Source organism: Actinokineospora terrae, assembly GCF_900111175.1.
GTDB lineage: Bacteria > Actinomycetota > Actinomycetes > Mycobacteriales > Pseudonocardiaceae > Actinokineospora > Actinokineospora terrae.
The window spans coordinates 103,693-161,363 of the sequence record NZ_FOGI01000002.1 but is presented as its reverse complement, the minus strand read 5'-3'; the positions used below and the strand labels follow the sequence as shown (position 1 = coordinate 161,363).

Genomic DNA, 57,671 nt, shown 5'->3' with positions numbered 1-57,671 from the left:
TGGCGGCGTAGACCGCTTCGATGATGGTGTGGTCGAGGCCGGGTGGGGGCGTGTGGGTAGCCAGGCGCAGGATGAGGCCGTCCTTGGCCTCCCAGCGGCGGGCCACGAGTTGCATGCCGGTGATGGCGCCGTGCACGTCGGCGCGGGTGATGACGGTGCGGATCTCGCCGGGGCGCAGGACGTCCGGGCCGACCTTGACCGAGTCCTCGGACCGGCCGAGCAGGCGGAACCGCCCGAGCTCGGGGTCTGTCCACTCGGCACGGTCGCCGACCGGGTAGCGGATGACCGGCATCAGGGTCCGGGACGTGTTGGTGGCCACCAGCCTGCCCGGGACACCGACGGCGGTGATGGGTTCGCCGGTGGTCTCGTCGTGGATCTCGATGAGGCTGTACGGGGCGAGGGTCTCGTGCACGCGGACGTCGTCGCCGGGCACGGGAGCGCCGAGCGGGCCGCCGTCGACCGCGGCGTACCCGAGGGAACCGATGCTCGCCCGCGGGAACGCCTTGGCGAGCACCGAGCGGACGTCGTCGAAGAGGGGTTCGCCCGCGAACAGCAGCAGTTCGACCGACTCGGCCACCTCGCCCCGCTCCAGCAGCAGGTCGGCGACCTTGACCAGGGTGGAGGCCATGCCGCAGGTGACGTTGACGCCGAACTCCCTGATCGTCTCGGCGACGAACTCGACCGGGGCGGTGCCGGCGATCGGCAGCCGCAGGTTCTCCACCGACGCCTTGGCCAGCACGTCGTTGGTGAACAGGAACCCGCTGTAGAGCTCGCCCGCCACGAACAGGTTCGCCACCCGGTGGCCGGGCCGCAGCCCCGCGCGGACCAACCCGGTGCCGAACGCGACGGCGGCGTCGTTGTTCTCCTCCTCGTCCCACGGCGAGAACTTCGGCGCACCGGTCGTGCCGCCGGACTTGTAGACGATCCCGTTGGTCAGCGGCCTGGTGAGCACCCTGTTGTCCGGGAACGTGTTCGCGGCCCAGAACGCCTCCTGGTCGACGACCGGGAGTTGGCTCAGATCCGTGATCACCGCGGGCAGGTCGTGGTAGAGCTCGGCGTAGAAGGGGGAGTTGCGGCGGGCGTAGTCGACCAGCACCTGCAAGGACTTCGCTGGCACCTGAACCTCTTTCGCGGTCGGGGAGTTCGAAAAGGACGATCAGTCGAACAGGGCGGCGAGCGCGGCCCGGTCGACCTTGCCGTTCTGGTTGAGGGGAAGCGCGTCGACCGCCCGCACGTCCCCCGGGATCATGTACGCGGGCAGGACGGCGCCCACGGCACCGCGCAGGTCATCCGGAACCCCACCCGCGGTGACCAGCACCGCCTTCAACGCCCGGGTGACACCCTCGCCGTGCACCAGCGCGACGGCCTGCCACACGTCCGGGTGCGCGACCAGGGCGTGCTCGACCTCCTCGAGCTCGATGCGCTGACCGTTGAGCTTCACCTGCCGGTCAGCCCGCCCGAGGAACTCGATGTCGCCGGACGCGGTGAGCCTGCCGAGGTCGCCGGTGCGGTAGACCCGCCTGCCCTCGACCGTGACGAACCGGTCCGCCGTCAGATCCGGCCGACCGACGTACCCGAGCGCCACCCCCGGCCCGGACACGCAGATCTCGCCCACCTCGCCCCGCGCGACCCGGCGCAGGTCCGGTCCGAGGATGGCCACCTCGCGGTGGGGGAGTGCCCGTCCGATGGGCACCGAGGTCGCCTCCGGTGCCAGCTCTGCGATCGGGAACGTCGTCGCGATCACGGTCGTCTCCGTCGGCCCGTACGCGTTGATGATCGGCAGGCCCGGCACCCGCGCGTGCGCCGCCCGAACGTGCCTCGGTGACTGCGGCTCGCCCGCGATCACCAACGCCGACAACGGGTCCAGCAGATCCGGGGCACTGTCGACGACCACGTTGAACAGCGCGGCGGTCAGCGTCAGCGTGTTCACCTTGTTGTCCCGGATGGCCGCCCGCAGCCGCGCGGCGCTCGGGAACGCGCCGTCGAACAGCACGCAGGTGCCGCCGTGCAGCAGCGGACCCCACAGCTCGACCGTCATCCCGTCGAAACTGGGTGACATGTGCGCCAGCAGCACGGTGTCCGCGGACAGGTCGAGGAAGTCTCCGGGGAACAGCAGGCTGGTGATACCGCGATGCGTGATCAGCACGCCCTTCGGCTCCCCGGTCGACCCGGACGTGAAGTTCACGACCGCGGCGCCCCCGGGGTCCACGGCCACCTCCGGGCCGTCGTCACGGCTCGACGCGTGGAACCGCAGGTGGGTGACGTGCTCGGGCAGCACCACCTCGGTGGCCGCGTCGGTGATGACAACCCGCACGGACGCCAACCCGACCATCGTCGCCAACCTCGCCGCGGGCCACCCGGCATCGATCGGCAGGTACGCGCCGCCCGCCTTGAGGACCCCCAACAGAACCACCACGAACTCAGGCGTCCGCCCCATCGCCACCCCGACGACAGCCCCTTGCCGCACACCCGCCTCACGCAACCGCCAAGCAACACCATTGGCGGCGCGGTCGAGCTCTCGGTACGTCACCGCGCGATCGCGGAACCGCACGGCCACCGCCCCCGGCACCCGCCCCGCCTGCCGCGCGACCAACTCACCAACAGACAGTTCCGGAAACCCCACCCCGCCCGCCCTGCCCACGCTGCCCGGCTCGACCGCGCCGCTTGGCTGGGCCAGGTCCGCCTGCGTGACCACGGTGTTCGGCTGGGCCGTGCTCAACGGCTCGGCAGCGCCTGGCGATTCGGTGACGCCCGCTGACTCGGTCACGGTGTCGGGCCGGTCGCCGCGGAAGGCCCGAGTGCGGCGGAGGGCTCGACCGCGGCGCCGGAGTTGGCCTCGATCACCGCCAGTACCTCGGTGAACGTCGAGCCCCGGTACAGGTCCTCCGGCGTCAGCACGTCGATGCCGAACACCTCCTCGACCTCGGCCAGGAACTTCACCGCGGCCAGGGAAGTCCCCCCGACGGCGAAGAAGTCGTCGTCGGGGTCGACCGCCTCCCGGTTGAGGACCTCCCGCCAGATCGCCGCCACCGCCGCGGCGCGGTCAGCCGGTTCCCACCGCACTGGTCACCCCTCTCGTCTCATCCGAACGGATCAGCAGGAACGTGCCGAGCGCGCCGACCCCGGTCACCAGCACGCAGATCGCGAACAGGGTCGGGTAGCCGTTGGTGGCGTTGGCCAGCAGGGCGCTGCCCACGGCGAACCCGCCCTGGCGCAGGATGGTCATCACCGCCGCGATCGACCCGGCCCGTTCCGGTGGCGCGCTCGCGATGAGCGCCCCGGTCACCTGGTTCTGCACCGTCGCCGCGCCGATCCCGGCGATGGTCATCCCGGCGATCACCACGGCCAACGTGCGCAGTTGTGCTCCCACGGCGATGAGCAGGCACCCCGCCGCGACCACGGCGAGGCCACCGCCGAAGAACGTGCTCTGCCTGGCGCGCGTGGCCACCCCCGTGACCAGGTACGGCACGGCGAACAGCGGCACGGTGAAGAACAGCATCAGGTACGACGTGGTCGCCAGCCCCAGGCCGAGCGAGGACTCCAGGAACAGCGGCAGGTACACCATCAGCGACCAGTACCCGACCGCCAGGCACAGCGGGACCAGCGCCAGGCCGACCACACCCCGCACCCGGAACAGCCCCAGGTCGACGGCCGGGTACCGGACCCGGCGCTCGACCAGCACGAACGCCGCGAACAGGGCCACCAGCACCGCGCCGACCAGCGGCGCGCTCAGCCGGGTCGAGCCGACGACCGGGCCGTAGAGCAGCAGCCAGGTCGCCACGAACAGGAACGCGCTGAACGTGGCCAGCCCGAGCACGTCGAGCGGCTTGTCCTTGCGATCGCCCGGCTGGTCCCGCGCGGTGAGGCAGCCCGCGATGATCACCGCGCACACCGGGACGTTGACCAGGAAGATCCACTCCCAGCCCAGCGCGCTCGCGATGAGCCCGCCGAGGCCGGGGCCGACCACCAGCGCCGACCCCTGGATGGTGCCGATGAGGGCGAACGCGCGCACCCGCTCGGCCTTCTCCGTGTATAGCCTGCCGACCAGCGCGAGCCCGCCGCAGACGATGAACGACCCGCCGACACCCTGCAGGACGCGGCCGCCGACGAGCACCGCGTACACCGGGGCGTACGCGCACGCCACCGACGCCACGCCGAACAACGCGGCCCCGAGCACCACCGAGCGCCGGTGGCCGTGCCGGTCGGCGAGGACACCCGCGGTGATCAGCATGATCGTCAGGGCCAGGCTGTAGCCGTTCATCACCCAGACCGACCCCGCGAGGTCGACCTCGAAGCGCGCCCCGATGTCGGAGAGCACCAGCGACACGGCGGTCACGTCGAAGGTGGCGATGAACCCGCCGAGGCCCATCACCACGGCGGGCACGTACCCGGCCTTGGTCGTCTCATGGCTCATGGAGAACCCTTACCAGCAACCGCTCGTACTCCGCGGCCAGGGCCACGGCCTGCGCACGGGAGAACACCGCGCGGGAGAACTGCCAGAACATCCGCGCGTGCCCGGCGTCGCGCGTCGGGCTCGGCGGGATCACCACCACGTTCATGTCGAACTTCGCCGACTGGTTCTGCGCCTCGCGGATCTCGGCGGTCGCGGTGCCGAACCGCAGCCGCGGCACGTCCGAGTCGTGGAAGCTGAAGCAGTGCTGGAAGACCGGGTTGCGGCCGCGCCGCTGCGCCAGCCCCAGCCTGCGCACGATCAGCGACAGCGGCACGTCGTTGTAGCGCAGCGCCCGGAACAGCGACCCCTGCACGCCGCGGGCCACCCCGGGCAGCCCGTCCCCCGCGCCGACCACGACCCGCACCGGGACCGTGTTGACCACCATGCCGACCAGCGGCTCCAACTCGGCCTCGGTCCTGGCGTTCACCGCGGTCCCGACGCAGAAGTCGGTCGCGCCGGTCTTGCCCGCCAGCAGCAACGCGTAGGCGCTGAACATCACCACGAACGGCGACACCGCGAGCTCCCCGGCCCGTTCCCGGACACGGGCGAAGGTCTCCGCCGTGACGGTGAGCTCCAGGTTGTGGCCGTCGAGGTTGTCCGCCCCGGCCGGTTCGCCGCCGAGCACCACCTCCCCGGCGCCGTCGAGGTAGTCGGACCAGAACTCGACCGCCCGCTCGCCGTACTCGCCCGCCATCCGGTCGCGCTGCCAGCGGACGAACTGCTGGTACTGCGCGGGCAACGCCGCCAACCCGGGCGCCCGGCCACTGGCCAGTGCGTCGTAGCAGTCCTGGATCTCCGCCCAGAGCCTGCCGAACGACCAGCCGTCGTGCACCGCGTGGTGCTCGACCTGCAGCAGTGCCCACTCGTCCTCGGCCAGCCGGACCGCGTCGAGGGTGAGCAGCGGCAGCACGGTGGTGTCGAAGACCTGGTCCTGCAATCGCGACCGGATCGCCGCCAACTCCCGCTCGGCCGCCCCGTCGGGGAGTCCGGTCAGGTCGTGCCGCCTGATCGTGAACGGGAACGGCGGGTGCACCGTCGCCAGGTACCCGGTGGCGCCGAGGCTGATCGTGGTGCGCAGCATCTCGTGCCGCTCGACCACGTGCGACACCGCCCGCTCCAGAGTGGACAGATCGAGCGCGCCCCGCACGCGGATCTCCGCCTGGGCGTTGTACGCCTTGTTGCGCGGGTAGAACGCCTCCAGCAGGCAGATCTGCTCCTGGTTGAAGGACACACCGGGAGCGGGCGGCAACTCGGAGATCCGCGGTCGGGTGCGGACGGCGGTCACGCGGTCCTCGACACGAACATGTAGCGGTACTGCTCGATCCCGGCCTCGTACGCGGCCTCGGCGTAGCGGAACTCGAACAGCTCCTCGTTGCCCTCCGCGGCGAACCTGTCCCGCAGCGAGTCGAGCACCTCGACCTTCTTCTTCCAGTGCGCGTTCTCCTCGCGCGACAGGTCGACGGTGTCGTAGCCGCCGAACAGCTCGCGCAGCAGCGTCGCCAACTCGGTGCGGTCCGGGCTCCAGGTGTCCGCGGTGAACGTGCGGATCGGGAACGTGCGGACGATGCCGACCCGCAGGTCCGCGGTGCCGATCTCCTGGAACCGGCGCAGCAGGTCCCGCAGCGACGGGGCGTAGTAGATGGTGTCGATGGAGACGATGTGGGTGAACGTGCCCGCCGGGAAGGTCAGGTCGTTGGCGTCCTGCACCTGGAAGCTGAGCCGGTCGTCGGACTCGGCCAACCCCGTGGCGTAGGCGATGGCGCTGGCGGAGAGGTCGACGCCGACCACGTTCGCGCCGGTCTTCTCGGCGATGTACTGCGAGATCAGCCCGTAGCCGCAGCCGAGGTCGAGGATGGTGTCGCCCTCCTTGGCCCCCAGCAGCTCCAGCATCCGGTCGATCTGGCCGAAGTCGGCCATGCCGTGCTGGCCGAGGTTGCGGCCGTAGACCTGCTCGCAGAACTCCGCGTGCGCGGCGCTGCCGATGGCGTTGGCGTAGTAGTACTCGAACCGCTGGTTGCGGTTCTCGCGGCGCGTGGGCTCGTTGTAGCCCAGCAGCCGCTCGGTCTGGGTCGTCGACCCGTCCGGCGCCCGCTCCTCCACGACCGCGGTGGCGTCCTCGGCGCGCAGCACGTACGCCACGAACGCGGCCAGCGTCGGGTTCTCCACCAGCGCGAACAGCGGGACGGACTTGCCCAGGTCGTTGGCGACCCTGGTGACCAGCAGCATGGCGGTGAGCGAGTGCCCGCCCGCGGCGAAGAAGTCGGTCGACGGGGTGATCCGGTCGTCGCCGGTGCCGAGCAGTTCGGCCCAGATCGGCGCGATCGCGTCGGCGGCGCGCTGGTACTCGTCGGTGGTCGATGCGGTCATCGGTCAGCCTCCCAGTTTTCCGAGAACGGTGAGCACGGCGGCTCGGTCGACTTTCTGGTTGAGCGTCAGCGGGAGGTCGTCGACGACCCCCAGGCTGCTCGGCACGGCGTAGCCCGGTAGCTGTTGCTCGAGGTGCTTGCGCAGCAGGGACTCGGTGAGCCCCTCGGTGCTGGTGGCCACGGCGACGAGCGTGCGAGTGCCGTGCTCGCGGACGGTCGTCACGTACGCCGCGGCCACCATGGGGTGGTTCAGGATCGCGGCCGACACCTCAGCCAACTCGACCCGGTTGCCGCGGATCTTGACCTGGTCGTCCTTCCTGCCGACGAAGACCAGGTCGCCCCGCGGGTCGCGCCGAACGATGTCGCCGGTGCGGTACAGGGTCGTTCCCGGCTCGAACGGGTTGTCGGTGAAGGCGGTCGACTCGCGGTTGAGGTAGCCGGGGGCCACGCCCGCGCCCGCGAGGCAGAGTTCGCCCTGCTCGAGCGCGGGGGAGTCGTCCTCGTCCACCAGGTACACCCGCGTTCCCGGGATCGGCGCGCCGATCGGCACGGATCCGTCCCGGTCGGTCTCGGGGTCGAAGGTGTGCACGACGCACCCGACGGTGGCCTCGGTCGGGCCGTACTCGTTGATGATCTCCACCGGTCCCAGCAGGCGGTGCACGCGCGCCGCGAGTTCCGCGGGCAGGTCCTCGCCGCCGACGACGAGGCGCCGCAGGTGCGTGCTGCCGCTGTGCAGTTGGGACACCAGGTGCAGGTACGACGGGGTGATCTTGATGACGGTCACGGCCCTGTCGGCCAGGATCCGCTGGATCACCATCGGATCGCGCACACCGTCGTAGACGGCGATCGACGCGCCCGCGAGCAGGGGCGGGAACAGGCACGTGACGGTGAAGTCGAACGCGAGGGTCGTGTAGAGCGCGACCCGGTCGTCGGGTGAGTCTATGTAGCGTTGGGCCGCCCACCGGACGTAGCTCGCCAGGTTCGCGTGCGTGATGCCGACACCCTTCGGATTCCCCGTCGACCCCGAGGTGTAGAGGATGTAGGCCAGGTCGGATGGTTGGACCACGGCCGTCGGGATCGGGTGGGCCGGTCGACCCAGCCCGCGCAGGACCACGTCGACCAACCCGAACCGGTCGGCCAACTCGGTGTGCTCGCCCGAGTGGACGATCGCCGTCGCCCCGCTGTCGGCCACGATGTGACCGACCCGGTCGACCGGGTTCCTGGTGTCGACGGGGATGTAGGTCGCCCCGAGTTTGAGCACGGCGAGCACCGACGCGACCAGGTCGACCCCGTGGCGCACGGCGAGGCAGACCCGGCTTCCCGGTCGGCAACCGCGCCCGTGCAAGGCACCGGCGATCTCGTCGACCCGGCGCCCCAGCCAGGCGTAGTCGTGGTCACCGCGATCATCGGAAACGGCGACGCGGTCGTTGTGCGACAACAGGTTCTGTTCTATCAACGCGTACAGATCCGCTTCCCCGCGGCGCTGCGGCGCCGCCGGGTTGATTCCGCCCAGCATGAAACCCCTCGGTGTAGCGTTTCGCGAATGGCCCCACCAGTGGCAAGCGGAATGCGTGTTCCGCTCGACCGGGCAGGGTGAAGGGACCCGTCAATGAGTCCACGGGTGTCGGCGCGGCCTTCCGGCCGGGTGCCTGCGTGCGGAGGAAAGGACTAGCCGACCAACCGGATCGGTTGGGCCACCCGGACTCCGCGCAAGAAAGTAGTGGTCATGGCGCTACCCCCCTGGGTCTCGTCATCGAAACGCGACGATGCGCGTGAGATTGATGCTGGCACAGGAACCAGCCGCACCGCAACGACTCCCACGCCTTCCTGTCCGATTTCGTTACCGCGCCACCTCGCGGACCGCCCTCGATGGTGGCTTCTGCGCCATAACCGCAGGTCACGCTACCTGTCGACGGAGTCCGCCCGGCTGGCGACACGCAACAAACCGGCAATAAACGTCCACTCGGAATACAGGCAACCGCCCGCCACTCCCTTTGCTGTTGGCCCATCCGGACCCGTTCACCCTGGCGGGTTCGTCTGCCCGCGGCGGAATTCAGCAGAAGCGCTCGATCTACTGTCCGTGACGTAAGGACGCGATAGTGGTGACATGCACGTGCATCGGTCGCGTGCGTTTCCCGAACCGGGTCCCCGGCAATTGGCCATTCCGCCAGAAGTCACAAGTGGACAATCGCCCACCGGTTGATCGAACGCGCTCGTCCGTTCGACCATTGTGGATTGTGGTCCTACGGGCCGCTGGGGCCTACCCCGCCGTGATCGCCGGACCCGGACATCGATGGGAGGTCGCCACCGGCCAGTGCGACCGCGATCCCCTCGCTGCTGGAGTCCGGGTGTCGCGCCGGTGTGGGCCGCGGCCGCACCCGCGCGATCGGCCCTCCGGCCTCCGGGCTGCGCCGCCGTGGTCCCGCATTACCACGACATCTCCTCCCGCCGCCACAGGCTGTCGGGTAGGCGAGCTGTCAACCCCTAAACCCCGTACACATCTTCTTCAATCCCCCTCGTATCGCACCGTGAATGGCTCTTCTCGTCAGCGCGCAGTCGCGGGTAACGGAAGTGCGGGTCGCCGGAAGATCTCGGACAGCGGAGAGGTGAATTGTGTGGTGGTGACTATCGGTGAAGAACTGGGCCGATCGGGTGGAGGGCGGAGGTTGGTAATTGTCTATCGGCCGGGCGCGGTATTAGCGTGAGCGGCGGAGTGTTGGTCGGACCTGGGAGAACTCCGCCGGATCGTGCAGGTCATAAAGGGACGGTGTACGGCCGGAAATGGCTGCCTGTTGGTGATTGCGGTCACCCGAAATGCGATGTTCGCCCCCGTGTCCCGGTTGTCGGAAAAGGTCGAGGTGTGATGCGGTCGCTTGTCCTGTTCGACGGTCTCGGCGCGCGCACCGAGTCGTTGATCCCGGTGGTGCGGCAAGCGGCTCGCCACCAGGGGAATGCCGCGTTCTTCGAGTCGGTGCACCGCGCGCTCGACGAGGTGGTCGACCACCTGGGGCCCGCCGCGCTGCCCGACGGGCTGCCGCTGGCGAAGTGGCTCGACGGTGTGGAGCCGCCCGTGCTGGACTCCGTGGCGACCGGCGTGCTGGTCCACGTGCACCAACTCTGCCTGCTGCAACGGGGGACCCTGCCCGACGATGTGGTCGGCGCGCTCGGGCACAGCATCGGGCTGCAGGCCGCGATCGTCGCCGGTGCGCGCCCGCGGCGGGTGGACGACTTCCTCGCGCTGGCGTCGGCCTCGGTCAAGCTGGTGCTGGTCAGCCTGGCCCGCGCCCACCACCTGGTCACCCCCGGCGGCACCCCGATGGTCGCGGTCGCCGGCCTGACCACGGCGGAGTTGCGCGCCATGATCGCCGATCACCCCACCGTGGCCATCGGCCTGGTCAACACCCCCACCGCGCACGTCCTCACCGGACCGCCCGCCGACCTGCGCGCGCTGCGCGGCACCCAGCCGGGCACCTGGACCGACCTGCCCACGACGATCCCGTTCCACAGCCCCCTGCTGGCCGACCTGCCCGAGCGGGTACGCGCCGACCTGCCCGCGATCGGCCCGCTGCCCGCGCCGCACGACCTGGTGCTGCCCGTCTACGCGGCCGACGCCGGTCGAGACCTGCGGACCGCCGACGACCTCGCCGACGAGTACCTGCGGCAGGTCTTCACCCACCCGAACGACTGGACCACCGCCGTCGAGCACGCGCTCACCGACTCGGCCGCCGACCGCGTACTCGACGCGGGCCCGGGCCCAGGCGCCCGCCGGTTCGCCCGCGAGTGCGCCCCCACCACCCGCTTCCACCCACTGCGACAAGCCCACTGAGCCAACTCCCACCGAGACAGGCCCACCGAGGACAGGCCCGCCGAGGACGAGTTCACCCGAAGTCGAGCCCACTGAGAAGGAGCGATCCGTGCGTTGTCTGCTGTTCCCGGGTCAAGGCGTGCAGAAGCGCGGGATGGGGTCGGACCTGTTCGCCCGGTACCCCGAGGCGACCGCGCTGGCCGACGACGTGCTGGGCTACTCGATCGAGGAGCTGTGCGCCCGCGACCCGCTGCGGCGGCTGCGTGACACCCGTTTCGCCCAGCCCGCGGTGTTCTTCGTCAACGCGCTCCTGGCGAGGGAAAAGCCCCAGCCCGACTTCGTGGCAGGCCACAGCCTGGGGGAGTACAACGCGCTGGTCGCCGCGGGCGTGCTCACCCTGGCGGACGGATTGGCACTGGTGGCCAGGCGGGCCGGGTTGATGGCCGAGGTCACCGGCGGCGGTATGTCCGCCGTGCAGGGTGTGCCCGCCGCGTTCGTGCGCCGTGCGCTCACCGAGACCGGCCTGCCGAACGTCTTCCTGGCGAACCTCAACGCCGACACCCAGACCACCATCGCCGGTGACCGCGCGGAACTCGCCGTGGCGGGCAAGGCGATCGCCGCGCTGCCCGGCGCGCGGGTGGTGCCGCTGAACGTGAGCGGCCCGTTCCACACCCCGCTGATGGCGCCCGCCGCGGCCCGGTTGCGCGGGGTGCTCGCCGAGCAGGCCTTCGCGCCCGCCGCCGTCCCGGTGGTCTCCAGCGTCACCGGCGAGCTGTTCGACCCCGCTGACGGCGCGGACCTGCTGGCCCGCCAGCTGGCCGAGCCGGTCGAGTGGGTGCGGGTCGTGCACACCCTGCGCGCGCTGGGGGTCACGGAGTTCGACGAGGTCAACGGCCGGACGGTGACCGCGCTGGTCACCCGGATCCACTGAGCGGGGAATCATGGGGCACGAGAAGGACATCGCCGTCGTCGGGTTGTCGGTCGACTTGCCCGGCGCGTCCGGGTTCGACGAGCTGTGGCGGCTGGTCAGCACCGGGTCGGGCACCGCGCGGCCGTTCCCGGCCGACCGGGCGGCCAAGCTCGCCGAGTACATCTCCTACCTGCGCGCGACCAGCATCGACCCGCTGGACGAGCCGGACGTCGAGTACCACAACGGCTACTTCCTCGACACCGTCGACCACTTCGACCACACCGCGTTCGGCATGAACCCGCGGCAGGCGACGCTGACCGACCCGCACCACCGCATGGTCCTGCGCGCGATGTACCTGGCCTTCGAGGACGCCGGCTACTCGCTGGAGCGGTTGCGCGGCAGCCGGACCGGGGTGTTCGTCGGCTTCGCGGTCAACCCCGGCTCGACCTACCTGGACTACATCAGCCGGGTCGACCCGTCGGTCGGCCAGCAGGCGATCACCGGCAACATCCCGGCGATGCTGGCCAACCGGCTCTCGCACCTGCTCGACCTGCGCGGCCCCAGCATGGTGGTGGACACCGCGTGCTCGGCGACCCTGGTCGCGGTGCACCAGGCCAAGAACGCGCTGCTGCTCGGCGACTGCGACCTGGCCGTGGTCGGCGGCGCGCGGATCGTGTTCGCGCCGGTCAAGCACCAGCACTCCAACATCGGCATCGAGTCATCGGACGGCGTCACCCGCACCTTCGACGAGGCGGCGGACGGCACCGGGTTCGGCGAGGGCTCCGGCGCGGTGGTGCTCAAGCGGCTCGATCAGGCGCTGGCCGATGGCGACCAGGTGTACGCGGTGCTCAAGGGCAGCGCGGTCAACCACGACGGCAACACCGAGGGCATCACCAACCCCGACAGCGACTCGCAGGCCGACCTGCTGCTCAGCGCCTGGCGCGACGCCGAGGTCGACCCGCGCACCATCGGCTACTTCGAGGCGCACGGCACGGCCACCCGGGTCGGCGACCCGATCGAGCACGAGGGCATCAAGCGGGCGTTCGCCCGGCACACCACCGACCGGCAGTTCTGCGCGGTGGGCACGGTGAAGGCCAACGTCGGGCACCTGTTCGAGGGGTCCGGTGTGGTCGGTCTGATCAAGGCGATCGCGGTGCTGCGCCACGGGGTCATCCCGCCGCAGGCCAACTACCGCACGCCCAACCCCAAGCTGGACTTCACCTCCGGCCCGCTGTACCTGCCCACCGAGCCGCGGCCGTGGCAGCCGGAGGGACCGCGTCGCGCCGGGGTCAGCGCGTTCGGTCTCGGCGGCACCAACGCGCACGCCGTGCTGCAGGAGCACATCGCGGTCGACGAGCGGCCCGCGTCGACCGGTCCGCAGCTGTTCGTGCTCACCGCGGCGACGATCAAGTCACTGACCTGGACGGTGGAGCGGCACGTCGCGTTCATCGACGCGGGCGGGCTCGACGGCGTGGACATCGCCGACGTCTGCCACACCACCCGGGTCTCCCGCAGCGGGCACCGGCACCGGATCGCGGTGGTCGTCGCCAACGCCGCCGACCTGCGCCGCCAACTGGCTGGCCTGCTGGTCGAGCAGCGCGATCCGCTGCCGGAAGGCCCGTTGGGCGCGGCCGCGGCCGCGTTCCTGCGCGAGGGCAGGGTCGACCTGGAGCCGACCGATCGGCAGCCGCGGATCGTCCGACTGCCCGGCTACGCGTTCGACGAGACCCTGGCGTGGGTGCGGTTCCCGGACACCTGGCGCGACACGATGAACCTCACCACCCACGACGTGCGGCACCCGGTGACCCACGACGTGGAGCTGCGCGAGGTCCCGCTGTCCATCGTCGCCGCGGATCCCGTGCGGGCGCTCGCGATCGTGGACCCGGACACCGACGCCGAGGACGTCCTGACCGCCGCCGGACTCGGTGACGTGCGCTTCGTCCGGATCGGCGAGCCCGTGTTACCCGGCGGCGCCCCGTTCCAGCCCACCGACCCGGCCGCCTGCGCCGAGGTGGCGCGGCTCGTCGACGAGGGCGTCACGCACGTGGTGCACGCCACCGCCTTCGAGGACAAGGCCGTGCTCGACGTGTCTGTTGTGGACGATCGGGTGACGAAGAACCTCGACGGCCTGTTCCAGCTGACCAAGTCGCTGATGGCGGCCGGGGTGAAGACGCGCCTGGTGGTGCTCACCAGGACCGCGGTGTGCGCGGCGCCGGGGGAGCAGGTGGTGCCGGAGAACGCGGCGCTGGTCGGGTTCGGCAAGGTCGTCGAGCGCGAGTACCCGTACATCAAGGTCAGCCACGTCGACCTCGACCCGGCGGTGTCCCCGGCCGCGCTGCGCGCCGAGGTGCTGTCCGAGGACCGCGGACTGTCCGTGCTGCGCGGCGACAGGCGGCTGCGCGAGGTGTTCGTCGAGGTGCCCGAGGTCGACACCGACGGGCCCGCCGAGCACCTGCGCGCGGGCGGCACCTACCTGATCACCGGTGGCACCGGGGCGCTCGGCCTCGCCGTCGCGGCCCGGTTCGCCGCCACCCAGCCGGACATCGACCTCGTGCTGGTGAGCCGATCCGGGCTGCCGCCGCGCGAGCAGTGGGACGACGTGTCGGTGGTGCCGAGCGGGTCACCGGTTGCCCGGCGCGTCGCCGCGGTGCGGGAGATCGAGCAGACCGGCGCGCGGGTCGGCGTCGTCGCGGCGGACGCGGGTGACCCGGTCGCCTTCGGTGCCGCCATCACCGGGATCCAGCGCGAACACAGCCGCATCGACGGTGTCGTGCACGCGGCGGGCCTGCCCGGCGGCAGCACCGTGATGTTCCGCGAACGCGCCGACTTCGACGCGGTCGTCCGGGCGAAGCTGCACGCGGCCGTCGTGCTCGACCGGCTGACCGAGACCGACCGGCCGGACTTCATCGCGCACTTCTCGTCCGTGGCCTCGGTGTTCCCGGCCCCGGGCCAGGCCGACTACGCCGCCGCCAACTACTACCTGGACAACCTGGCGCGGTCCAGGGCGGGCGGCCCCTGCCACGTCATCGCCCTGGACTGGGTGGCGTGGAAGGAGATCGGCATGGCGGTCGACTTCGGCACCAACGGCGACACCATGTTCAAGGCCCTGCCCACCGCCACCGGCCTCGACGTCCTCGACGCGGGCCTGCGGTCGGGCAGGTCGCGGCTGTTCGCCGGTGAGCTGAACTACCGCGGCGAGCTGATCCACCTGCTGCGCTCCTACGACGTCGCGTTGTCCGCCGACATCGAGGCCAAGGTGGAGCACGAGATGCTGGCGCTGCGGGAGCGGCTGCGCGCCGCGGCCGACAAGACGAAGGCCACCGTGGCCGCGGTCGAGGTCGAGCTGACCGGCCGCGACGAGTTCACCGACGTCGAGCGGACCGTCGCGCAGTGCCTCGCGCTCGCGTTCGGCTACGACGAACTCGACGTGGAGGGCGACTTCTTCGACCTGGGCGGCGACTCGATCATGGCGGCCACCGTCGCGAGCACGATCGCCACCGTGCACGGGGTCGGCTACGACGTGGCCGACCTGCTCGCCGACCGCACGGTGAGCGAGATCGCCTACCACATCGAGGACCTGGTCACCTTCGCCGACATGAACCCCGAGGCCGTCTGATGGGCGCCGACGCCACGGACATGACCACCGGGCCGCCGCTGCGCAAGGTGCTCGGGTTCGCGCTGCCGCTGACCGCCGCGAACCTGTTGCAGCAGGGGTACCTGCTGGTCGACGGCGTGGTCGTCGGCCACTGGACGGGCGTCGACGGACTCGCCGCGATCGGGGCGGCGGGCCCGCTGTTCTACCTGCTCAACGCGATGTTCATCGGGCTGGGCACGGCGTTCACGATCCGGCTGGCGCACCTGCGCGGCGCCGGGGACGCCGACGCCCGGCGCGGGGTGGTGCTGTCGCTGGCCCTGGTCACGGCGGTCTGGTCGGTGGGCTGCGTGCTCGTCGCGACGGCCCTGGTGGACCCGGCGTTGGCGGTGATGGGCCTGCGTGGACGGCTCGCGCACGACGCGTCGGTGTTCCTCAGCACCCTGTCGCTCGGCTTCCCCGGCATCTTCGGCACGGCGGCGGTGAGCGCGTACCTGCGCGGCCTCGGCGACTCGCGGACGGCGCTGTGGGTCGCGGGCTTCGGCAGCGTCACCAACGCCGCGCTGGTGCTGCTGCTGGTCGCGGTCTGGGACCTGGGGATCGCCGGGGCCGCGCTGGCGACGGCGATCTCGTCCACGGCGGCGTTGGTCGTCGGACTGGTGGTGGCCGCGCGCAAGTACCCGGTGGCCAGGACCGGCGAGCGGCCCGCGGTGCGGCGCGAGTTCGTGGACGCCGTGCGGCTGGGTTTCCCCTTGGCGAGCCAGCACATCATCCTGGCGCTGGGGATCATGGTGCTGGTCTGGATCCTGCAGGCGTTCGGGCCGGTGGTGCTGGCCGCGTTCAGCATCGTGGCCAGGGTCGAGCAGGTCACCGCCATGCTGTTCCTGGACTTCTCCGGCGCGATCACCGCGTTCACCGCGCAGAACCTCGGCGCGGACGACCCACCGCGGGCGCGGACCGGGCTGGTCAGGACCCTCGGCCTGACCGCGGTGCTCACCGTGGTCGCCTCCGCGGTGGTGCTGGTGGCCCGCGGCCCCATCGCCGCGCTGTTCACCGACGACCCGGCGACGCGGGCGCTGACCGAGCGGTACCTGCTGATCATCTATCCGTTCCTGGCGCTCTACACGCTGATGGTGGTGCTGCACGGCTACCTCAACGGCGCCCGCCGCACCACCGCGCCGCTGATCTGCACGGTGATCGCGTTCCTGCTGGTGCAGATCCCGTTCGCGTACCTGTTCCACGGCGTGTTCGGCGTCGAGGCGGTGATGTGGGCGGTGGTCGTCGGGTGGACCGCGGGGCTGACCTACTCGGTGCTGTGCCTGCGCCGCGTGCTGTTCGGTCCACTCGCCCACAGGGAGGTCGTGCCGTCGTGATCACCGAGAGCCGGGCCGTCGTGGAGTTCCACGGCGGCACCGCGCGCACCGGCCCGCTCTGCTGGGGGCAGCGGGGCACCTGGGACAGCCTCGCCCAGTGGTACCCCGAGGTGAAGCCGTTCTTCTTCCTGACCCGCTGGCTGCCGGTGCCGCTGCTGCTGGAGGTGGGCGACGTGCTGGCGGTGGTCGGTGAACTGCTCGTGCGGCACGAGTCGCTGCGCACGCACGTGTCACAGCCGCCCGGCGGCGAACCGACCCAGCGGGTGCTGGCGTCGGGCACGCTGCCGGTCGACGTCTACGACCGTCCCGCCGACGACCCGGTCCAGTTCGAGGACATCGTGGCGACCTGCTGGGAGCGGGGGACCGCGCGGCCGCTCGACCACTCACGTGAGCTGCCGCTGCGGCTGTCGATCGCGCTGCACGAGGGCATCCCGGTGGTCATCGCGTTCACCCTGTCGCACCTGGCCGCGGACTACACCGCGACCGACGCGCTGGTCCGCGAGCTGACCGCCATGCTCGACGCCAAGGCCGCGGGCACGCCCCTGCCCCCGGCCCGACCCGCCGCGCAACCGCTGGACCTCGCCCTGGCCGAACGCTCACCCGACGGCCAGCGCCGCAACATCGACGCGCTCCGGCACCTGCGCTCGGTCCTGGACCGCGCGCCCGCGCCGATCCCGCACCAGGCCGTCCCGGAGTCGCCGCGGTTCGTCGGCGCGGACCTGGAGTCGGACGTGCTGGCGATCGCCGTCCGCCGAACCGCGCGCCGGTGCCGGACCAGCACGTCGGTGGTCCTGCTGGCGCTCACCACGGCCCTGGTCCGCTCGTTCTGGCCGGAACCCCGCCTGCGCCTGGACATCATGCAGGGCAACCGCACCACCCCGGACGTCGCCGCCAGCATCACGACCCTCAACCAGGTCGTCCACACCATCACCGACCTCGGCGGCGAGTCGCTGACCGACCTGCTCGACACCGCCACCCGCACAATGGCGGTGGCCAGGGCGCACTCCCGCTACGACAACCGAGCCGCCCGCGAGGTCCTCCGCGCCCGCGAACTACCGCCGGGCGTCCAGTTCAACGACATGTGGTCGACCCTCCCCAGAGGACCGCAGGCCGCGACGCCGTCCGCGACCACCCTGACCTGGCCCGCCACGTCCACCGCCGAGACCATGGCCCTCTACCTCGACGTCCGGGGAACTCCGACGCGGGTCCGCCTGGGCGCCATGGCCGACACGGCCATCCTCCCGCGCGCCGACCTGGCCACCCTCTTGCGCGCCTTCGAACACCGCGCCGTCGAGTGGGCGGAGGGCGAGGTCCTGCTGAGGAGCCGCTGACCCGGGGTCAGGCGGTCGCGGGCTCGATGTGGACCACGGAGGCCGCGGTGTTGTTGGTGGTGTTGGCCTCGCTCCCCGCGACCGACAGCCCGGTGATCGACTCGACACTGCCCGTCACGTGCCTGCCGACCCGCACCGCCACGGTGACCGGCGGGTAGGACTCACCGGGGGCCACGGTCCGGCTGGACAGGCAGACGACCCGGTGCCCGGAGATGGCGCAGCTCCAGTCGTCACCCTCCGCGTCGGTCGGGGTGAGCCCCATCGGCAGCGTGTGGGTGAGGGTGACCAGCTTGTCGGACCGCTCGTGGGCCAGGTCAGCGCTGACGGACAGGGTGTAGGACCCCGTGCCCCCAGCCACCCACGGCCCGTCGTTGCCCGCACTCACCGTCAGGTCGGCCACTGCCATCTCGCTACCCCTCCACCCGCGGGCGCCGCGCGGCGCCCACCCCATGATCACCGATTCCCACCCGGCCCCCGGAACCGGGGTCATCCCCTGGGACGTCCCACGCCGCCGGACGTTGCCCCGGGGTTCGTGATCAGCCGAACCTGGCGACGATCTCGCCGGTGCTGCGCGTCGCCGTCAACGAGCCCGCCGGGAACAACTCGGCCGCCTCCGCCCGCAGCGCGACCGCGGGCCCCGACTCGTACGCGGCGAGGGCGGCCCGGTCGGTGAAGGTGTACCGCATCTCCAGGCCCCCGTCCGCGAGCGACAACACCTCGGCCGACCGCGCCCCCGCCGCCACCACGGCCGCCGCGTGGCCATCGGTGACCCACTCCAGGTAGCTGTCGCGAACAGCCTCGTCGGTGAACTGGACCCGGACGGCGTAGATGACGGTCATGGGCGCCTTTCTACCGGACGAGCGTTAAGGTGGAGGTGCTGCCGTCACCGGATCCACCCGGTGACCCTGCCTCGATCGCGGTGGTTCCACCCGCGTCGACACGCCGCACCCCCTCCACGCGCCCAGCCATCTTGCTTCCGGGCGCGCCTCCCCGAACGGAGTGAACGCCATCCGCACCCACAGGATCACCAACGGCCCCGAGCGGGACATCCTCGAGAACATGCTCGACCACAACCGCCAGGCCCTGATCGACACCGCCCAAGGCCTCTCCGAGCCCAACGCCCGCCGCCGACTCGTCCCATCACTGACAACGCCCATCACCCTGCTCAAACACGCCGCGGCCGCCGAACGCATCTGGTTCCAACGCTTCTGGGCCGACCTCACCCCCGCCGACTGCGACGGCTACTCCGACCGAGACGAGCAAACCTTCACCGTCGGCCCCGAAGAGTCCCTGCCCGACGTGATCGCCGAGTTCGAACGCGCAGGCCGACGATCCCGCGAGATCGCCGCCCGCTTCACCCTCGACGACACCAAGCACAACCCCCGCGAAGGAACCGTCAGCATGCGCTGGACCCTCCTCGCCATGATCGAGGAGTTCGCCCGCCACGCGGGCCACGGCGACATCCTCCGCGAACAGATCGACCAGGACCCAACCTGAACCCCGGGTCCAGCGCTGGTGTCTTGTCCGGAGTTGTCGCTGATCGGGTGTCACCCCCAAGGCGAGCGTCGACCGGTGGTTGACACGCTGCGTGTCCGGGCGCTGGTGGTGGGGTGGTTCGGATCGCGCGAGGTGGCGCAGCGGGGCATGGTGGCACCACTGGAGCCTGCTCGGAGCGCGGGGGCAGGTCCTCCGGAGACGGTAGGGCGCTGGTAGGCCACGGGCATCTGGAGGTGTTGTGGCTCGGGGACTCGTGGTCGGCGACGGCTCGGCTGCTGTCGGGAGTGGACCAACCGGGCCGGCGCGGAGCGCAGGTCCCCCGCGCGCGGGGGTGACCGCCCCCGGAACGGGCGGTGCGGCGTGATGGCGGTCTCCGGCGCTTCCCTGCTGCGGACCGCGGCCTTCGCGGTCCTGTTCGCCGGGGCCATGGTCGTGGGCAGGCTCTCGGTGCTGGACGACACGAGCCTGAGCCTGGTGTGGCCCGCGGCCGGTGTCGCGGTGACCTGGTTCTGCGCCCCGCGCACCACCCGGAGCAGGTGGCCGGACATCGCGGCGCTGGCGCTGGTCACCTCCGTGGTCAACCTCGCCACCGGGGCCACCGCCGCCCAGACCGCGGTGTTCATCGTGTCGAACCTGCTGCAGGTGTGGGTGTTCCTCGCCCTGGTCCACCGCTGGCGCCCGACGCTGTGGGGCTGGGGGCCCGACGGCGGTCTGCGGACTCCCGGCGACCTGTGGGCGATGGTGCGCGCGGCGTACCTGGCCGCCGCCGCGGGCGCGGTGACCGGGTCGATCGGGATGTGGTCGCTCACGGGGAACTTCTCGTGGGTGATGATGGCCGTGTGGTCGTCGCGCAACTTCGCGGGCGTGCTCGTGGTTGGCGCGGTCGGTCTCTGCGCGGGCAGGCGGCTGTTCGCCCGCGGCGAGCCGAACCCCCGCACGCCCGCCACCTCCCGGCTGGTCGAGAAGGTCGCCGTGGTCCTGTGCACGGTCGTCGCCTACGTCGTCGGGTTCGGCATGGAGCACAGCCCGCCGATCGCCGCGCTCCTGGTCGCCCCGACGGTGTGGGCGGCGGCCCGGCTGTCCACCGACTTCGTGGCCGCGCACACCGCGGGGACCGCCACCCTGGTGGTCTTCTACACCCTGCGCGGGTACGGACCGTTCGCCCAGGTGGTCTCGTACCCGGAGCGGGCCATGGTGGTGCAGCTGTTCGTCGTCGTGCTGGCCGTCGTCGGCCTGGCGCTCGCGCTGGGGCGTGACGAGCGGGCCGCCCTGATGCGGGAACTGGCCGAGCAGCGCGACGAGGCCACGGGCCGGGCCGCGGTGAAGCGGGCGATCATCGACTCGATGGGCGACGGCCTCGCCGTGATCAACGCCGAGGGCCGGGTGACGTTGCGCAACCCCGCCGCGGAGCGGTTGCTCGGCGGGCGGCTCAGCCCCGACGACATCGTGGCCGACCCCGCCCACTACGGGATCTTCCACCCCGACGGCACCCCCTTCACCACCTCGGAGCTGCCCTACGTCCGGGCCGCCGCGGGCGAGGCGGTCGAGCCGATGGACGTCCTGGTCCGCAGCGAGGGTGCGCCACGCGGACGCCTCCTCAACGTCAGGACCACCGTGGTCCCCGACCGCCAGGGCGGTTTCAACGCCGTGCTCGTCTACCAGGACGTCACCGCGGAGCGCCGCCACCACGACGAGTTGGCCTCCTTCGCCGGGGTCGTCGCACACGACCTGCTCAACCCGCTCGCCTCGGTGCAGGGCTGGACCGACATCGCCGACGAGGCGCTGCGCGGTGCTCCCGACCTCCCCCTGCTCGCCCAGGTCCGCCAAGCCCACGAGCGGACCAGGCGCTCGAGCGCGCGGATGCGGAACCTGATCAACGACCTGCTCGCCTACACCACCGCCCGCGACGCCGCCATCGCGCCCATCGCGGTCGATCTCGCGAGCCTGGTCGAGGAGGTCGTGACGGCGCGGGTCGACGCCGCCGCGGCCGCGGGCAACGCCGTACCCCGGTTCCACGTCGGCGCGCTGCCCCCGGTGCGCGCCGACCTCGTCCTGGTCCGCCAACTGCTGGACAACCTCATCGGCAACGCCGTCAAGTACACCGCGCCGGGCACCGTCCCGGACCTGGACATCAGCGCGGCCCAGCACGGGGACCGCGTCCGGGTGACGATCGCCGACAACGGCATCGGCATCCCGCTGGGGCAGCACGAGGCCGTCTTCGACAACTTCCACCGCGCGCACCGCGAGAGCGGGTACTCCGGGACCGGACTGGGCCTGGCGATCTGCAAGCGCGTCGTCGAGCGCCACGGCGGCGTCATCACCGCCACCGACAACCCGGGCGGCGGCACGCGCTTCGCCTTCACCCTCCCCGCCGCGGAGCACGCTCCCGACGGTCGGTGACACCGCGTCCTGCCGTCGCTACCCACCTGGCCGGTGCGTGACGTGCCGCCCGGAGGTCGAGTGGTGGCTGCCCCCCGGTGCACTGGCGGTGGCGTCGACGACCGGGGGCGCGGTGCCGGGACCAAGGTCCCGCGGCGACGGTGCCGCTGGGTGGTGTCGGGCGGCCGGTGCGCGCGGGACCCTCGGGAGCGGAGTCCAGCACCGCCGAGGGAGCCACGCCATGACCAGCACCCTGCCCGGGTCCGCGTTCGTCCCGGACCTCGTCGCCCTGTTCGAGGCGTTCCCGTTCCTCGACCGGCACCTGCTGGCCGTCGAGGACTACCTGGCCGACGGCGTGTACGTGCTGCGCGCCGAGGTCCCCGGCGTCGACCCCGGCAGGCACATCAAGGTGTCCGTTCGCGCGGGCGTGCTCACCGTGGCCGCCGAGCGGGTGGTCGCCGGACGCGCAGGGGTGCGCAGCGACTTCCACTACGGGCTGTCGGCGCGCTCCATCACGCTGCCGAACGGCGCCGACATCGACGCCATCGAAGCAACCTGCGGCGACGGGATCCTGGTGCTCAGGATCCCGGTACGCGCCCACGTAGGCGGCGACCGGGTCACCGCCCTGTCCTGCGCCTGAGCGCACTCGGCCTGCCCGGGGAGGCGGTGGCCCTCTGGCAGGCGGAAGTGGCCCGGCTGGACTCGGTGGAGCAGGGCTTGTGCTTCGGGCGGCTGGACATGAGCGACGGCACGCGCGTCTACGTCGGCAGACTGGGTCTGTTCCGGGACGAGGACGCGGAGCCGCTGCTGGTGGACTGGCGCGTCCCGGTGGCCCGGGCGTTCTACGCCGCGACGGCGGCCGCTCCGCACGGTGTGCGGCGACGGCGGCACACCACCACGCGAGGCCGGACGGTCGTCGCGCTGAACGACGAGCTGCTGGACCTCGACGGTGCCGGTGACCGCGGTCTGGTCGGGGAGGCGGCGTTGCAGGCGGCGGTCACCGCGGAGCGGACCGGGCGCATGCACGACGTCGTGGCCACCCTGCAGGCCGAGCAGGACCGGATCATCCGGCACGGTTCCAGCGGGGTCCTGGTGGTGCAGGGTGGTCCTGGCACGGGCAAGACGGCCGTCGCGCTGCACCGGGTCGCGTACCTGCTGCACACCCGTCCGCACCTGCGCACCCGCCGGGTCCTGGTCGTGGGGCCCTGCCGGATCTTCCTCGACCACATCGGACAGGTCCTGCCGGGTCTCGGCGAGAACAGCGTGGTGACGGCCGCCGTCGCCGACCTGTGGCCGGGCGCCGCGGCCCGCCGGGCGCGGCGGTCCGAAGCCGAGGCGTTCAAGGGCCGGGCGGTCATGGCCGACCGGCTGGCGGCCGCGGTGCGGTCGCGGGTCCGGATACCGCACGACCCCGTCGAGGTCGAGTTCGAGCGGCAGGTGCTGCGGCTCGACCAGCGCACGTGCGGCCGTGCCGTGCGCGAGGCCAGGCGGACCGGGCTGCCGCACAACCAGGCCAGGCAGGCCTTCCAGCGGGAGATCGTGGACGTGCTCGCCCGGCGCCTGGTCGAGGACATGGAGGCGGTCGTGCTCACCGACTCCGGCGAGGCGATCGACGGCGGCAGCCAGGACGGCCGCCTCGGCGAGTCGGACCTGCGTGCGCCGGCCGCCGCGGGTGTCGTGCTCGGTCAGGACGACCACGATGGGCCGAGGACACTGCTGGACGAGACCGACCTGACCGGGCTGCGGGACTCGCTGCTCGCCGACACCGGCCTCCAGGCCGCACTCGACGGGGTGTGGCCGCCGCTGACCGCGGCGCAGGTGGTGTCGGACCTCGTCGGCGAGCCTGCCGGTGGCTGGAGCGCCGCGGACGTCCTGTTGCTGGACGAGGCCGCCGCGCTGGTCGGCCGGGGCGAGGCCGCCGCGGTGTTCGGGCACGTGGTCGTCGACGAGGCACAGGAACTGTCGGAGATGGCCTGGCGGATGCTGATGCGCCGGTGCCCCACCAGGTCGATGACCATCGTCGGGGACCTCACCCAGACCGGAGACCCGGCAGGCACCTCCTCCTGGGACCGCAGGCAGCTCGCCCGGCTCACCGTCAACCACCGCACACCGGCCGAGGTCATGGCCGCCACCGCCGACCTGCTCGCCGCCCACCACCCCGCGGCACCGCCGCCCCGGTCGGTCCGCTCGACCGGCGAGGTGCCGTGGCGTGTCCGCACGACCCGCGCCGACCTGCCCAGGGCCGTCGCCGACCTCGCCGCGACACACACCGGCGGCAGGCTGGCGATCATCGCCCCAAGTGTCCATAGAGGACTCCTGATCGCCGCGCTGTCCCTCCCGGCGCGACGGGACCTGACCGACGAGGTGGCACCGCAGGTCGTCGCGCGCTGGGCGGCATGCCCCGTCCCGCCGTCGTCGTCGTCTCGACCACAGCCCCGGCGGCGGGGCCGTGACCGGAAGGTCAGGGGTGGTTCGGGCCGCGCCCGCGGACATCAGCCGCTGCTCGGGTTGCGCGGTGTCAGCCTGCCCAGCCGTCTTGCCGGTCCGCGCGTTCGGCGTCGGTTTGCGCGGCTGCTCCCTGCGTCAACGCGGCGACCGCTTCGGCGAGTTCGCGTTGGACGTCGTCGGTGGCGCCCTGGGGGGCGTGCAGGCGGACGGCGACGCGGCTGCTGTCCACGGCGATCTCGTGCACGACGAACTCGCCGCCGAGGTCGTGGTCACCCGGGCTGCTCCAGCGGATGGTGCGGGTGGCCTCGTCGGTGCTGAACCGCGCCTCGCCCTGGACGTGGTGGCCGCCGACGTCCGCGGTGACCTCGACGTGCTCGCGGTCTGTCGGGTGGGCCTCGGACACCGCTGTCAGGAAGGCGGGCAGGTTCGCGGGGTTCGCGACGTACCGGAACAGCTGCTCGGCTGGAAGGTCCACCGGCGTTTCGTACTCGTGGCTGGTCATCGTGTGCTCCTGTCGTCCCCGCAGCCCTACCCCCTGGCCGCGGGCGCCAACCACGGCAGGCGGTTCGACCCGCGGTCGTGCGGGTAGTCGACGCGTGCTCAGCAGGCGACCGTCCTGTCGGAACAAGCGATGACCGGTGTCGGCGCCGGGGGAGGAGACCATGACAGGTATCCGGAACGAGTCCGGTGGCACCTCGCGTGTGCTCGACGAGGTCACCGGAGCCCTGGCCTCGCTGTCGGCCATGCTCGACGACGAGGACGGCGTCGACGTGTTCGTCCTGCACGTGTGCGAACAGGTGCTCACTGCCCTGCCCGATGTGGACGCCGCGAGCATCACCCTCGGTCAGGGGGGTTCCCACCGCACCGCCGCGTCCACCGGCGACGTCGCGGCCCGACTCGACGCGGTGCAGTACCGGGTCGGGAGCGGTCCTTGCCTCCAGGCCGCGGAAGAGGGGGTACTGGCCCGCTATTGCTCGTCCGAGGCCGCGACGCTGTGGCCGGAGCTGGGCAGGGCGGCGGTGGGGGCGGGGGTCAGCGGGTTCCTGTCCGCGCCGATCGTCGTCGGTGGCGGGCGGTCCGGCGGGATCAACTGCTACCGCGCGGACGGACGCGGTTTCACCGCGTTCGACGAACGCCGCCTCGACCTCTACGCGACGGCGGCCGAGGCGGTGCTCCGAGTGCACCACCGCCACGCCGACGCCCTGGCCACCATCGCGCGCCTGGGCACCGAACTCGCCTCCCAAGGGGTGGTGGACCGGGCCACCGGGATCGTCATGGCTACCCGGCGGCTGGGCGCCGACGAAGCACTCGTTCACCTGACCGAGCGGTCGCGAAGCGAGGGCATCGACCTGCACGAGCTCGCCGCACGGTTCGTGGCCGGGTGATCGGGCACGGTCAGGCGGGCCAGGTGCCGCATCTCGCACTGACACCACTTCCGCAGGCGTCGCTTCCGGTTTCCCGGTGAGGACGGCGCGACTGGATCCGGCGGCGGTGGGTAGCCGTCGAAGACGACCGGCCCCGGCACGGCCAAGCCGCACAGCGACGGGACGCCGGTCGGCTCCGACCAGCACGCGCTCGCCTGACAGGGATCGCTGCCGGACTGCCCACAGCCCGATGGGGTACCGCAACTGATGACCGCCGATGAGACCGATGGCGCCGCGGGGACGAGGAGCACTCGGCCCGAGGCGCCCGCCGAGGCCGCGAGCGACGCGCCCACCGGCAACCCCGCCCAGCCCCGCCCCGGACTGCCCGAGGGGATGGGAGATCTCGACCGCAGGGCGATCGACACCGGTCGTGCGCTGGCGATGGACGCGGTGCAGAAGGCGGGCAACGGCCACCCCGGCACCGCGATGAGCATGAGCCCCGCCGCCTACCTGCTGTTCCAGAAGTGGCTGCGCCACGACCCGGCCGACCCGAACTGGGTCGGTCGCGACCGCTTCGTCCTGTCGATGGGGCATTCCAGCCTCACCCTCTACATCCAGCTGTTCTTCTCCGGCTACGGTCTGGAACTGCCCGATCTGAAGGCGCTGCGCAGCTGGGGTTCCCGGACACCAGGGCACCCGGAGGTCAACCACACACCCGGTGTGGAGACCACGACCGGCCCGCTCGGCCAGGGCGTCGGCAACGCCGTCGGCATGGCGATGGCCGCTCGCCGCGAGCGCGGCCTGCTCGACCCCGACGCCGCCGGGGGTGAGAGCGTGTTCGACCACACGATCTGGGTGTTCGCCTCCGACGGCGACCTCCAGGAGGGCGTCAGCGGCGAGGCGTCGTCGCTGGCGGGCACCCAGGAGTTGGGGAACCTGGTCCTGGTCTACGACGCCAACCGGATCTCGATCGAGGACGACACCGACATCGCGTTCACCGAGGATGTGGGGGCGCGGTACCGGGCCTACGGCTGGCACGTGCAGCACGTCGACGACGGAGAGGACCTGGCGGCGCTCGACCGCGCGCTGGCCGCCGCCAAGGCCGAGGTGGGACGACCCTCGCTCGTCGTGCTGCGGACGATCATCGGCTGGCCCGCGCCGACCAAGCAGAACACCGGCGCCGCGCACGGATCGGCGCTGGGCGAGGACGAGGTCCGGGCGACCAAGCAGATCCTCGGTGTCGACCCCGACAAGACCTTCGAGGTCGCCCCGGAGGTGCTCGAGCACGTCCGACGAGTCGCCGGGCGCGGCGAGCAGGCGCGCGCCCGGTGGCAGCAGCGCTTCGACGTGTGGCGGGCGGGCAATCCCGGTGGCGCCGCGCTGCTGGAGCGGATGTCCACCCGGACGCTGCCGGACGGCTGGGCGCACGGCCTCCCGGTGTGGGACGCCGACCCGGAGGGCGTGGCCACGCGGAAGGCGTCCGGCGAGGTCCTCGCAGCCCTCTACCCGCTCCTGCCGGAGCTCTGGGGTGGTTCGGCCGACCTCGCGGAGAGCAACAACACCGCGGTCAAGGGGACAGCCTCGTTCCTGCCCGTCTCCCGGCAGACCACGATGTGGTCGGGCGGCCCGTACGGGCGCACGCTGCACTTCGGCGTCCGCGAGCACGCCATGGGCGCGATCATGAACGGCATCGCGGTGCACGGCGGAACCCGGGTGTACGGCGGCACGTTCCTCACCTTCTCCGACTACATGCGCGGTGCGGTCAGGCTGGCCGCGCTCATGCAGCTCCCGGTCACCTACGTGTGGACGCACGACTCCATCGGACTGGGCGAGGACGGCCCGACCCATCAACCGGTCGAGCACTACGCGGCACTGCGGGCCATCCCCGGTCTGGACTTCGTCCGCCCGGCCGACGCCAACGAGACCGCGGTCGCCTGGCGCACCATTCTCGAGCACAACGACCGTCCAGCCGGGCTCTCGCTGTCCCGGCAGAACTTGCCCGTCTTCGACCGCGCGGAGTTCGCTTCCGCCGAGGGAGTGGCCAAAGGCGGGTACGTGCTCGCCGAAGCCTCCAGCGGCACGCCCGAAGTCATCCTGGTGGGTACCGGTTCCGAGGTGCGGATCGCCATCGCCGCCCGCGAGGTGCTGGAGGCCGACGGCGTCGCGACGAGAGTGGTGTCACTGCCGTGCTGGGAGTGGTTCGCTGCCCAGGACCGGGCCTACCGGGAGCAGGTGCTGCCGCCCACGGTGCGCGCTCGGGTCAGCGTCGAGGCAGGCGTGTCCCTTGGTTGGCGTGAGTTCGTCGGCGACGCGGGCAGGATCGTCAGCCTGGACCACTACGGCGCCAGCGCGGCCCACACCGTGCTGTACGAGCAGTTCGGGCTCACCACCGACGCGGTCGTCGCCGCCGCGCGGGACAGCCTCACCGCCGCCGCGGCACCGCCGGTCGCCCCCATCGGCCCCGACAGCGTCGGCGTACTGCACACCCCCACCGGCGACCGCTGATCCGCCGCCCTCCCCACCCTCGAACTCGGAAGGCACTGCCATGGCACAGAACGACAACTTGGCCGAACTGTCAGCATCAGGAGTCGCGGTCTGGCTCGACGACCTGTCCCGCGATCTCCTCCGCAGCGGCGAACTCCAGTCGTTGGTCGAGGACCACTCCGTCGTGGGCGTCACCACGAACCCGACCATCTTCGCGGCCGCGATCAGCGCCTCGGACTCCTACGACGACCAGGTGCACGCGATGGCCGTGCGCTCGATCAGCGTCGGGGAGGCACTGCGCACCATCACCGCCGCCGACGTCCGCGACGCCTGCGACGTGCTCGCCCCGGTGGCGCGGCGCACCGGCCGCGACGGCCGGGTGTCGTTGGAGGTCTCGCCCGGGGTGGCGCACGACACCGACGCCACCGCCGCGGAGGCGGCTCACCTGTGGTGGCTGGTCGACCGGCCCAACCTGTTCATCAAGATCCCGGCGACGCAGGAGGGCCTGGCCGCGATCACCACGTCCACCGCACGGGGAATCAGCGTCAACGTCACGCTCGTCTTCAGCCTTGAGCGGTACCGGGCCGTCATGGACGCCTACCTGTCCGGCTTGGAGCAGCGCGTGCGGGACGGGGGATCGCTCGCCGGGATCGAGTCGGTGGCGTCGTTCTTCATCTCCCGTGTGGACACCGAGATCGACAGGCGCCTGGACGGGACCGGAGCGGACCCCTCCCTGAAGGGCAAGGCCGCGCTGGCGAACGCACGGCTGGCCTACCAGGCTTACGAGCAGGTGTTCTCCTCCGAGCGGTGGCGAGCGCTGCAAGCGCGGGGTGCCGCGACGCAACGCCCGCTGTGGGCCTCGACCGGCGTGAAGAACCAGGACTACCCCGACACCGCCTACGTCAGCGGCCTCATCGCGCCGGACACCGTGAACACCATGCCGAGGAACACCCTGGAGGCTTACGCCGACCACGGCAGCCCCGGCGAGCCGATCCAGAAGACCTACGACGAGGCGACGCGGGTCATGACGGCCGTGGCGAGGGCCGGTGTCGACCTCGACGACGTCTTCGCGGTCCTCGAGGACGAGGCCATCCAGAAGTTCGTCGACTCCTGGGACCAGCTCACCGAATCGGTCCGCTCGGAACTCGAGGACAAGGCTTGAGCGCGTCAGGCCCCGCAGGCCGACCGGCCGGAACCGCGGGAGGGGACCGCCGCACTGCTCGGTGACGCCGCCCACGCCCCGCACCGAGCGGGTCGAACCCGGTTGCCGGTGGCACGATCCCGGTCATCTCGACCATGCGCGTCTCGGCGTCCTCGACGTCGAACCCGCGACGCTCATGCGCCGCGGGGGAGGTGGCGGGAGCGGGTGGTCCCTACCTTCAGCCGGGTGGATGACGCGGAGCGGGGACTGCCCCGGGCGGTGGTGATCCTGGTCGCCGGTGCGGCTGGGATCGTTGTGGTGGCCGGGATGTCGCTGGCCGCGTGGTTGGTCGGACCGCTGCTGCTGGCGATGATGATCGTGGTCGCGGTGCGGCCGGTGTCGGAGTGGCTGCGCGCGCGGGGCTGGCCGTCGTGGGCGGCGACCAGCGTGCTGGTGCTGATCATCTACCTCGGGTTCGCCGCGATGGTGGCGGTGCTGGTGGTGTCCGCGGCCGGGGTGGCCGACCTGGTGCCCGGCTACGCCGACCGGGCGCAGGCGCTGCTCGACCGGGTCGGCACCCTGTTGTCCACAGTGGACATCAAGGACCCCGGCAAGCTGCTCGGCTGGCTCGGCTCGGCGCTCGACGTGCTGAGCGGGATCGTCTTCCTGCTCTCGGTCCTGCTCTTCCTCGGCATCGACGCCGCCACCGCCAGGGCCAGGCACGACATCGTCGCCGCCGACCGGCCGCGGGTCGCCGCCGCGCTGGTGTCCTTCGCGGGCGCCGTCCGCCGCTACCTGTGGGTGACGACCGTGTTCGGGTTCCTGGTCGCGGTGCTCGACGTGGTCGGGCTCGCGCTGCTCGGCATCCCCCTGCCGTTGCTGTGGGGAGTCCTGTCCTTCATCACGAACTACGTCCCCACCATCGGCTTCGTCCTCGGCGTCGCCCCACCCGCGGTCCTCGGCCTGCTGCAGGGCGGCTGGCCGCTGATGACCTGGGTCGTCGTCCTCTACTGCGTGATGAACTTCCTGCTCCAGTCGGTGATCCAACCCCGCTTCGTCGGCGACGCGGTCGGCCTGTCGGTGACCGCCACCTTCCTCTCCCTCATCCTCTGGGGCTGGGTACTGGGCCCACTGGGCGCCGTCCTGGCCATCCCGCTCACCCTGCTGGCAAAGGCCCTCCTGGTCGACGTCGACCCGCGCGCCCGCTGGGTCAACGCCCTGCTCGACGCCAAACCCGCGCGATAGCTACCCGGCCCGACGCCCGGCCGGCGGTGTCGTGCAGCAGCCGCCGTCCGACGAGACCGGCCTCGGTGGGTGCGAGCACCCACCGAGGCCGGAAACGTGAGGACTACGCCAGGCAGGTCGCGGTGGCGTAGCCGTTGGCGCCGCCCCCCTGGTCCCAGTACTTGACGACGCCGTTGAGCACCGTGCCCGGGACGCACGACCGGACACCGGTGGACTGCCGGTTGCGGGGGTAGCTGCTCGGGACGCCATTGATGTACCAGGTGACGCTGCCCAGCTCCGGGTCCCAGGACTGGATGTCGGAGTTGCAGAGGAAAGTGGCGCCTGGGTAGACCCAGCACGTCGCCGACGCGCCGGAAGCGGCGCTCGCGCTGGGGGCGGTGAACAGGGTGACCGCGGCGGCAGCGGTGACGAGCGCCAGCGCGCGGGCTAACGGGGTGCGGCTCATTCTGACCATCCTGTGAGGTACGAGTGTGCCGGGGAGCCCCGAACGCTACCGACGCCAAGAGCCCCAGCCATCAGCTGATCGGGCGACCTGATCACCCCACCTATCGGTCATCCATCCGGGGCCGGGTGTTGTGGACGACCGCGCGCCACCGCACCGATCCGGCGCCGGCCGCACCAGTGGCGGGACCGTCGTGGATCAGCCCGTCGTCTGCCGGAGGGGTTCGATGAGCGCGACCGCCCGTGCCTCGTCGCGGCTGTACGGGGTGCCGGTGTACTTGCGTGAGATCCGGTCGATGACCGCCCAGCCCGCGTCGCCGTCGAGCCACTCGACCACCCGGCCGCGGAGGGTGATCGGCTGGTACGGGTTGTCGGCCGGGGTCAGCGACAGCGCGAGGCGGGGATCGCGGCGCAGGTTGCGGGCCTTGCGGGTGCCCGGGCCGGTGAAGATCGCGACCAGGTCGCCGTGGGTGCCGATCCAGACCGGTGTGGAGTGCGGGGCGCCGTCGGGCAGGACGGTGGCCAGGTGGGCGGTCGGGGTGCCGTCGAGGACGCGGCGCACTTCGGGGGTGAGCACGGTGGTGGTCTCCTCAACGCTCGACGGTGTAGTGCAGGTGGGTGACGCCGGGGGCGGCGATGGTCTCGACGAGGCGGAGTCGCACGTGCTCGGGCAGGTCCTGGAAGAACGGCCTGCCTCCGCCCAGCAGCACCGGCACCTGGTGCAGCACGATCTCGTCGACCAGTCCGGCCCGCAGCGCCGCGGCGAGCACGCCGCCGCCCATGAGGCCGACGTCCCTGGTGCCCGCGGCCGCCCTGGCCGCGGCGATCGCGTCATCGACGCCGGTGGTCACGAGGGTCTGCCGGTCGCTGATCCCGGGTACGGGCCGGTGGCTCAGGACGAACAGCGGTGCGGTCGGGTGCGGACTGCCCCCGCCGAAACCGTCGGAGTCGTCGTAGGTGTGCCGACCCGCCACGACCGCCCCCACCCGGTCGGCAAGGGCGTCGAACAGCGGCGCACTGGCCGCGCTCAGCCGGAACCCGTCGAACACCCCGCTGGGGGTGTCGCCGTCGAAGTACCAGTCGAACAGCGCGGTCCCGTCGCCGAGGCCGCGCCCGGCGCCTGGACCGCGTCCGGTGATGTAGCCGTCGACGGAGACGGAGTGGCTGCTGATGACCTTGCCCATGACTGTCCTTTCGGGGTTCCTTGAGGAGACTCGAAAACGGTAGCAGGCCGAGTTCCCTGAGGGAACCCCGAGGGGTAGGCTGGTCGGGTGCAGCGCACCGACTTCAGCGCGATGGCCTGCTCGATCGCGCGCACCCTCGACGTCATCGGAGAGCCCTGGTCACCGCTGGTCCTGCGGGACGTGTGGGTCGGGCTCTCCCGGTTCGAGCAGATCCAGGCCGACCTGGGCATCTCCCGCAAGGTCCTCACCGAACGCCTCAACCACCTGGTCGAACACGGCGTCGTCGAGCGCAGGCCCTACGACCGCAGGCCCCGCTACGAGTACGTCCTGACCAGCAAGGGCGCCGAGCTGGTCGACCTGCTCATGGTCATGGCGGGGTGGGGGGACCGGTGGCGCGCCGACGAGGCGGGCCCCCCGACCCTCTACCGCCACCACGCCTGCGGGGAGATCAGCCGCGTCGACCTGCGGTGCGACCACTGCGGGAGCCCGATGCACGCCACCGACGTCGACGTCCTCCCCGGCCCCGGCGCTCGCCGCTCCTCACCTGGAACCGGCTGACCCCCGGCAGGCCGATCCCGCCGACTCGGCGGAAGTTCCGGGCCGGGTGTCCATCCGGCGGGGTCCCGTTCGTAGTGGGGTCGTCCGGTGATACTGCCGGGTGGGACAGGACGGTCGGATGAGGAGTGCTCTGGTGAAGTACATGCTGCTGATCAACGCGGGTTCGGTCGACGCGGGCGGTGGGGCCGCGGAGTGCACGGTCGAGGACTGGGTGGTCTACGACAAGGCGGTCAAGGACGCGGGGATCTTCGTGTCGGGGGAGTCGTTGGCCGACCTGGTCACCGCGACCGCCGTGCGGGTCGCCGCGGACGGGACGCGGGTGGTGACCGACGGGCCGTTCGCGGAGACGCGGGAGGTGCTGGGCGGGTTCTACGTCATCGACGTGCCGGACCTGGACGTGGCGCTGGACTGGGCCGCGCGCTGCCCCGGGGCGCTCGGCAGCGGTTCGGTGGTGGTCCGGCCGATCGCCGAGTTCTGAGGTGGCCGACGAACGGGCCACCGTGGCGGCCGTGTTCCGCGAGGAGCACGGCCGCCTGCTCGCCGCGCTCGCCCGCCGGTTCGGCGACCTGGACCTGGCCGAGGAAGCCGCGTCCGAGGCCGTCGAGGCCGCGCTCGCGCACTGGCCCGCGCACGGGGTGCCGCCCAACCCGGGCGCGTGGCTGATGACCACGGCCAGGCGCAAGGCGGTCGACCGGCTGCGCCGCGACCGGACCCACACCGCCCGGCTCGCGCAGTTGCGGGTCGAGGCCGAGCGCGCGGAGCCGCCCGCGCCCGAGGGCGGGCTGCCCGACGACCGGCTCCAGCTGTTCTTCACCTGCGCGCACCCGGCGCTGGCGGAGGAGGACCGCGGCGCGTTGACGCTGCGCTGCCTGGCCGGGTTGACCACGCCCGAGGTGGCGCGCGCGTACCTGGTGCCGGTGGAGACGATGGCGAAGCGGATCACCCGGGCCAAGCGCAAGATCCGCGACGCCCGCATCCCGTTCCGGGTGCCCGACGCGGACGAGCTGCCCGCGCGGCTGCCCGGGGTCCTGCAGGTGCTGTACTCGATCTTCACCGAGGGCTACGCCGCCAGCTCCGGTCCGCACCTGCAACGCCTCGACCTGGCCGAGGAGGCCATCCGGCTGATCACCGTCCTGGCAGGCCTGCTCTCCGATCGGGAGGTCATCGGTCTGCGCGCGCTGATGCTGCTGGTCCACGCCAGGCGAGCGGCACGGACCACCCCCGACGGCCTGCCGGTGCTGCTCGAGCACCAAGACCGCGGCGCCTGGGACCGCGCCATGATCGAGGAAGGACTCGCACTGCTGCCCCAGGCCCTGGCAGGCCCGCCCGGCCCTTACGGCGTCCAAGCCGCCATCGCCGCCCTGCACGACGAGGCGGCCGACATCACCACCACCGACTGGCCCCAGGTCGTCGCCCTCTACGACGTCCTCCACGTCCTCGTGCCGTCACCGGTCATCGCCGTGAACCGCGCCGCCGCCATAGCCATGCGCGACGGCCCCGCCGCCGGTCTGGCACTCCTCGACGACCTCGCCGACGACCCCCGCCTACGCCGCCACCACCCCTACCTGGCCGCGCGGGCCGACCTCCTGGCCCGCCTGGGACGCACCCCCGAGGCCATCGCCGCCTACCGACTCGCCCTTGACCACGCGGCCACCGAGCCCGACCGCGCGCTGTTCCAAGCTCGCCTGGACGCACTCAAGGACTGACGGCATGGCCTGGTGCCGGCCCCGACCGGCCCAGCAGACGCCACTGTCCGCGATCACACGCCGACGATCTCATCCTATTTGATGAACATCGACTCGCGATCGAGAAATGGGTGGCGGCTCTGACATAGTGGAATGAGGTGGAGAACAGGGCATTCGGAGGTTTCATGCGCAGCGAGGCAGTCGAGCGGGTCGAACTCATCTTCCGGCTCTTCGACGCGAACGGCAGCGGTCAACTCGACTCCGGGGACTTCGACCTCATGGCGCGGCGGGTCGTCGCGGCGGCGAGCGAGTCGGCGGAGGCCGACAAGGAGCGGATGGCCGGCGCTTTCCGGAAGTACTGGGAAACGCTGGAGGCTGAGCTGGACGCCGACCGCGACGGGCTGGTCTCGCTTGAGGAGTTCTCCGCGTGCACGCTGTCGCCGGAGCGGTTCGACGCGACGGTGGCGGAGTTCGCCGAGGCGTTGGGGGCCTTGGGCGACCCGGACGGGGACGGCCTGATCGAGCGGCCGGTGTTCGCCGAGCTGATGTCGGCCATCGGGTTCCGCACCGAGAACATCCACGCGCTGTTCGACGCGTTCGGCCCGTCGGAGGCCGACCGGATCCGGGTGGCCACCTGGGTCGAGGGCATCAAGGACTACTACCAGCCGGAGAAGGCGGGGATCGCGGGCGACCAGTTGGTCTCGCCGTCCGCCTGACCAGCCCCTGGCCCGCAGTCCGATGCTGATCCGATGTGGGGGAGTGCGGTGGACTCGGTAGTCGGACTCGCCGTGGGCCGGGGCACCGGTCCGGAGTTGGCGCGCGTGTTCGAGCGGACGCTCGACACTTTAGGCGAGGTGTGGGGAACCCGGTTCTCCGTGAGCCGCTCGCCCCGGCTCTACCATTCCTATTTCTCACTCAAGGGATTAGGCCCTGAGCAGATCAGGGAGTCAACCGAGGGCGACGCCGCACAGTACGAGCAGTTCTGCCGGACCCAAGCGTCGGCCGGGATCCAGGCGGTATTCCGGACCGCTATCAACGCCCAGTCGCTGTACCTGGTCCGGCAGCGGCTGCGGGCGGTGAAGGTCGACGTCATCGAGTCGACCGGTGCGACGCTGCTGCTGGTGCGCGACGAGGCGCAGGGGTTCTACACCGGGGAGAACACGCACTCGCCCGGCGCGGTGTCGCGCACGACGGAGTTCAGCCGGGACATCACCGACGAGGTCATCGCCTTCGCCGTGGACCGGGCGCGGCGGCAGTGGCCGGACACCGGGGCCGACCAGATCGTCATGGCCTACAAGTTCCACCTGCTCGACGGCGCCCTCGGCGAGTGGGTGGCCGAGAGCGCGGCCCGCCACGGCGTGGACATCGCCCTCGCGCAGCCGGACACGGTCAACCGCAACCTGATCGAACGCGGCCTCTCCCCGCGCATGATGATCATCGGCGGCAACGAGTGGGCCGATGTCATGCACCCGTTCCTGCTCGACCGCTTCGGCCGTGAACGGCAGGAGAACCGCTTCACCGAGAACGCGCACCTCGACCCCGCCGTGCGTGGACTGCTGGAGTACCAGACCGTCCACGGCTCGGCCGACGACATCGAGGGCCGCGACATCGTCAACCCCGTGGCGACCGTGCGCGCGACAGCGGCGATCGCGGAACGCCACGGCGGCTGCGCGGGTGCGATCGGGGCCATGGAGGACGCGATCACCGCCACCGTGGCGCAAGGAGTGTCCACACCGGACCTCGGCGGCGCCGACTCGACCACGTCGGTGCTGGACGCGCTGCTCAAGTGCGTCGAGTCCGCCCGATGAGCACGGCGCTGGTGGTGATCGACGTGCAGAACGACTTCTGCACCGGCCCGGCGGTCGCGGCCAAGTTCGACGGCGACACCACGGCGGTGGAGTCCGCCGCGGCGGGCGCGGCACGGGCCGTCGACGCGGCACGGGCCCACGACGTCGAGGTGGTCTTCGTCCGCTTCGAGGGCGACGCCGCGTACCAGGGCCCGAGCTGGCGGCAGCGTGACGCGGCGTCGGGGAAGCGGCCCAAGTGCGTCACCGGCTCGTGGGGCGCGGAGTTCCACAACCTCACCCCCGCCCCCGGCGAACGCGTCTTCACCAAGCGGGCCTGCTTCGACGCGTTCCTCAACCCGGAGTTCGCGGCCTCCATCGATGCCTTCGACCAGCTCGTGTTCGCAGGCCTCTACACCGACGTCTGCGTCGACTCCACCGCGCGAACGGCGTTCCAGAAGGGCTTGCACATCACGGTCCTGGCGGACTGCACCACCGCCCTGCGCCTGCCGAACGACACGATCCTGGGGTTCATGGCCGCTCTGTACGGCGCGCGTATCACCACCCTGGCCGAGGAGGAGGAGCTGTGGCGGGCGTCGAGCACGGTGTCGGCCTGACCGCGCTGATGGTCGCGGCGGGCCGGGCCATCGAGACCCACCGCCCCGACTCCCTCGCCCGCGACGAGTACGCCGAGCGCTTCGTCCGCGCCGCGAGCGCGTCAGCTGGGTGGCCGACCTCCATCGACGACGTCCCCGACGGCGACTCGAACCCGTTGTGGGGCCGCCTGTGCCGCTACTTCGGGTTGCGCACCAGGGTCCTCGACGACTTCCTGCTCGAGTCCACCCGCGCGGGCAGCCGCCAGGTCGTCCTGCTGGGCGCGGGCCTGGACTCCCGCGCCCTGCGCCTGGACTGGCCCCAGGGCTGCGTCGTCTACGAGATCGACCGCGCGGAAGTGCTCGCCTTCAAGGACACCGTCCTCGGCGCGGCCCCCGCCACCCGCCGATCCGTCCCCGCCGACCTGCGCGGCGACTGGGCCTCCGCCCTGCTGGCAGGCGGCTACCGCCCCACCGCCCCGAGCACCTGGCTGGCCGAGGGCATCCTGCTCTACCTCCCGGCCGCCGCCGAGCGGCACCTGATGTCCACAGTAGACTCACTCGCCGCGCCGGGCAGCGACCTCGCCTACGAGATCAAGCTGGGCCTCGGCTCGCCGCGAGCCCGCGCCAACCCGGTCTACACCGCCACCCGCGACCAGACCGGCATCGACCTGCTCGCCCTCTTCAACCCCGACCCCCGCCCCGACTCCGCCGCCCACCTCCACACCCGCGGCTGGTCCACCACCACCCGCACCCCCTTCGACTTCACCCACCACCACGGCCGCGGCCCCCACCCCGAACCCGACGACGCCCTGGCAGGCAACCGCTGGGTGTTCGCGACCAAACCCAGCACCACCTGACTGTTCGGCTCGAGGACTTCCGCGAGCCGACCGCGTGCTTCCCCCCTCGCCGCTGATGGAGGTCCGCGACGGTCGCCCGGGTTGGTCGGGTGCCGTGGTGGGGCGGACCGCGGCCGCTGGTCGGAAGAGAAATCCGACATGCCCTGGGATTCATCCGACTCGCCTGTCTACAGTGGACCATTGAATTCTCGTCAAGTCTTCGATTTGCGCATCATGCGAATTCTGTTCGCCTTGCCGTGCTCGGCGGGAATTCGCCTCGATTATCACATCGTCCGACGAGTTGTTAGACGGACGAGGAATCCGTCGGCTTCGTGCCGGATGGTGTGAAACCGGCAAAAATGTGGATGAGAGAACAGGTGCGGCTATCGCGGGATCGTGGTGTGAATAGCTAGCTTGGAACTTCCACAAGCGTGTAGAAGGGAGACGCCGGTGACCGGGTTGTCCGGCCGTGTCGCGTTGGTCACCGGTGCGGCGCGCGGGATCGGCGCCGCCATCGCGGAAGCGCTGGTCCGCGAAGGGGTTTCCGTTGCGGTGGTTGACATCGATGTCGATGGGCTCAAGGCGGTCGCGGACCGCACCGGTGGGGCGGCGGTGCCGTTCCCGGCCGATGTCACCGACCAGGACTCGTTGGCCCGCGTGGTGGACGAGGTCGAGCGCGACCTCGGTCCGCTCGACATCGGCGTGTCCGCGGCAGGCGTGCTGTGCGCGTCTTCCGTCGGTTCCACCCGGGCCGAGGACTGGGCGCGGACATTCGAGGTCAATTCGACCGGGGTGTTCTTCGTGCTGCGGGAAATTTCCCACCGCATGGTGCCGCGCGGGCGTGGTGTACTGATCACCATCGGCTCGAACGCGGCGGGTGTGCCGCGCACGGGGATGGCCGCCTACGCGGCCTCCAAGGCGGCCGCCACGATGCTCACCCGGTGCCTGGGTCTCGAACTCGCCGGATCCGGTGTTCGCTGCAATATCGTGTCCCCCGGCTCGACCGACACCGAGATGCAGCGCGCGCTCTGGACCGACGGCAACGGCCCGGAGCGCGTCATCGCGGGCGACCCGGCGCAATTCCGCGTCGGCATTCCGCTCAAGCGCATCGCCGATCCCGCCGACGTGGCCGACGCCGTGGTCTTCCTGGTGTCCGACCGCGCGCGGCACATCACCATGCAGAACCTCTACGTGGACGGCGGCGCAACCCTGTGCGCCTGATCGCCTGACCGTTCGGCGGTCCGGCCGCCTGCCGAACGAAACCGGCGAACGGGCGTCTCCCCGAGGCGCCCGGCCTGGCTCGAACCGCACGCGTGAAAGGAATCCCGGCGTGTCCCCAGCAGTTCTCGTGCGTCCCCGCCCTGTCCACCGAGGCGCGGATCTTCTGGCCGCCTACCTGCCCGGGTCGTTCTACTACACCTCGGCGCACGGCTCGCTGCTCGCCGATGGCGTGCACGCCTGTGTCGAGGCTGATGGCGGTGACCGCGCCCGGGCCGCGGCGGCGGCGCTGGCGGCAGCGGTCCGGGCGGGTCACGACGACCCCGTGGTGGTGGGTGCCATCGGCTTCCGCCAGGACGGCCCGGCCAGCCTGGTCGTGCCCGCTGTCGTGCGCCGGGCCTGCGCCCCCGCGGGCGACGGTCCCACCGCACCGGCGGCGGTACCCGCGTGGACGGTCGTGCCCCGACCGGAACCGGCGCGCTACGCCGACGCCGTGCGCCGCGCGCTGGAGCTGATCGACGGTGCCGAGCTGGACAAGGTCGTGCTGGGGCGGTGCCTCGACCTGCTCTCCGGCAGCCCCGTCGCGGTGCCCGCGCTGCTCGCCAGGCTGGTGCGCGCCGACCCCGCCGCGCACGCCTTCGCCGTCGACGTCAGCGCGCCCGGCGATCCGGCCCCGCGCACCCTGGTCGGCGCCAGCCCCGAGCTGCTGGTCTCGCGGCGCGGCACCGAGGTGGTCGCCAACCCGCTGGCCGGGTCGGCGCCGCGGGTGGCCGACGAGGCGCGCGACCGCGGTCGCCGGGCCGCGCTGCTGGCCTCGGCCAAGGACCGGGCCGAGCACGCGCACGTCGCGGCCGAGGTCGCGCGGGTGCTCGGCCGGTTCTGCCGAGAGCTGCACGTGCCCGCCGAGCCCACCGTGATCGGCACGCCGACCATGTGGCACCTCTCGACCCGGATCACCGGCCGGATCGCCGACCCCGCCACCTCGGCGCTGGCGCTGGCGGAGGCGCTGCACCCCACGCCCGCGGTGTGCGGGGTGCCCGTGGACCGCGCGCGCGACGCGATCGCCGACCTGGAGCCGCTCGACCGCGGCTACTTCACCGGGCTGGTGGGGTGGACCGACCGGCACGGCGACGGTGAGTGGGTGGTCACCATCCGCTGCGCGGAGGTCTGCGACGCGGCGGTGCGCCTGTTCGCGGGCGCCGGGATCGTCGCGGGCTCGGACCCGGACGCGGAGTTGGCCGAGACCGGGGCGAAGTTCCGCACCCTGCTGCGGGCGCTCGGCGCGCGGGAGCGGTGATGGCCCTCGAGCACACCCCGTGGCCCCGGGACGTCGCGGCCCGCTACCGCGCCGCGGGCCACTGGCGCGGGCAGAGCCTCGGCGCGCTGCTCACCGCGCTGGCCGAGGCGCACGCGACCCGCACCGCCGTGGTGGGGGAGCGCGACGGGGTCACCAGCCGCTGGGACTACGCCGAGCTCGACCAGCGCGCCCACCGGATCGCGGCAGGCCTGGCCGAGTCCGGGATCCGCGCGGGCGAGCGGGTGGTCGTGCAGGTGCCGAACGTGCCCGAGTTCGTCCCGGTGCTGTTCGGGCTGTGGCGCCTCGGCGCCTGGCCGGTGTTCGCACTGCCCGCCCACCGGCGCACCGAGCTGCGGCACTTCGCCGAGCAGAGCGGGGCCACCGCGATCCTCACCGTCGACACCCACGAGCGCCACGACCACGCGGCCCTCGCGCGCGCCGTGGCCGCGGACGTGCCCTCGGTGCGCCAGGTGCACGTGGTCGGGTCGAGCGAGTTCGACGAGCTGTCCGCGACGGCGCCGCGCGAGCTGCCCGACCCCGACCCGTCCGGTGTGGCGTTCCTGCAGCTCTCCGGCGGCAGCACCGGGCTGCCGAAGCTGATCCCGCGCACCCACGACGACTACCTCTACAGCGTCCGCGAGAGTGCCCGCATCTGCGCGCTGCGCCCGGACAGCGTGTACCTGGCCGCCCTGCCCGCCGCGCACAACTACCCGTTGAGCTCGCCCGGTGTCCTCGGCGCCCTGCACGTGGGGGCCAAGGTCGTGCTCTGCCCGCGCCCGGACGCCGACACCGCGTTCCGGCTCATCGACCGCGAGGGCGTGACGATCACCGGGGTCGTACCGCCGCTGGCCGCCTCGTGGGTGCAGGCGGCCGCCCGCACCGAGCACGACCTGTCCACCCTCGAGGTCCTGCTCGTCGGCGGGGCCAAGTGCGGCCGCGAGCTGGCCGAGCGGATCGGGCCCGCGCTGGGTGTGCGGTTGCAGCAGGTGTTCGGCATGGCCGAGGGGCTGGTCTGCTACACCCGCCTCGACGACCTGGACGACCTCGTGCTGGGCACCCAGGGACGCCCGATCTCCCCGGACGACGAGGTGCGCGTGGTCGACCCGGAGAACCCGTTGGCGGGCTCGGACGACCTGGTGCCGCCGGGGGAGACCGGGGCGCTGCTGACCCGCGGCCCCTACACGATCCGCGGCTACCACCGCGCGCCCGAGCACAACGCCCTGGCGTTCACCCCGGACGGCTTCTACCGCACCGGGGACCTGGTGCGGCGCGGCCCCACCGGGCACCTGGAGGTCGTCGGCCGGGCCAAGGAGCAGATCAACCGGGGCGGGGAGAAGGTCGCCGCGGAGGAGGTCGAGGACCACCTGATGGCCCACCCCGACGTGCTCGACGCCGCGGTGGTCGCGGTGCCCGACGAGTACCTCGGTGAGCGGACCTGCGCCTACGTCGTGCCCGTGGCGGGCTCCGCGCCAACCGGACCCGCGCTGCGCCGGTTCGTCCGCGAGCGCGGCGTCGCCGCGTTCAAGGTGCCCGACCTGGTGCAGGTCGTCGCGGAGTTCCCGGTGACCGGTGTCGGCAAGACCAGCAAACGCGAACTGCGGGCGGCCCTGGCCGCCCTCGTGAGGAAGGCGTGACCGTGTCCCTACCCAAGATCGCCCCCTACCGGCTGCCCACGGCGGCCGACCTGCCCGCGGGCCGGGTCGACTGGCGGCCTGACCCGGCCCGGGCGGCGCTGTTGGTGCACGACGCGCAGCGCTACTTCCTCGCTCCGTTCGCGGGTGCGCCCATCCCGCGGGTGGTCGCCAACATCGCGGCGCTGCTCGACGCGGCGCGGGAGGCGGGGGTGCCGGTGTTCTACACAGCCCAGCCGGGCCGCCAGAGCGCCGAGGACCGCGGCCTGCTCACCGAGTTCTGGGGCCAGGGCATCGGCGCGGTCATCGATGACGACCCGCGCGCCGCGGACGTCGTCGCCGAACTCGCCCCGAGGCCCGGCGACACGGTGCTGGACAAGTGGCGCTACAGTGCGTTCCAGCGCACCCCGCTGATCGACCTGCTCGCCGCCGCGCGCCGCGACCAGTTGCTGATCACCGGGGTCTACGCCCACATCGGCTGCCAGGCCACCGCGGTGGAGGCGTTCATGGCCGACGTGCGGCCGTTGCTGGTCTGCGACGCCGTGGCCGACTTCTCCCGCGAGCACCACGACCGGGCGTGCGCCTACGTCGCGCAGTGCTGCGGCACCGTGACCACCACCGCCGACGCGCTGGCCGCCCTGGTCTCGGCGGGGGTCCGGCGATGACCGCCCCGGAGCCGGGCCACGCGCTGACCGCGGACCGCCTGCGGGCCGACATCGCCGAGGTCCTCGGCTGCGCGCCGCACGAGGTGACCCCGGACGCCGACCTGCTCGACCTGGGCCTGGACTCCATGCGCACCATGGCCCTGGTCGAGCGCTGGCGGGCGGCGGGCGCGCCCGGGGTGGAGTTCGCCGACCTGGCCGAGGAGCCCCGGCTGGACCGCTGGACCCGCCTCGTCGCCGGGGTGGACTCGTGACCCGGGTCGACCACCGCCACCGCCACCGCGAGCGGATCGCCGAGGTCCTGGCGGGCACCACGGCGGAGAAGGTGGGCTACCCGATCCGCGTGCGCGCCGCGCTGGTGGTGCGCAAGGCCATGGTCGGGTCCGGTCTGCTGCGGGTCACCCTCGGCGGCGCCGGGACCGCCGGGTTCGAAGCGCACGCGCCCGATGAGCACGTGAAGGTGCTGTTCCCGGACCCGGACGGCGCGCTGCGCCTGCCGGAGCCCGCCGGGGACGTGCTGCGGTGGCCCGATCCGTCGCCGACTTCCCGCGAGTACACGGTGCGCCGCTACGACCCGGCCACCGGCGAACTCGACCTCGACGTCGCCCTGCACGCGGGCGGGCTCGGCAGCGACTGGGCGCGCGCGGTCGAACCCGGCGCGGTGGTGCACGTGGTGGGCCCGCCCGGCGGGGTGATCGTCCCGCACCGCTACGACCGCTACCTGATCGCGGGCGACCTGACCGCGCTGCCCGCCATCGCCCGCAGGCTCGAGGAACTGCCCCGCACCGCGCGCGGCTGGGCGTTCATCGAGGTCGCGGACGCGGGCGAGCACATCGACCTGCGCAACCCCGAGGGCGTGCGGGTGCGCTGGCTGCACCGCGACGGCGCCGAGCCCGGCGGCCCGGGTCCGCTCGCCCGCGCCGTGCGGGAGGTCCGCGTGCCCGGCGGTGAGCGGCTCTACGCCTGGATCGCGGGCGAGGCGGGTGCGATCAGGCCGCTGCGCCGCTGGGTCCGCGACGAACTGGGCCTGGACCGGACCGACCACGACATCACCGGCTACTGGAAACGAGGCGTCGCCGACTTCGACGAACACGACCACGAGTGATCCGGTCGCTCGCCGCCCCTGACCTCGCCACCCGACCTCCAGGAGTACGCGTTGAGCACAACCCAGGCCCACCCCGGGAGCCAGTTCGTCCCCGACGCGGCAGGGTCTCCCGAGACCACCTGGGAGCTGACCCGTGCCCAGCGCGGTATCTGGGACGCGCAGCGCCTGGAGCCGGACTCGCCGTACTACGTCGTCGGCGACGTGCTGGAGATCAGCGGCGGCGACCCGGTGGACGTCGAGGCGTTGCGCGCGGCGATCCGCGCGACCACGGAGGAGGCGGACAGCCTGCGGTTGCGCGTGTTCGCGACCGCGGACGGGCCGCGCCAGGTGCTGTCCGCCGAGCCGGTGCCGCTCCCCGATGTGGTCGACCTGCGCGCCGCGCCGGACCCGGTGGCCGCCGCGCACGCGCTGGTCGACCGCGAACGCCGCCGGGTCGCGGGCGCCTGCCGGGAGATGGTGGACCGCCCGCTGTTCTCGCACACGGTGCTGCGCCTGGCGGACCGGGAGGTGTGGTTCACGCAGTTGGGCCACCACCTGGTGTTCGACGGCTACTCCGCGGCCATGCTGGCCCGCCGGACCGCGGCCCACTACACGGCCCTGGTGCGCGGGATCCAGCCCGCTCCCTCGCCGTTCGGCCGGTTCGCCGACGTGGTCGCCGCCGACCGCGCCTACCTCGCGGGCGGGCGGGCCGAGCAGGACCGGGCGTACTGGCGCGCGCGGTTCACCCCGCTGCCCGACCTCGACCACGACACCGGCGCGACCGGGCTGCCCGAACGCACGGTCACCGCTCGTGCCGTGCTGCCCGCGAGCGACCTCGATCGGCTGCGGGACGTCGCCGAGGGCGTGGGCGCGACGTGGGGCGAGGCGCTCATCGCCTGCTACGCCGCGTTCCTGCACCGGGTGCTCGGCCACGACGACGTGGTGTTCGCGCTGCCCTTGATGTGCCGGTTCGGTTCCGCGCTGCGCACCCCGGCGATGGCGGTCAACGTGCTGCCCCTGCGGGTCGCGGTGTCCGGCGGCGACGGGTTGGCCCAGCTGACCGCGCGGGTGGCCGCGGCGATGCGGGAGATGCGCGCGCACCAGCGCTACCGGGGCGAGGACCTGCCCCGCGACCTGGCCGTGCCCGGCGCGGGCGCGCTGCTGCACGGGCGGGGGGTCAACCTCAAGGCGTTCGACCTCGCGATCGACTTCGCCGGGTCGACCGGGACCATGCGCAACGTCGCGGGCGGTCCGCCGGAGGACATGGGGCTCAGCGTGCTGCCCACCGCCGACGGCGGGCTGCTGCTGGGCTTCGAGGTGGACGCCCGCGGCCACGACCAGGCGGGGGTCGAGCGCAGGCTCGACGCGCTGCGCGCGCTGGTCTCCGGCCTGGCGGGCCCGACCGCGCCCGCGGTCGGCCGGGTCGAGCTGGTCGGGCCCGATGACCGCGCGGCGCTGCTGGCGGCCTGGCGCGCCGAGGCCGCGCCGGGTGTGCCGCGCGACGTGCCCGGTCTGCTGGCCGAACTCCTGGCCGAGCACCGCGGGCAGACGGCGTTGGTGTGCGGGCAGCGGCGGCTGACCGTGCAGGAGTTGGTCGCCGGGGTGCGCAGGCTGGCCCGCGCCCTGCTGGCGCGCGGTGTCGGCGCGGACGACGTGGTCGCGCTGCCGATGAGCCGCTCGACCGACCTGGTCATCGCCCTGCTGGCGGTGCTCGAGGCGGGCGCCGCCTTCCTCCCGCTCGACGTCGAGCACCCGCGGCCGCGGCTGCGCGCGACGATCGCCGAGTCGGGCGCGGTGCTCGCGCTCACCGAGACGGCCACCGCCGACGCGGTGCCACCGGGGGTGCCGCACCTGGTGCTCGACGCACCGGAGACCCGCGCGGAACTGGCCGGGCTGTCGGATCTTCCACTGTCCATTGAGGAACTGTCGGCGCCAAGGCACCCCGATCACCTCGCCTACGTCATCTTCACCTCCGGGTCCACCGGTACCCCCAAGGGTGTGCTGGGGCGCGTCGGCGGCCTGGCCTCGCTCGTGCACCACCACCGGGCCACCACGGTGGCCGAGACCGCGCGCGCGGCCGGTCGGCGGCTGCGCGCCGCGCACACGTACTCCTTCGCCTTCGACTCCGCGCTCGACCAGCTGCTGTGGCTGGTGTGCGGGCACGAACTGCACCTCTACGACAATGAGTCGGCGCGCGACGCGTCCGCGCTGGTCGCCGCGTTCGCGCGCGACGGCATCGACGTCGTCGACACCACGCCGTCGATGGCCGCCCACCTGGTGGACGCGGGTCTGCTCGACGGGCCGCACCCACCGGCGTTGCTCGTCCTCGGCGGGGAGGCCGCGCCACCGGCGCTGTGGCGCCGGGTCGCGGAGTCCGGCGTCCCCGCGCGCAACCTCTACGGCCCGACAGAGGCCACAGTGGACAGTACGGCGGCGCGGGTCGACGGCGGTGACCCGGTGATCGGGTTCCCGGTCCCGGGGACTCGGGTCTACCTGCTGGACAACGCGCTGCGCGTGGTACCAGCCGGTGGCGCGGGGGAGTTGTACCTGGCGGGTCCGCACCTGGCGCGCGGCTACCTCGACCGGCCGGGGGCCACCGCAGAGCGGTTCCTCGCCGACCCGTTCGGCGCTCCCGGCGACCGGATGTACCGCACCGGGGACCTGGCCCGCTGGGTGCCGGGCCGGGGGCTGGCGTACCTGGGTCGCCGCGACGGGCAGGTCAAGGTCCGGGGGCACCGCGTCGAGCTCGGCGAGGTCGAGGCCGCGCTGGGCGCGCTGCCGGGGGTGGGTGCCGCGGCCGCCGCCGTGCGCACCGACACCGGCGCGCCCCGCCTCGTGGGCTACGTCGTCCCCGCCGCGCGGACCGCCCTCGACCCGGCGGGCGCGCTCAGCCAGGACGAGATCCGCTCGGCGTTGGCGCTACGGGTGCCGGATCACCTGGTGCCCACGTCCGTGGTCGTCCTGGACGCGCTCCCCATGACCTCCAACGGGAAGCTCGATCGCGCCGCCCTGCCCGCCCCCCGGTCCGCCGGGGGTGGCCGCGGCCCGGGCACGGAGCGGGAGCGGCTGCTCTGCGCCGCCGTGGCCGAGGCGGTCGGGGTGGACCAGGTCGGTCCGGACGACGACTTCTTCGCCGTCGGCGGCGACAGCATCACCGCGATCGGTGTCAGCAGCAGGCTGCGCGCGCACGGCGTTGACCTGCGTCCCCGGGACTTGCTCGGGCGCGGGAGCCTCGCCTCGCTGGCCGCCGCGAGCCGCGACCTCGGCGAGGGGGAGGTGCTGGCACCCGACGAGCCGACCGGGCCGGTGCCCGCGCCGCCCATCGTGCGCGCCCTGCTCGACGCGCACCCCGACCTCACCCCGGTCGCGGGGTACGCGCAGTGGACCGCGGTGCGCGTCGACGGGGCCTTGACCCTCGCGGCCCTCACCCGCGGTGTCCGCGCGCTGGTCGACCACCACGACGCCCTGCGCCTGCGGGTGACACCCCCCGGTGAGCTGGTCATCGCCCCACCGGGGGCCGCGCTCGCCTGCCACGTGGTCGTCGAGTCCACAGGAGACGGTTCGGCCGCGGTGGCCGCTTCGCTGGCCGCCGAGCTCGACCCGACCGCGGGCGAGATGGCGAGGGTCGCGCTGCTGCGCACACCGCCGGACGTCCCCGACGAGGTGGTGGTCGTGGTCCACCACCTCGCCGTCGACGGCGTGTCCTGGCGGGTGCTGCTCAACGACCTGCACGCAGCGTGCACCGGAAAGCCCCTCGCGCCGGTCGGTGCCTCGTGGCGCGGTCACGCGCTGCGGCTCGCCGAGCAGGGCACCACCGGCGCCCGCGGGGCCGAGGTCGACCACTGGCGCGCCGCCCGCGACGACTTCCGCCTCGGTGCCCGCCCGCTGGACCGGTCCGTCGACACGACCGCCACCGCCCACCGCGTCACCACCGTCGCCTCGCCCGAGGCGAGCGCCGCCGTCCTCACCGGGCTGACCGCCGCCTACCGCGCGGGTTCCGACGAGGTGCTGCTGGCCGCGCTCGTCCTCGCGCTGCGGCTCTGGAGCGGCGACGAGCGCGACGCGGTGACCGTCACCGTGGAAGGCCACGGCCGCGACCAGGACGGGTTCGACCTCGCGCGCACGGTCGGCTGGTTCACCGCCGAACACCCCTTGCGCCTGCCCGCCGACGCCGTGCGCTCGTCGGCGGACCTGGCCGACGCGCTCGCCGGTGGTGCGGCCGCCGGGCGGTTGGTGCGCGCGGTCAAGGAGGCCAAGCGCGCGGTCCCCGACAACGGCGTCGGCTACGGCGTGCTGCGCCACCTCGACCCCGCGACCAGGGCCGAGTTCGCCGCGACCCCGCCGCCGGACGTGGTGCTCAACTACCTCGGCCGGTTCGCCCCGGTGACCGGGGACGGGTGGCGGTTGCCCGACGACGACCCGTTCGCCGTGATCGAGCCCCCGGCCAAGGCGCTGGAACAGGTGCTCGCGCTCAACTGCTTCGTCCGGGAGGGCACCCGGCCGCGCGTCGCCGTGGAGTGGACCGCGGCCGGACTGGTCCTCACCCCGCACGAGCTCACCGGGCTGCGCGCCGCTTGGGCTCGGGCCCTCGAGGCCCTCGCCGCGCACGCCGAGCGCCTCGGCAACGACGGTGGCGGGCTCACCCCGTCCGACCTGCCGCTGGTCGACCTCGACCAGGACGCCATCGACGAGCTGGAGCGGCGCGGCCGGGTACTCGACGTCCTGCCCGCCACGCCCCTGCAGATCGGCCTTGCCTTCCACACCCAGGTGCGTGCCGAACACGACACCGACGTCTACGTCGTGCAGGCGGTGACCCTGTTGCGCGGCGCCCTCGACCCCGACCGGATGCGCGCGGCGACCGCCGAGCTGCTGCGCAGGCACCCCGCGCTGCGCGTCCACCTGCACACCACCGCGGGCGGGGACGTCGTGCAGGTCGTCCCCGCCGAGGTCACGCTCGACTGGCGGCGGGTCGACCTGTCCGGACACACACCCGACGAGCGCGCCCGACTCGTCGCCCAGCACTGCCGCGCGGACCTGGAGCGGCCCCTTGACCCGGCGGTCGCGCCGCTGGTGCGCTTCCTGCTGTGCACGCTCGGTCCCGACGAGCACCGCCTGGTCATCACCAACCACCACGCGCTGCTCGACGGCTGGTCGATGCCGCTGGTCGGCCGCACCCTGCTGGCGACCTACGCCGAACTCGGCGGCGGACCCGCGGCGCCGACCAGCCCGTCCCCGAGCGAGTACCACCGCCTCCTGGCCGGTCGCGACCACGCCGCCGGTCTGGCGGCCTGGCAGGCGGCGCTGGCGGGCCTCGACGCGGGCACCCGGCTGGCACCGGCCACCGCGGTGTCCACTGTGGCCCGTCCGGGGCGGGTGACCGTCGAGCTGGGCGTGGAGTTCAGCGAGCGGGTGCGCGCGTTCGGCCGGGAGCACGGCGTCACCGCCACCACGCTGTTCCAGACCGCCTGGGGAGTGCTGCTCGGCAGGCTCACCGGCCGCGACGACGTGGTGTTCGGCTGCCCCGTCTCCGGCAGGCCCGCCGAACTCGACGGGGTCGAACGCGTCATCGGCCAACTCGGCAACACCATCGCGGTGCGCGTGCGCGCCGGAGCGGCCGAGACCGCCGCGGCCGTCCTCGCGCGGGTGCAGGCCGAGAGCGCCGCCTTGGCCGAGCACCACCACGTCGGGCTCCCGCAGGTGCAGCGCGCGGCAGGACTGGGCGAGCTGTTCGACACCATGCTGGTGATGGAGAACTTCCCCCTCTCCAGCAGGCACCGCACCACACTCGCCCCCGGCCTCGACCTGGTGGGCGTCGACATCACCGACGCGACGCACTACCCGCTGACCGTGGTCGTCATCCCCGGGGAGGGCATCGTCGTCGGTCTCGGCTACCAGCCCGCCGTCTTCGACGAGGACACCGTGCGGCGCTACGGCCGCTGGCTGCGCACCCTGCTCGAGGAGATCATCACCGACCCGGACCGCCCCGTCGCCCGGCTGCGCACCCTCGACGCCGCCGAGCACCGGGCGATGCTGGCGCTGGGGGAGGGGCCCGAGCCGAGCAGGCCGGTGGGCGGCTGCCTGGAGGAGTTCGGCCGGTGGGTGCGCGAGAGGCCCGACGCCGAGGCCGTCGTGTGCCGCGACCGCGTCCTGTCCTACGCCGAGCTCGACCGCCGCGCCAACCGCCTCGCCCACGCCCTGCGCGCGCGGGGCGTGCGCCCGCAGGACCCGGTGGCGGTGCTGCTCGACCGGGACGTGGAGATGGTGGTGGCGCTGTTCGGCGTGCTCAAGGCGGGCGCGGTGCACGTCCCGATGGACCCCACCTACCCGGTCGAGCGCCTGCGGTTCATGGTCGAGGACATCGCCCCCACCGCGGTGATCGCCACCCCCGGCCCGCGGGCCGTCCCGGTCGCCGCCCCGGTGGTCGATCCCACCGCCCACATCGGACCGTCCACCTGGGACGCCGATCCGGTCGAGGCCCGCAGCCGCGTCACCGACGACTCGATCGCCTACGTCATCTACACCTCCGGCACCACGGGCAGGCCCAAGGGCGTCGCCATCCCGCACCGCGGCCTGCCCAGCCTGGTGACCCTGCAGGAGGACATCGTCGGGATCGGTGAGCGCGAGCGCTTCCTGCACTTCGCCTCGACCAGCTTCGACGTCGCGTTCTTCCAGTTCGTGCTGCCGCTGCTCTCCGGCGGCACCTGCGTCATCGCCCCCGAGGAAGCGCGGGTGCCCGGCGACGAGCTGCTCGACTACATCGCCGAGCACCGGGTGACGGGGGTGAACCTGCTGCCCTCGTTCGTCGCGGCGATGCCCGACGCCGGTGCGGTCGACCGCGAGCTGTTCGTCATGCTCGGTGCCGAGCGGCTCGACCCCGAGCTGGCCCACCGCTGGGGCGACCGGCGCGCGCTGTTCAACGCGTACGGCCCCACCGAGGTCACCATCAACTCCGTCACGTGGCGCTACCGGCGCGACGACCCGGGGCCGCTGCCGATCGGCAGGCCCGACCCGCAGGTGCGCGCCTACGTCCTCGACGCGGGACTGCTCCCGGTCGGCATCGGGGTGGCGGGCGAGCTGTACCTGGCCGGACCCAAGCTCGCCCGGGGCTACGTCAACCGCCCCGGGCTGACCGCGGAGCGGTTCGTCGCCGACCCCTTCGGACCGGCGGGCGAGCGCATGTACCGCACCGGCGACCTGGTGCGCTGGCGCCCCGACGGGCACCTGGTGTTCCTGGGCCGCATTGACCACCAGGTCAAGGTTCGCGGCTTCCGCATCGAGCTCGCCGAGATCGAGAACGTGCTCAGCAGGCACGCGCAGGTGCTGGCCTGCGCGGTGGTCCTCCGGGAGGGCAGGCTGGTCGGCTACGTCCTGCCCACCGGAGGCACCCACCCCGACCCGGCCTCGCTGCGCGAGCACCTGGCCACCGACCTGCCCGACTACATGGTGCCCACGTCCGTCGTCGTCGTCGACCACCTGCCCCTGGGCCCCACCGGCAAACTCGACCGCGCCGCCCTGCCCGACCCCGCCCCGCACACCGCGGCCGAGGACCGGGAGCCGGCCACCCCGGCCGAGGCCGCCCTGCTGGCGGTGTTGCGCGAGGTGCTCGGCGACGTGCGCCTCGACGACTCCTTCCTCGACGCGGGCGGCGACAGCATCGTCTCCCTGCGGGTGGTGTCGCGGGCGCGCCGCGCCGGGCTCGTGCTCACCGCCCGCGACGTGTTCGAGGGCGGCACGATCGCCGGGATCGCCGCCCGGTGCGGGATCCCGGAGTCCACACAGGACAGCCCGGCGGTGGGTGATGCCCCGCTGACCCCGATCATGCGCGACCTGCTGCGGCGTGGACCCGCGGACTCGTTCTGCCAGTGGGTGCAGGTGTGCGTGCCACCCGGCGATACCGCCGGGTGGGGCCGGGTCCTCGATGCCGTCCTCGCCAGGCACGACGCGCTGCGCGCCCGCCTGGCCGACACCCCGGACGGGCCCGTGCTGCGCATCCCCGAGGTGGGTGCGGTGACCGGAGCGGACGTCCTCACGGCGGTGACCGCCACCGGCGACCCGAGTGCGCTCGCCTTGGAGCACATCGACCGGGTGCGCGCCGCGATGGACCCGCGCACCGGGCCGCTGCTGCGCGCGGTGTGGATCGACGCGGGACCCACCCGACTGGGCAGGCTCGTCCTCATCGCCCACCACCTCGTGGTCGACGCCGTGTCGTGGCGCGTCCTGCTCGACGACATCGCCCAAGCCCACGCGGGCGCCGCCCTCGCCCGCCACGGCATGTCCCTGCTGGGCTGGGCGCGGGCACTGCGCGCCGCCGCACCCGCGCGACAGGACGAACTCGCGCACTGGCACCGCGTCGCCGCGGCCCCGCCCGCCCCGCTGCCCGCCCTCGACCCGATCCGCGACACCGCCGCGACTGCTCGCCACCACCACATCCGCGTCGACCCGACCACCACCCGCGCGGCGATCACCACCCTGCCCGCCGCGTACCGCACGACCCCGGACACGGTGCTGCTCACCGCCCTCGCCCGCGCGGTGGGCGCCTGGCGCGGTACCGCGCCCGACCTGCTCGTCGCGCTCGAGGGCCATGGCCGCCCGGCGCACCTCCCGGACTTCTCCGGACCGGTGGACCTGTCCCAGGCGGTGGGCTGGTTCACGGCCGTGCACCCAGCCCGGATCACCCCGCCCGCCCAGACCGCATCCGCCCTGCGCGCTGTCCGCGAACACCTGCGCGCCGCAGGCGACGGCCTCGGCCACGGGATCCTCGGTGGCGACCTGGTGCGCCCGCCCGAGGTCGGCTGGAACTACCTCGGGCGCTTCCCCGCCGCGCCCGAGGAGGAGACCGCCTGGCAGTCCCCGCCGGACGCGGACCCACTCGGCTCCGGCGGCGAGGACCTGCCGCTGCCGCACCCACTCATGGTGAACGCCCTGCTCCGCGACGACGGGCACGGCGAGTGCCTGGGTGTCCGCTTCACCTGGCCCGCGGCGCTGTTCACCCCCGAGGAGATCGCCGAGCTGGGGCAGCGCTTCACCCGTGAGCTCGCCGAGCTCACCGCCGACGTGCCCGGCGGCGACCTGCTCCCGCTGACACCCCTGCAAGAGCTCATGCTCGACCAGGCCCGGACGGGCGAGGACCCCTACACCGTCCAGGCCGTCTTCACCCTCGACGGCGACCTCGACCCGGCGTCCCTGCGCGCCGCGGCCACCCGCCTGCTCGCCCGCAACCCCAACCTGGGCGCGGTGTTCCCGTCCGGCCACGCCGTCCAGGTCATCCCCGCCCGACCCGAACCCGGCTTCGCCACCGGCGAGGTCGAGGACGCCGACCGGGAGCGCGTGCTCGCCGAGGACCTGGCCGAACCGTTCGACCTGGCCACCGGCCCGCTGTTCCGGCTCACCGTGCTGCGGCGCGGACCCGGTCACCACGACCTCGTGCTGACCAGCCACCACCTGCTGTCCGACGGCTGGTCCGCCCCGCGGATCCTCACCGAGCTGTTCGCCCTCTACAGCGGGACCGAACCGCCCGAGCCCACCCCGTTCGCCCACCACACCCGGTGGCTCGCGGCCCGTGACCACGCCGCGGACCTGCGCGCCTGGCGGCGCGAACTGCTCGACCTGCCCGAGGGCGACCACGTGCTGCACGGCAGGCGCGCCGTCGTCGCCGCGGCCGATCCGGTCCTGTTCACCGTGCCCGGCCCGGTCGTCGCGGCGCTCTCCGCCGCGGGCGCCGACCGCGGGCTCACCCCCAACACCATGCTGCAGGGCGGCTGGGCGGCGGTCCTCGCCACGCGTTCGGGCCGCCGCGACGTCGCCTTCGGCACCATGGTCGCCTGCCGCACACCCGAGGTGGCGGGGGTGGAGGACATCCTCGGTCTGCTGGCCAACACCGTCGCGGTCCGCGCCCGGCTGACCGGGACCCTCGCCGAGGCGCTGGCCGACGCGCAGTCGCGCCAGCACGCCATGGTGGAGCACCAGCACATCGGTGTCGCCGAACTCGCCGCCACCACGGGTCGGGAGCGGTTGTTCGACACCCTCCTCGTGTTCGAGAACTACCCGGTCGACCCCACCCGGCTGCGCGAGCCCGCTCCCGGGCTCGTCGTCACCGGCACCCGGTTCCGCGAACGCACCCACCACCCGCTCACCCTCACCGTCGTCCCCACCGACGCGGGCTGGACGGGTGTGCTCTCGCCCCAGGCCGGGATCTTCGACCCCGGTGAGGTCGAGGCCGTCGCAGCAGATCTCCTGCGCGCGCTGCGCGCCCTGCCCGCCCTGCTCGACCAGGACGTCGACCGGCTGCTCGACGAGCTCGCGTGAGCACCGACGCGGCGCGCCCCGCCGTCGACCCGGCCCTGTGGCGGACCGCCTTCGTCCTGGTGCTCGGCACCTTCATGGCCACCATCGACACCACCATCGTCTCGGTGGCCCTGGACGTGCTGGCCGACCGGTTCGCCGTCGCGGTCACCGACATCCACTGGGTCAGCACCGCCTACCTGCTGGCCGTCGTCACCGCGGTCCCGGCATCGGGCTGGCTGGCCGACCGGTTCGGGGGCAGGCGCGCCTGGGCGGCCGCGATCGCGGTGTTCCTGCTGGCCTCCCTGCTCTGCGCGCTGGCGTGGTCGCTGCCCAGCCTCATCGCCTTCCGCGTGCTGCAGGGCGCGGCGGGCGGGCTGCTGCCGCCGCTGGGCCAGGCCCTGCTGGCCCGCGCCGCGGGACCGGACCGCGTCGGCCGGGTGATCAGCGTGGTCGCCGTGGTCCCCCTGCTGTCCCCGGTCCTGGGGCCGCTCGCGGGTGGGGCCATCCTCGGCGCGGCCTCGTGGCCGTGGTTGTTCTGCGTCAACATCCCGGTGGGCGCGGTCGCCCTGGTGCTCGTGCGCCGGTGCGTCCCCGAGGGTGCGCGGGGCGAGCGCGGCGCGCCGTTCGACCTGCGCGGCGCCGCGCTGCTCGCACCCGGACTGGCCGCGCTCGTCTGCGGGCTCACCGAGCTGGGCCACACCGGGTCGGCCCCGCTGAGCGCGGCCGCGATCGCACTGGGCGCGTCGATGCTCGTGGCCTTCGTCGGGCACGGCCTGCGCACCAGGGGCGTGCCCCTGATCGACCCGCGCCTGTTCACCCGCCCGCCGTTCGGGGTGGCCGCGGTGGCGCTGGTGGTCCTGGGCGCGTCGGTGTTCGGCACCATGTTCCTGCTCCCGCTGTACCTGCAGCGGGCGGCCGGGCTGACGGCGTGGGAGACCGGTCTCCTGCTCGCGCCCCAGGGCGTCGGCGCCGCCGCCGGTTCGCTGTGGGTCAGCCGGGTCGTGCACCGCGTCGCGGCTCGCACGCTGGTGCTGAGCGGCATCGTCCTGGTGGCGGCGGGAACGGTCGTGTTCACCCAACTCGCCCGCGGCGTGCCCGACGCGCTCATCGCCGCGTCGCTGCTGGTCCGGGGCGTGGGCGCGGCGATGATCGGCGCCCCGGTCATGACCCTGGCCTACCGCGCCGTCGCGCCGAACGGCCTGCCGCGCGCCGCGGGAGCCCTGAGCCTGCTCAACACCCTCGGTGGCTCCGTGGGCACCGCGGTCCTCGCCGTCGTCCTGCGGACCCGGTTCGCCGCCCGCGGACCCGACGCCGCCGCGGCGTTCGCCGACGCCTTCTGGTGGGTGCTCGCCTCGACGGTCCTGGCCGCGGTGGCGGCCACCCGCCTACCGCGCCCACGACAGCGAGACCGGCCCGGTCCGCTTGCCCGACCGGCTCGACGGGTGGACCGGCGACCGCCCAGACCACGCAAAGGAGCACGACGATGACCCAAGACGACAGCGCGACCCTCGACGAGGTCCTCTGCTGCTGCGATCCACCGGAAGTCCTCGACTCCGCGGTGCACCGCGACGCCGCGGTGGTCGCGGCGCTGACCGGGGTCACCGCGCGCCCGGCCGCGCAGCAGCCGCCGTGGCCGCACCCGTTCGCGGTCGACGCGGTGGAGGCCGAGCTGGCCGAGCTGCCCGGGTTGACCACCGAGGACGAGGTGGACGACCTGGCCAGTGCGATGGCGCTGGTGGCCGGTGGTGACGCGCTGGTGCTGCAGGGCGGGGACTGCGCCGAGCGGTTCCACGAAGCGGTGCCCGACCTCGTCCGGCGGAAGGTGGACTACCTGCAGGGGCTGGCCGCCATGATGCGCGCGGCCACCGGGCTGCCCAGCGTGGCCGTGGGCAGGCTCGCCGGGCAGTACGGCAAACCGCGCTCCTCGCCGTACGAACCGGCGCCGACCGGGGGCCTGATGGCCGCCTACTGCGGCGACGCGGTCAACGCCCCCGAACCCGAACCGGTCCGGCGGGTGCCGGACCCGCGCAGGCTCCGCACCGCCTACGACCGCGCTCGAGCGGTGCTGCGGGAGGTTCGCCGGGCGTCGAGGGGCAAGCCCTTGGTGGAACGCGTCCACGTCGCCCACGAACTGCTGCTGATGCCCTACGAGCGGCCGCTGGTGCGTGCGGGCGTACGCGGCCCCTTCAGCACGTCGACCCACTTCGGCTGGATCGGGGAACGAACCCGCGACCTGAGGGGCGCGCACGTGGCGCTGGCGGCCGCGGTGCACAACCCCGTCGGCGTCAAGATCGGCCCCACGGCCACCCCCGACGACGTCGTCGCGCTCACCCTGGCGCTCAACCCGGACGGCGTACCCGGCAAACTGTGCCTGATCACCCGCTACGGCCGCGCCGACATCGACCGGGCGCTGCCCGAGGTGGCCAGGGCCGTGGCCAGACGCGGAGCACCCGCGATATGGGTGTGCGATCCCATGCACGGCAACGGCATCAAGGTCGCAGGCGTGAAGACGCGCCTGGTCGAGGACATGCTGACCGAGGTCTCCTCGTTCGTACGCGTCCTCACCGAACTCCGGCTGCGCCCCTCCGGTCTGCACCTGGAGCTCACCCCGGACCCGGTGACCGAGTGCGTCTCGCCCCAGGGGAGCGAGCCGCTCTTCCCCGACTACCGGTCCGCCTGCGACCCGAGGCTCAACCCGGAGCAGTCCGTGGCGGTGATCGCGCACTTCCTCGACCGGATCTGCTGAACGCGACGGGCCGCTCCCGAGCCGGGCGGCTGAATCGAGGCCGGTTGCCGGTCGGACGGCGATGTGCGACGGTCCAGTGGACGGCGGTCGGCGTGTCCGGAAGGTGGGGGTCGCAGCGGTGGATTCGGACGACACCGGCGCGCGCGCCGATCGCGACCGCGACGAGTCAGGCCACGCCCGCAACGAGCGCCCGCGGGACAGACTGGGCAGGCCGCTGCCGCGCGGGGTGCCCGGAGTTCCGCGCCTGGTGGAAGGCGTCACCCGGACACCGGAGGAGACGCTCCTGGAAGCGCAGCGGCTGCTTGACAGTGGCATGCCCTTCCACGCGCACGAAGTGCTGGAGGACGCCTGGAAGACGGCCCCCGAGGCGTCGCGAGCGCTGTGGAAGGGCCTGGCGCAGTTGGCCGTGGGTGTCACGCACGCGGCCCGCGGCAACGCTTCCGGCGCCGGTGCCCTGCTCGCCCGCGGCGCGGGCACCATCGAGCCCTATGAAGGCGGGCCCGCCCACGGCGTCGACGTCACGGCGCTGCTGCGGTGGGCCCGCGACCACGCCGCGGCCCTGGCGGGAGGGTCCACCGAGGTGCCCGTTCTCCGCCTGCGCGACAGGCCATCCACCTGCTGACCTCCGAGTCGGTGACGCCGCGGATCCACGGCCACCACGCCGGTCGCGGGCAGTCGGTGGCGCTGTCCTGCTACCCAGCTCGCGCAACGGGAATCGCACCGCTTCCAGCGTGCTCTCGTCGAACGCCGTGGTGAGCGGAGCGGGTGTTGGGGCGGGAGCGCCCGTTGCTCACGGGGTCAGCACCAGGGCGGCGCGGTTGTCGCTCCCGGAGAGCAGGATGTTGGCCGCGGCGGTCAGCGGACCACACCCGGTCAGCGGCGGCACGGTGAACGCGGCGGTGAGTTCCCCGCCCAGCCGCGGGTCGAAACCGGGGCGCGAGCGCAGCGGCAGGTCAATGGGCGCGGTGCGGCAGTCCCCGGACACGGGGAACCTCTTGCCGCGCACCGTCACCGACTTCACCACGACAGCCACCCGCGCGTTCGCGGTGAACACGGTCGACGACAGGGAACCGGTGGTGGGTGCCGTCTGCTCGAACTGCACGTGCGCGGACACCTCCCGCCCAGACACGTCGGTCGCGTTGAGCGCCAGTTCCGAGGTGTGTTTGCCCGAGGCCGCCTCCACGACCGCGTGCAGGGACCCGCTCAGGGGCACGACCGAGTTCTTGACCGTGGCGGATCCGGTGATCGCGTAGTGGAAGGTCGCCGTTCGCGGGGGC

43 protein-coding genes (2 of these 43 only partly in view) are annotated in these 57,671 nt (G+C 73.0%); 30 read left to right on the top strand and 13 right to left on the bottom strand.

Features of this window, described 5'->3' with window-relative positions:
• The 7 genes in view from BMY07_RS04105 to BMY07_RS04075 are tightly spaced (at most 39 nt apart) and all read right to left on the bottom strand, a layout consistent with a single transcriptional unit that may run on beyond the window.
• A protein-coding gene (locus tag BMY07_RS04105; RefSeq protein WP_092775089.1) for a phenylacetate--CoA ligase family protein crosses the window boundary here: on the bottom strand, window positions 1-1,117 show its 5' portion. It extends 137 nt beyond the left edge of the window; 1,117 of the gene's 1,254 nt are visible here — the first part of the coding sequence; it begins with the start codon at window positions 1,115-1,117; its stop codon lies beyond the left edge, outside the window.
• Between the two features lie 39 nt (window positions 1,118-1,156).
• On the bottom strand, window positions 1,157-2,767 hold the full coding sequence (locus BMY07_RS04100; RefSeq protein WP_092775088.1) for an amino acid adenylation domain-containing protein: 1,611 nt from the start codon (window positions 2,765-2,767) through the stop codon (window positions 1,157-1,159).
• The gene (locus BMY07_RS04095) at window positions 2,764-3,063 is read right to left on the bottom strand and encodes an acyl carrier protein (RefSeq protein WP_092775087.1); all 300 of its coding nucleotides are present in this window, start codon (window positions 3,061-3,063) and stop codon (window positions 2,764-2,766) included. The genes BMY07_RS04100 and BMY07_RS04095 overlap by 4 nt, the downstream gene beginning before the upstream one ends.
• Entirely contained in the window at window positions 3,044-4,414 is a 1,371-nt protein-coding gene (locus tag BMY07_RS04090) for an MFS transporter (protein ID WP_092775086.1), read from the bottom strand. The genes BMY07_RS04095 and BMY07_RS04090 overlap by 20 nt, the downstream gene beginning before the upstream one ends.
• Window positions 4,404-5,738, bottom strand: coding sequence for a condensation domain-containing protein (locus BMY07_RS04085; RefSeq protein ID WP_177215430.1), 1,335 nt, complete (start codon window positions 5,736-5,738; stop codon window positions 4,404-4,406). Before BMY07_RS04085 ends, BMY07_RS04090 begins: the two co-directional genes overlap by 11 nt.
• On the bottom strand, window positions 5,735-6,820 hold the full coding sequence (locus BMY07_RS04080) for a methyltransferase domain-containing protein (RefSeq protein WP_092775084.1): 1,086 nt from the start codon (window positions 6,818-6,820) through the stop codon (window positions 5,735-5,737). Before BMY07_RS04080 ends, BMY07_RS04085 begins: the two co-directional genes overlap by 4 nt.
• 3 nt (window positions 6,821-6,823) lie before the next feature.
• Window positions 6,824-8,335, bottom strand: coding sequence for an amino acid adenylation domain-containing protein (locus BMY07_RS04075; protein ID WP_092775083.1), 1,512 nt, complete (start codon window positions 8,333-8,335; stop codon window positions 6,824-6,826).
• 1,347 nt (window positions 8,336-9,682) lie between these two features.
• Between BMY07_RS04075 and BMY07_RS04070 the strand changes: the two genes are divergently transcribed.
• The 5 genes from BMY07_RS04070 (at window position 9,683) to BMY07_RS04050 (ending at window position 17,830) form a co-directional block, all read left to right on the top strand.
• A complete protein-coding gene (locus BMY07_RS04070) occupies window positions 9,683-10,645 on the top strand; it encodes an ACP S-malonyltransferase (protein WP_092775082.1) in 963 nt (320 codons plus the stop codon).
• Window positions 10,646-10,733: 88 nt separating this feature from the next.
• Entirely contained in the window at window positions 10,734-11,555 is an 822-nt protein-coding gene (locus BMY07_RS04065; protein WP_143073341.1) for an ACP S-malonyltransferase, read from the top strand.
• A gap of 10 nt (window positions 11,556-11,565) precedes the next feature.
• A complete protein-coding gene (locus BMY07_RS04060) occupies window positions 11,566-15,150 on the top strand; it encodes a type I polyketide synthase (protein ID WP_092775080.1) in 3,585 nt (1,194 codons plus the stop codon).
• A complete protein-coding gene (locus BMY07_RS04055) occupies window positions 15,150-16,499 on the top strand; it encodes an MATE family efflux transporter (protein ID WP_092775079.1) in 1,350 nt (449 codons plus the stop codon). The genes BMY07_RS04060 and BMY07_RS04055 overlap by 1 nt, the downstream gene beginning before the upstream one ends.
• Window positions 16,496-17,830: a condensation domain-containing protein gene (locus BMY07_RS04050; RefSeq protein ID WP_092775078.1), complete on the top strand. Its 1,335-nt coding sequence runs from the start codon at window positions 16,496-16,498 to the stop codon at window positions 17,828-17,830. Before BMY07_RS04055 ends, BMY07_RS04050 begins: the two co-directional genes overlap by 4 nt.
• Before the next feature lie 7 nt (window positions 17,831-17,837).
• Here BMY07_RS04050 and BMY07_RS04045 read toward each other — a convergent pair whose 3' ends face one another.
• The gene (locus tag BMY07_RS04045) at window positions 17,838-18,236 is read right to left on the bottom strand and encodes a hypothetical protein (RefSeq protein ID WP_092775077.1); all 399 of its coding nucleotides are present in this window, start codon (window positions 18,234-18,236) and stop codon (window positions 17,838-17,840) included.
• Window positions 18,237-18,366: 130 nt separating this feature from the next.
• Window positions 18,367-18,669 carry a DUF4286 family protein gene (locus BMY07_RS04040; protein WP_092775076.1) on the bottom strand — a complete coding sequence of 101 codons (303 nt, stop codon included), beginning with the start codon at window positions 18,667-18,669 and terminating at the stop codon, window positions 18,367-18,369.
• Between the two features lie 169 nt (window positions 18,670-18,838).
• On the opposite strand from BMY07_RS04040, the gene BMY07_RS04035 reads away from it, so the two are divergent.
• The 8 genes from BMY07_RS04035 to BMY07_RS03995 all read left to right on the top strand — a co-directional run bounded on the left by BMY07_RS04035 (window position 18,839) and on the right by BMY07_RS03995 (window position 30,388).
• Window positions 18,839-19,327 carry a DinB family protein gene (locus BMY07_RS04035; RefSeq protein WP_092775436.1) on the top strand — a complete coding sequence of 163 codons (489 nt, stop codon included), beginning with the start codon at window positions 18,839-18,841 and terminating at the stop codon, window positions 19,325-19,327.
• A gap of 363 nt (window positions 19,328-19,690) precedes the next feature.
• Entirely contained in the window at window positions 19,691-21,727 is a 2,037-nt protein-coding gene (locus tag BMY07_RS04030) for an ATP-binding protein (RefSeq protein WP_092775075.1), read from the top strand.
• 220 nt (window positions 21,728-21,947) lie between these two features.
• Window positions 21,948-22,346, top strand: coding sequence for an Hsp20/alpha crystallin family protein (locus tag BMY07_RS04025; RefSeq protein ID WP_092775074.1), 399 nt, complete (start codon window positions 21,948-21,950; stop codon window positions 22,344-22,346).
• A gap of 26 nt (window positions 22,347-22,372) precedes the next feature.
• Entirely contained in the window at window positions 22,373-24,472 is a 2,100-nt protein-coding gene (locus BMY07_RS04020) for a HelD family protein (RefSeq protein WP_245782190.1), read from the top strand.
• A gap of 344 nt (window positions 24,473-24,816) precedes the next feature.
• Complete coding sequence (locus tag BMY07_RS04010) at window positions 24,817-25,539, top strand: GAF and ANTAR domain-containing protein (protein WP_092775072.1); 723 nt, start codon at window positions 24,817-24,819, stop codon at window positions 25,537-25,539.
• A gap of 372 nt (window positions 25,540-25,911) precedes the next feature.
• A complete protein-coding gene (tkt, locus tag BMY07_RS04005; RefSeq protein ID WP_092775434.1) occupies window positions 25,912-28,023 on the top strand; it encodes a transketolase in 2,112 nt (703 codons plus the stop codon).
• 40 nt (window positions 28,024-28,063) lie between these two features.
• Window positions 28,064-29,164, top strand: coding sequence for a transaldolase (gene tal, locus BMY07_RS04000; RefSeq protein WP_092775071.1), 1,101 nt, complete (start codon window positions 28,064-28,066; stop codon window positions 29,162-29,164).
• A gap of 225 nt (window positions 29,165-29,389) precedes the next feature.
• A complete protein-coding gene (locus tag BMY07_RS03995; RefSeq protein WP_245782189.1) occupies window positions 29,390-30,388 on the top strand; it encodes an AI-2E family transporter in 999 nt (332 codons plus the stop codon).
• A 103-nt stretch (window positions 30,389-30,491) separates the two neighbouring features.
• On the opposite strand, the gene BMY07_RS03990 is transcribed toward BMY07_RS03995, so the two are convergent.
• The 3 genes from BMY07_RS03990 to BMY07_RS03980 form a co-directional block, all read right to left on the bottom strand.
• Window positions 30,492-30,833 (bottom strand): hypothetical protein, encoded by a 342-nt coding sequence (locus BMY07_RS03990; protein WP_092775070.1) that lies wholly within the window; start codon window positions 30,831-30,833, stop codon window positions 30,492-30,494.
• Window positions 30,834-31,028: 195 nt separating this feature from the next.
• On the bottom strand, window positions 31,029-31,406 hold the full coding sequence (locus tag BMY07_RS03985; protein ID WP_092775069.1) for a PPOX class F420-dependent oxidoreductase: 378 nt from the start codon (window positions 31,404-31,406) through the stop codon (window positions 31,029-31,031).
• A 13-nt stretch (window positions 31,407-31,419) separates the two neighbouring features.
• Window positions 31,420-32,013: a dihydrofolate reductase family protein gene (locus tag BMY07_RS03980; RefSeq protein ID WP_092775068.1), complete on the bottom strand. Its 594-nt coding sequence runs from the start codon at window positions 32,011-32,013 to the stop codon at window positions 31,420-31,422.
• A gap of 87 nt (window positions 32,014-32,100) precedes the next feature.
• On the opposite strand from BMY07_RS03980, the gene BMY07_RS03975 reads away from it, so the two are divergent.
• The 17 genes from BMY07_RS03975 (at window position 32,101) to BMY07_RS03895 (ending at window position 57,016) form a co-directional block, all read left to right on the top strand.
• The gene (locus BMY07_RS03975) at window positions 32,101-32,571 is read left to right on the top strand and encodes a winged helix-turn-helix transcriptional regulator (RefSeq protein ID WP_092775067.1); all 471 of its coding nucleotides are present in this window, start codon (window positions 32,101-32,103) and stop codon (window positions 32,569-32,571) included.
• 133 nt (window positions 32,572-32,704) lie between these two features.
• Window positions 32,705-33,049 (top strand): YciI family protein, encoded by a 345-nt coding sequence (locus BMY07_RS03970; protein WP_092775066.1) that lies wholly within the window; start codon window positions 32,705-32,707, stop codon window positions 33,047-33,049.
• Between the two features lies 1 nt (window position 33,050).
• A complete protein-coding gene (locus BMY07_RS03965; RefSeq protein ID WP_092775065.1) occupies window positions 33,051-34,277 on the top strand; it encodes an RNA polymerase sigma factor in 1,227 nt (408 codons plus the stop codon).
• A 164-nt stretch (window positions 34,278-34,441) separates the two neighbouring features.
• On the top strand, window positions 34,442-34,972 hold the full coding sequence (locus tag BMY07_RS03960) for an EF-hand domain-containing protein (RefSeq protein ID WP_092775064.1): 531 nt from the start codon (window positions 34,442-34,444) through the stop codon (window positions 34,970-34,972).
• A gap of 48 nt (window positions 34,973-35,020) precedes the next feature.
• Window positions 35,021-36,064, top strand: a complete 1,044-nt coding sequence (locus tag BMY07_RS03955) for an isocitrate/isopropylmalate family dehydrogenase (protein ID WP_092775063.1) — start codon at window positions 35,021-35,023, stop codon at window positions 36,062-36,064.
• A complete protein-coding gene (locus tag BMY07_RS03950) occupies window positions 36,061-36,657 on the top strand; it encodes a cysteine hydrolase family protein (protein ID WP_092775062.1) in 597 nt (198 codons plus the stop codon). Before BMY07_RS03955 ends, BMY07_RS03950 begins: the two co-directional genes overlap by 4 nt.
• On the top strand, window positions 36,627-37,493 hold the full coding sequence (locus tag BMY07_RS03945) for an SAM-dependent methyltransferase (protein ID WP_245782188.1): 867 nt from the start codon (window positions 36,627-36,629) through the stop codon (window positions 37,491-37,493). Before BMY07_RS03950 ends, BMY07_RS03945 begins: the two co-directional genes overlap by 31 nt.
• Before the next feature lie 429 nt (window positions 37,494-37,922).
• On the top strand, window positions 37,923-38,693 hold the full coding sequence (locus BMY07_RS03940; RefSeq protein WP_092775061.1) for a 2,3-dihydro-2,3-dihydroxybenzoate dehydrogenase: 771 nt from the start codon (window positions 37,923-37,925) through the stop codon (window positions 38,691-38,693).
• A gap of 109 nt (window positions 38,694-38,802) precedes the next feature.
• Entirely contained in the window at window positions 38,803-39,987 is a 1,185-nt protein-coding gene (locus tag BMY07_RS03935) for an isochorismate synthase (protein ID WP_092775060.1), read from the top strand.
• The gene (locus BMY07_RS03930; protein ID WP_092775059.1) at window positions 39,987-41,621 is read left to right on the top strand and encodes a (2,3-dihydroxybenzoyl)adenylate synthase; all 1,635 of its coding nucleotides are present in this window, start codon (window positions 39,987-39,989) and stop codon (window positions 41,619-41,621) included. Before BMY07_RS03935 ends, BMY07_RS03930 begins: the two co-directional genes overlap by 1 nt.
• Complete coding sequence (locus BMY07_RS03925; protein ID WP_092775058.1) at window positions 41,618-42,283, top strand: isochorismatase family protein; 666 nt, start codon at window positions 41,618-41,620, stop codon at window positions 42,281-42,283. Before BMY07_RS03930 ends, BMY07_RS03925 begins: the two co-directional genes overlap by 4 nt.
• Entirely contained in the window at window positions 42,280-42,534 is a 255-nt protein-coding gene (locus BMY07_RS03920; protein WP_092775057.1) for a phosphopantetheine-binding protein, read from the top strand. Before BMY07_RS03925 ends, BMY07_RS03920 begins: the two co-directional genes overlap by 4 nt.
• The gene (locus BMY07_RS03915; RefSeq protein WP_092775056.1) at window positions 42,531-43,385 is read left to right on the top strand and encodes a siderophore-interacting protein; all 855 of its coding nucleotides are present in this window, start codon (window positions 42,531-42,533) and stop codon (window positions 43,383-43,385) included. Before BMY07_RS03920 ends, BMY07_RS03915 begins: the two co-directional genes overlap by 4 nt.
• Window positions 43,386-43,436: 51 nt before the next feature.
• Window positions 43,437-53,669 (top strand): non-ribosomal peptide synthetase, encoded by a 10,233-nt coding sequence (locus tag BMY07_RS03910; RefSeq protein ID WP_092775055.1) that lies wholly within the window; start codon window positions 43,437-43,439, stop codon window positions 53,667-53,669.
• On the top strand, window positions 53,666-55,135 hold the full coding sequence (locus tag BMY07_RS03905) for a DHA2 family efflux MFS transporter permease subunit (protein WP_092775054.1): 1,470 nt from the start codon (window positions 53,666-53,668) through the stop codon (window positions 55,133-55,135). Before BMY07_RS03910 ends, BMY07_RS03905 begins: the two co-directional genes overlap by 4 nt.
• A complete protein-coding gene (locus BMY07_RS03900) occupies window positions 55,132-56,394 on the top strand; it encodes a 3-deoxy-7-phosphoheptulonate synthase (RefSeq protein ID WP_092775053.1) in 1,263 nt (420 codons plus the stop codon). The genes BMY07_RS03905 and BMY07_RS03900 overlap by 4 nt, the downstream gene beginning before the upstream one ends.
• Window positions 56,395-56,512: 118 nt before the next feature.
• Window positions 56,513-57,016 (top strand): DUF309 domain-containing protein, encoded by a 504-nt coding sequence (locus BMY07_RS03895; RefSeq protein ID WP_245782187.1) that lies wholly within the window; start codon window positions 56,513-56,515, stop codon window positions 57,014-57,016.
• 168 nt (window positions 57,017-57,184) lie between these two features.
• Here BMY07_RS03895 and BMY07_RS03890 read toward each other — a convergent pair whose 3' ends face one another.
• Window positions 57,185-57,671, bottom strand: the 3' end of a protein-coding gene (locus tag BMY07_RS03890) for a fibronectin type III domain-containing protein (RefSeq protein WP_143073340.1). The gene runs 827 nt beyond the window's last position; only the last 487 of its 1,314 coding nucleotides appear in the window; the start codon falls outside the window, past its right edge; its stop codon occupies window positions 57,185-57,187.

What these genes read in the sequence shown, in the direction of transcription:
- BMY07_RS04090 (WP_092775086.1), bottom strand. Translation starts at nt 4,414, where the DNA reads ATGAGCCATGAGACGACCAAGGCCGGGTACGTGCCCGCCGTGGTGATG.
- BMY07_RS04080 (WP_092775084.1), bottom strand. Translation starts at nt 6,820, where the DNA reads ATGACCGCATCGACCACCGACGAGTACCAGCGCGCCGCCGACGCGATC.
- BMY07_RS04075 (WP_092775083.1), bottom strand. Translation starts at nt 8,335, where the DNA reads ATGCTGGGCGGAATCAACCCGGCGGCGCCGCAGCGCCGCGGGGAAGCG.
- BMY07_RS04070 (WP_092775082.1), top strand. Translation starts at nt 9,683, where the DNA reads ATGCGGTCGCTTGTCCTGTTCGACGGTCTCGGCGCGCGCACCGAGTCG.
- BMY07_RS04060 (WP_092775080.1), top strand. Translation starts at nt 11,566, where the DNA reads ATGGGGCACGAGAAGGACATCGCCGTCGTCGGGTTGTCGGTCGACTTG.
- BMY07_RS04055 (WP_092775079.1), top strand. Translation starts at nt 15,150, where the DNA reads ATGGGCGCCGACGCCACGGACATGACCACCGGGCCGCCGCTGCGCAAG.
- BMY07_RS04045 (WP_092775077.1), bottom strand. Translation starts at nt 18,236, where the DNA reads ATGGCAGTGGCCGACCTGACGGTGAGTGCGGGCAACGACGGGCCGTGG.
- BMY07_RS04040 (WP_092775076.1), bottom strand. Translation starts at nt 18,669, where the DNA reads ATGACCGTCATCTACGCCGTCCGGGTCCAGTTCACCGACGAGGCTGTT.
- BMY07_RS04030 (WP_092775075.1), top strand. Translation starts at nt 19,691, where the DNA reads ATGGCGGTCTCCGGCGCTTCCCTGCTGCGGACCGCGGCCTTCGCGGTC.
- BMY07_RS04025 (WP_092775074.1), top strand. Translation starts at nt 21,948, where the DNA reads ATGACCAGCACCCTGCCCGGGTCCGCGTTCGTCCCGGACCTCGTCGCC.
- BMY07_RS04010 (WP_092775072.1), top strand. Translation starts at nt 24,817, where the DNA reads ATGACAGGTATCCGGAACGAGTCCGGTGGCACCTCGCGTGTGCTCGAC.
- tkt (WP_092775434.1), top strand. Translation starts at nt 25,912, where the DNA reads ATGGGAGATCTCGACCGCAGGGCGATCGACACCGGTCGTGCGCTGGCG.
- tal (WP_092775071.1), top strand. Translation starts at nt 28,064, where the DNA reads ATGGCACAGAACGACAACTTGGCCGAACTGTCAGCATCAGGAGTCGCG.
- BMY07_RS03990 (WP_092775070.1), bottom strand. Translation starts at nt 30,833, where the DNA reads ATGAGCCGCACCCCGTTAGCCCGCGCGCTGGCGCTCGTCACCGCTGCC.
- BMY07_RS03980 (WP_092775068.1), bottom strand. Translation starts at nt 32,013, where the DNA reads ATGGGCAAGGTCATCAGCAGCCACTCCGTCTCCGTCGACGGCTACATC.
- BMY07_RS03960 (WP_092775064.1), top strand. Translation starts at nt 34,442, where the DNA reads ATGCGCAGCGAGGCAGTCGAGCGGGTCGAACTCATCTTCCGGCTCTTC.
- BMY07_RS03950 (WP_092775062.1), top strand. Translation starts at nt 36,061, where the DNA reads ATGAGCACGGCGCTGGTGGTGATCGACGTGCAGAACGACTTCTGCACC.
- BMY07_RS03930 (WP_092775059.1), top strand. Translation starts at nt 39,987, where the DNA reads ATGGCCCTCGAGCACACCCCGTGGCCCCGGGACGTCGCGGCCCGCTAC.
- BMY07_RS03920 (WP_092775057.1), top strand. Translation starts at nt 42,280, where the DNA reads ATGACCGCCCCGGAGCCGGGCCACGCGCTGACCGCGGACCGCCTGCGG.
- BMY07_RS03900 (WP_092775053.1), top strand. Translation starts at nt 55,132, where the DNA reads ATGACCCAAGACGACAGCGCGACCCTCGACGAGGTCCTCTGCTGCTGC.